The following is a 55,387-nucleotide window of genomic DNA, read 5'->3' on the forward strand; positions in this document are numbered from 1 at the left end:
CTACGACTCCTGCGAAAAATGCGCGGCGCGGATCAAGGCCGAAGTCGGACCGGTCGACATCCTGATCAACAACGCCGGCATCACGCGCGACGCCAGCTTCAAGAAACTGGACAAGGTCAATTGGGACGCGGTCATCCGCACCAACCTCGATTCGGTGTTCAACATGACGAAGCCCGTGTGCGACAGCATGGTCGAGCGCGGCTGGGGCCGCATCATCAACGTGTCGTCGATCATCGGCTCCAAGGGCGGGTTCGGCCAGACCAACTATGCGGCGGCCAAGGCCGGCATGCATGGTTTCACGAAATCGCTGGCGCTCGAAGTGGCGAAAAAAGGCGTCACGGTCAACACGATCTCGCCCGGCTATATCGCCACGAAAATGGTCATGGCCGTGCCCGAGGAAATCCGCGAGACGAAGATCGTTCCGCAGATTCCGGTTGGCCGGCTCGGGCAGCCGGACGAAGTTGCCGCGCTCGTGCTCTACCTGTGCTCGCGCGAAGCGGGCTTCGTGACCGGCGCCAACATCGCGATCAACGGAGGGCAGCACCTGCAGTGAACCCGAGAGATCAGCAATGGAGGTTCCGATGAGTGAAGCAGTGGCAATCGTCGTAGGTTCATTCGTGCTGGTGACGGCGACAGCATTCGTCGTCGCTCACTATCGCCGGGAGCAAATGCGCCGAAAACTGCTTGGACGGCTGGCTTACCATCGCGACGCGTACGGCCTGGGCAGCGCCCGGCGTTGAGCTTACGCTCTCGCTAACCTGTGATGAAGATCGGGTTGACGGCGTTCCTCGCGCAGGCGAGGCGCCGTCGAAGGCCGTATTCGTGGCGCTTCATCCGAACAGGCCATGAAGGAACCATCGCTGCTCTTCTTCCGCATCGCGACTGCTCATGCGCTCGCGGTATATCCAGAAACAGCTTTGGTCTTCACCCTGAGCGACGAAATAATCGCGCGTGACGAGTTCGCCATCGAACCACCCGCTCTCGATGCGTTCGCCAGGCGACACGAGGCGCAGCGCCGAACCGTAAAACGGGCGGTGTTTTCGCATTAGCAGGCGCACGGGTTTCTCCAGCAGCCAGGTGGGCCGCGGAAGCGCTTTCGGCAACCGCGTGCTTTCCGACGTGCTGCGAACCGGCACCCATCGGTTGGCGATTTCGGGCCGGTAGTCCGCCGTTGGCGCGGGCCTGAGCACGTTGTCCTCGCCGAGCCTCGCGACCAGCAACTCGACGAGACGGGCGTGGTCCGCGGCGGAGCCGCCGGGCTCGGGAAACAGCGTATCGGATGCCGGTGCGGCGGGCTGCACGTTCGATGCATCGAGCCGCAGCGCGATAACGGGGGCGGTCAGTTCAATGCGGCCAAGACGCTCCCTGACGAGCCGGACCAGATGATCCTCCCGCCATGTCGGCTCGCCCAGGGCAATCTCGATGGGCGTCGGCTCGATGGCCTGCCTGCCGCGCTCGTGCTCGAGCAGAAGCGTCGCGCCCGTCAGCGCCAGTTGCTTCGCGCACAGCCAGCCGCACAGTTGCACGATGAGACGATGCGCACCGAAAAGCGCCGCTTCCGCATGCTCGATACGGTCGGGCATTTCAATGCGGGCGGAAAACGTGGGAGGGAGCGCCAGCCATTCGAACAGTTCCGGCGCCGTGCCGAAAGCGCGGTCGAGCGAGTCGAGCAGATGTTCGCCGCAACGTCGTTGCAGACCCGCGCGCGGCAGCCGTCTCACGTCGGCAATCGTTTCGCAGCCAAGGCCGGTGAACCAGTCGGCAAACGGCCTGATTTCCGGCACTGACTGCAACGGCAGCACCGACAATTGCCGTTCCAGCGAATCGACCTTGAGCACGCGCCGGTTCCGGTTCCTCGCGAGCAGCCAGGCGCCTTGCCCGGTCGGCGCGGCGCTTATCCGCGCGGTCAGCCCGATGGCTTCGAGGATCGCTTTCGCCTGCCGGCATACGGCGAGCAGTCCGCCAAAGAGACGCAGGCTCGCGCCGATGTCCACCACGACAACCGCCTCGTCGAGAACCGCGACATCGGGTGAGAACCGCATGAGCGCCACGGCGACCTCGCGTTGCGCGGCATGCTCGCGGCCGGCGTCGCGTTCGTAAATCTCGATCTCCGGCGCGAGCGTCAGCACGCCGCCGCGTTTCATGCCGACCCGCACCCCCGCGGCCCTGGCGACGCCATCCGCGATGAGCACCTTGTCCCGTTCGAGAACCACGCAGCCGTGCGCGGGCTCAGGCAGCCACTTCGGCCGGAAGACCTCGAGCTGCAACCGGGGCAGGTGAACGGCGAGAAATACGCGCATGGTGCGAAAACAGAACAGGTGTGGGTTGCAGGGGAATGGACAGAGGCTCTGCGCGTGCCGGACCTCGTCGCTTCGTGATGTCGACGGTCAGGCCGTCGCGTTCGGGCCGCAGCGCCAGCCGTAAAACCGCGGGAGAGGCATCCTGTGCCGACGCCAGCGGGCGGATCATGAAGAACAGCGTTTCCGAAGACTGGGCGGCCAGATGCAGCCGCCGCAGCGACGAGGTCTGAACGTGTTGCGCCCAGAACAGCAGTGCGCCGCAACTGCCGGCGCGCAGAATCTGCTCCGCGGCCCAGAGCGCGTCGGCTGTCTTCGGAGCCTGGACAACCATCAATTGTTCGGACGACAACCCGATGTATTCGAGGCCCAGGCCGTTCGGTACGTGCGGCGGCTGCACCATTGCAATCGGCCGCTTTTCCATTTCGCTGAGCGCGGGGCGCAATAGCCGCATTTCGCCCACGCCGGCCTGCTGCACCAGCAGGTCCACCAGCGCGCCGACCGGCCATCCGCCGCCGGGCAATTCCGCCGACAGCGCGGGATAGCCGGTATCCACGATATGCCCCCGGCTGCGCGCAAGCTGCGACGCCCGCCATAGCGACGGGTGGATGGCTTCGGGGACGGGCAGCGCGGTGGTCATTGGAGTTGCGGAAAAATTACTGTATGCATGTACAGTATCCTACACGGATTTTCGTAGCCACGAACAGGCACTTTTTTCGGGAAATTTTCAGGGAGAGGGGCGCTGGCACGGCCATTAGAAAACCTCACGCCACTCGCCACTCGCCACGCGGACTGCCCGAATGCCCAATCGCATCCAGACAAAATCGTCACGCCATGAACGCATGGCACGCCGCATGCAACGCATGCAGCACGAACCTGCCAACTCAAAACCCACGCGAACCCGCCCGCATTCACCGTCGACCGGAGGAACCATGTGGCGCAAGCTTGCTCGACCGCGAATCGTGGTGCTCACCGGCGCGAGCGCGGGCGTGGGTCGGGCTACCGCGCTCGCGTTCGCGCGTCGCGGCGCGCATGTCGCGCTGCTGGCGCGCGACCCCGCGGCGCTCGACGACACGGCAAAGCAAGTGCGCGCATGCGGCGTGCGCGCGTTGCCGATCGCACTCGACGTCAGCGACGCCGACGCCGTCGAGGCCGCCGCCGCCCGAGTGGAAGCGGAGCTAGGTCCGATCGACGTATGGATCAACAACGCCATGCTCACCGTGTTCGGACCGATGGCAAGCCTGACGCCGAAGGAGTTCGCGCGGGTGACGGACGTGACCTACCTCGGTTACGTCTGGGGCACGATGGCCGCGCTAAAGCGCATGAGCGCGCGCAATCGCGGTTGCATCGTCCAGGTCGGCTCGGCGCTCGCCTATCGCGCGATTCCGCTGCAATCGGCCTATTGCGGCGCGAAGCATGCGATCCGCGGCTTTACCGACGCGTTGCGCTGCGAACTGCTTCACGATCGCAGCCGCGTCCATCTGACGATGGTGCAAATGCCCGCATTGAATACGCCGCAATTCAACTGGGCCGAGAACCGCATGCCCCACGCTCCGCAGCCGGTGGCGCCCGTTTTTCAGCCGGAAGTCGCCGCGCGCGCGATCGTCTGGGCGGCAACGCATCGTCGGCGTGAGGTGTATGTCGGGATATCGACGGTCAAGGCGATTGTCGCCAACCAGGTCGTGCCCGGCTGGCTGGACCGATATCTCGGCCGCACCGGCTATCAGGCGCAGCAAAGAGCCGCGCCGGCAAGCGATGCCGCGCCCTCGAATCTGTGGCAACCGGTTGCCGGCGCGCATCGCGTTCATGGCCCATTCGACGGCGAGGCGAAGCGTCACAGCAGCGCACTATGGCTCGATACGCATCGTCCGCTTGCGCTTGCCGCCGCGCTGAGCCTGGCCGCGTTGACATGGCGGCGCTGGCCGCGCCGCTAGCCGGCGCGGCTGGTCGGCTCGTCAGTGCAGCGCGATCCAATCCAGCAGCCGCTGACCGTACCGGCCGCTCAACGCCAGATAAAGCGCGGCGACGCCGAGGTTCCACAGCAGGATCATCGCGGTCGCGTCGAGAGGATGGAAAATCGACAAGGCCACCGCGGTCATTGCAGCGACCGCGAGACTACCCGCCATCACGACCGGTCCCGGCGCCAGCCGGGCGGCGTGGCGCAGCATGATCAGCATCACGAGCGATAGCGGCATGCCGACCAGTACCAGGGTCGCGAAGCATCTTGCCGTTTCGCCGACAGACATGCCTTCCGGTCCGATCGCGATCCAATTGGTGAGGCAACCGTAGCCAATCGTGGCGACCCACGTGAGCGCAGCCGGTGCCGGCAACAGAAGCCAATGGCGTGACCGGCCCGGCACGCTGGCAATCAATGCCGCGACGGCGGCCAGAATGCCGGTGGCCGTGGCCGCGGCCATGCCGATGACGAACAGCGGCTGATGCAGCTTGACCGCCAGGTCGGCGCGCACTCCATGCGCGACACCGACGAAGAGCATCACAACCGCGGCAAACAGCAACCAGCACGCGGCTCTCGCCGCTGGCGAGCGCAGACGCCGCACCGGCGTGGCATCCGCGGCGAGCACGTCGATCAGGTCGGAGGTGCGGGTCATGATTTGCTACCTCGCTGCGGGAACATCTCCCGTAATCGTTTCATGGCCCGATGCGTGGCGACTTTCAACGCGGCAACCGACGTTCCGCTTGCAGCCGCGACTTCTTGCAGCGACATCTCCTGCAATTTGAGCATGCGCATCGCGTCGCGTTGTCCGACAGGCAATTGCTCGATCGCTTCCCTGACCAGGCGGGCATTCACCGTCTCTTCCTGTAAGTTCGCTTCATCGGCGGCAAAGGTTTCCAACTGATTTTCCATTGACGATTCATGCGAGCCAACACGGCCGCGCCGACGCAGACCGTCGACGACGCGCCGGTTTGCAATGGCGACCAGCCACGGCCCGAACGGACGCGAAGGGTCATACGTGTTGCGCACGGCGTGCACGGTCAGCAGCACATCCTGAACCGTGTCTTCGATGTCATCGGCGTTGCGGATGTGTCGTGCCGCGAGCGCACGAAGGTAGGGCGTGATGTCCTGGAGCAGCCGGCGATAGGCATCGGCGTCGCCCATTTGCGCGCTGGCCATCATGGCGGACCAGTCGAGTTTGCCGTCGGCGCGACGGGTCGGCGGCGCTTGCCGAGCGGCCGGCGCGATCGACGCCAGGCTCTCTCTTTCGGAACCAGGGACGGGACTCGGCGGGGGTGGATGCCGTTTCATGCCGAAATTTTGTGGCGGGGAGCCCGGATTGTCACGCGGAAAAAGTTTGAGCGGACCGTAACCTTTTGCGGCGCTCGGCCGAACCTTCCTGCACGGCCCACAATGTCCGGCCGCAACCCTCAGGAGGAAGCGTGATGAACAAACACAGGATGACGGCCTCGACCTTGTCTTCGGCAATCGGCCTGGCGCTCGCCATGCAGATCGCGCCTGTTCAGGCCCAGGCCATGAAGGACATGAGCGCAATGCCGCAAGCCGTGAAAGACAACATGGCCCGGATGGAAGCGAACAAACTGCAAAAGTGCTACGGCATCAACGCCGTGTCGAAAAACGACTGCGCTGAAGGCGCTCATTCCTGCGCCGGACAATCCACCCAGGCGCGCGACCCCAAGTCATTCGTTTTGCTGCCCGCCGGCGATTGCAGCAAGATCCAGGGCGGCAAGCTGAAGCCGGCGTGAGGAGGGAAGGGTCATGGATGCCGCTTCCGGCGCCTCGCACTATGCCCACGGCCTGATTCCGGCGTGCGCCGGCGTCGGGCTGCGCTTTCGGCACCATCACGAGGTTGTCGAACGGCATCCGCCCGCCGCCTGGTTCGAGGTGCATACCGAGAACTACATGGGCGGCGGCCGCGCGCCAGGATACCTGGATGCGATTCGCCGGGATTACCCGATCTCGCTTCACGGGGTGGGCCTTTCTCCCGGCAGCGTCGACGGCCTGGATGCACGGCATCTCGAGCGTGTGCGCGCCGTCATCGAGCGGGTCGAGCCCGGCCTCGTTTCTGAACACCTGTCCTGGAGCGTAAGCGCCGGCGTCTATCTCGCCGACCTGTTGCCGCTGCCGATGACGGAAGAAGCGCTGACCCTCGTATGCAGTCACGTCGACCAGGTGCAGACCTGTTTGCGGCGGCGCATTTCATTGGAAAACCCGTCCACGTATCTGCGTTTTCGCCACTCGACTATTCCGGAGTGGGCGTTTCTTGCCGAGGTCGCGCGGCGCACGGGATGCGGCATCCTCTGCGACGTCAACAACATCTATGTCAGTGCCGGCAATCACGGCTGGAACGCACAGGTTTATCTCGATGCCTTGCCGCCCGAATCGGTGACCGAGATTCACCTGGCCGGACACAGCGTGCGTCAGCTCGGCGAGGGCCGAATAATCCGCATCGACGACCACGGCTCACGCGTCGCGCCCGCCGTGTGGGACCTGTTCGAACTGGCGCTCAGGCGTTTCGGACCGGTTCCCACGCTGATCGAATGGGACACCGATGTGCCGCCGCTCGAGGTTCTGATGGAAGAAGCCGCGCTTGCGGATGCCGCTATCGGGAGGCAGGGAAATGACGACTTGTGCGCCAACGCTGCATGACTTGCAATGCGCGGTGCGCCGGGACTTGCTTGGGCTTGCCGATGGCGATGCAGCCGCGTATGTGATCGCCGATGGCCTCGCTCCGCAGGCGCGGCTCGGCATTTATCGGAACACGGCGAATAGCACGCTGCTTACGGCATTGCGGCTCACTTATCCGGCCGTGCGGGCTTTGGTTGGAGACGAATTCTTCGAAGGCGCGGCTCGACTTTTTATCGAGCAATGCCCACCGTCGAGCGCGCACCTGGATAGCTACGGCGACAGGTTCGCGGATTTTCTGGCGCGGATGCCGGAAGCGGCGTCGCTCGTCTATCTGCCGGATACCGCACGACTCGAATGGGCCGTGAATGAGGCGCTGCACGCAGCCGACGCAACGCCGCTCGATCTACGCCGCCTCGAACAAATGGATGAAGCCGCCATGCAAGCCGTACGGTTTTTGCCGAGTCCCGCAATACGAATGATGGAGTCGGCGTTTCCCATCGACGCCATCTGGCACGCGGTATTGTCAAAGGACGATAGCGCGTTGGCGGACATCGATCTGGCGGCTGATCCGGTCTGTTTGTCTATCCAACGGGCACCTTCCGGCGTCGACGTGAACCGGATGACGAAAGGGCAATACCGCTTCACGGCTGCGTTGCTTGCGGGACGCCCTTTGCATGACGCCCTGGCCGATGCGCCGGACGCTGAAACTTCCGTCTGGCTCGCACACCTTCTTGTATCTGGATGCTTTGTCGATATCCGTCTGTCGAACGAGGCATCCAGCCGAACAGCCGAGAGGTAGCCCATGATGCCGGAATCTCGAGCCGCTCATCGCAGTTCGATACTGACTGAGCGCATCCTGCGCACCGTGGGATGGCTGGAGCGCGTGCCGTATACGGTTCTCGCGCTTCCACTGAGGCTTGCTGTCGCCACGGTCTTCTGGAACTCGGCGATGACCAAACTGGCCGACTGGAATGCCGCGCTCCAGTTGTTCAGGGAAGACTATCGACTACCGTTGCTGCCGCCCGAGCTTGCCGCCTACATGGCTGTGTCGATCGAACTGACCGCGCCTGTGCTGCTTGTGCTCGGCCTCGCGACGCGACCCGTCGCATTCGTCCTGCTCGGCATGACAACGGTCATCGAGGTGTTCGTGTATCCGCAGGCATGGCCCACGCATATTCAATGGGCCGCGATGCTGTTGGTCCTGCTGTGCCGGGGCGCCGGCAAATGGTCATTGGATCAATGGTTATTCAGACGCTTTGGCAACCGCTGCGCATCACGGACATGACGTGGCATACGCCCGGCCGGGCGCCACGATAGCAATGACTTGAGCATGTCGCTGCGATGACCAGAAAGTCATTTCGGCGTCACGGCTCGTTCAGGCGCCGCGCTTCATCATCCAGAGATGAAGACACCATCCATAGCCCGTGTTCGCTTCGTCATTGCAATAGCGACGGCTGTCGTCGCGCTCGCCGGCTGTCAGAGCGCGGCCACGTCGAGCCGTTCAACCGTCGTGAGCGGCCTGGCCGTGAGCCCACGCTCGGGCGACTCGCCGCAATTGCCGAAGTCCTATCCCTGCCAGAACCTGCACGTGAAAATGCCGGCTTGCCCGCCGAGATGACATGGGCCTGGCGCGCGAATTGCATCGCCCAAACCCGCTGCCGGCTGCGTGCGACAAGTCACGCCGGCGATAAATTCCCCGAACATGGATGAGACCGCTCCCGTATAATTCCGGCCATGAAATTGCTCCGGACATTGCTCCTCCTGCTGCTTTGCGCCGTGCTGCCCATCAGTGGGCTGGCGGCGAGCGGGTTGACGGGAGAATGTCCAATGCAAATGAGCATGGGCGCCGACGAGGGCGGTGCGACGTCCGCGGAAATGCCTGGGTGCGAGACCATGAAATCGTCTCAACCGGAGAAAGCCAAGGGTTTCTGCAAGGCAACGGCGCAATGCCAGCTCGGCAGCCTGTATCACCCGGTCTCCCGTACTGAGGTCACCCGTCCCGCCGGACTCTCGATTCCGGTTGCTTTCCACTACGCCGACTCGCTGCCCGTCCGTGAACCGGCCGGCCCCTGGCGACCTCCTCGCGTCATCTAATCCCTTTCTGACAGGTTCACCGCGTTCGCGGTGAGGGTCGTCCTGCGTTCAGGACGTGGATTCCCTATGGGAGTCCGCCGTTGGGGTTCGAACATGCCTTTAACCATTGGCGCGCCGTCATGCCGGCGCGCACCCTTGCGCGCGCATTGGCTGTGCGCCGCACTGATTCTCGCGAGCGCCGCTGCGCGCGCTCAGCAAGCACCCGTCACGCTCGATGCGGCACTTCAGGCCGCCACCGACCGCTCCGCCGTCATGGCGGCGGCGCAGGCATCGGTGCGCGCCGGTTCGGAAGCGGCCGTGCGGGCCGGGCAGTTGCCCGATCCGATGCTCAAGGCCGGCGTCGATAACCTGCCGGTGAATGGGCCGCAACGATTCACCATCGGTCAGGACTTCATGACCATGCGCCGCGTCGGCATCGAACAGGAATGGGTATCCGGCGACAAACGCCGGCTGCGCTCCGCGCTGGCGAACGGCATGGTGGATCGCGAGCGGGCGGGCTATCTCGCGCAGCTCGCGAACACCCGTCAACAGACGGCCGCGGCGTGGCTGAACGCGGTCTATGCAAAGAAGGCGGTTTCGCTGCAGCAGGAACTCGTTGAGCACATGAGCCATGAGCTGGATGCGACGAGGGCGTCCTATCGTGGCGCGAAGTCGACCGCGGCCGACGTGACCCAGGCGGAGGCGCTGCTCGCTCAGGCCCAGGACCAGATGCTCAAGGCCCGGCAGACCTTGCAGACCGCGCTCATCGCGCTGTCCCGCTGGACGGCGAGCGCCGTTGCGGACGTGAGCGGCGAGCCGCCGGCGCCGCAGTCGTATGTGCCAGCGCTGCCGCCGCAGGAACTGAGCGAGGTGCAGCCGGTGCTGGTCGCCGCCTCGCGCGACATCGCCGTGGCCGACGCCGATACGGCCGTCGCGAACAGCAACCGCAGCCCCAACTGGACGTGGGAAGTCGCCTACCAGCAGCGCGGCGGCGGGTTCTCCAACATGGTGTCGGTCGGGGTCAGCATTCCGCTGCCTATCCATCGCAAGAACTATCAGGACCGTGACGCGGCCGAGAAAGCCGAACTCGGCACCAGGGCGCGCCTGCTGTACGAGGACGCGCAACGGCAAGTGACAGCGGACATCCAGACTCAGTCCGCGACGCTTGCCAGCGGCCGCGAGCGCATCGCCAATCTCACGCACGCGCTGTTGCCGCTCGCGGAGCAGCGCGTGCGCCTGGCGGTGGCGGCGTACAAGGCGGGCACCGGTTCGCTCGCGGACACGTTTGCCGCGAGACGTGCGCAACTCGACGCCGAGCTTCAGGTGCTCGACTTGCAGCGAGACGTCTCGCAGACCTGGGCGCAACTGGAATACCAGGTCGTGCCTGCCTCGATGTCCGTCAGTCAGTGAAGGAGAACACCATGCAAACGAAACCACTGGCGCGCGCGGTTCTGATGACGTTCATCGCCGCGGCGCTGTTAGGCGCGGGCTATCTCGCCGGCACGCGGCGCGCGCCGGCGACGGGCTCTGGCGCATCGGCGGCCTCCGCCTCCGCCTCTGCCTCCGCAAACACGATCGACCCGAAGACGGGCCGCAAGGTTCTGTACTGGCACGACCCGATGGTGCCGAACCAGCACTTCGACAAGCCGGGCAAGTCGCCTTTCATGGACATGCAACTCCAGCCGGTCTACGCCGACGAAGGTGCCGCGGGCGGCATCAGGATCGACCCAGGCCTTCAGCAAAACCTCGGCATCCGCTACGCCACCGTGCGCCGGCACGAAACGATGGAAGGATTCGATGCCGTCGGCACGACGCAGTTCGACGAATCGCGCTCGGAGGTGGTGCAGTCGCGCGTGACGGGTTACATCGATCGTTTGCATGCCAGCGCACCGATGCAGCGGATCGCGAAGGGCGCACCGATTGCGTCGCTGTTCGTGCCCGACTGGCTCGCGCCGCAGGAAGAATATCTCGCGCTCAAGCGCAGCGGCATCGATAGCGGCATGCTCGAAGCGTCGCGCGCGCGCATGCGTGCGCTGTCGATTCCCGATGGCGTCATCGCGGCTCTCGACCGGACGGGCAAGGCGCAGACGCATGTCGTGCTGTCGTCGCCGGAAACCGGCGTGGTGAGCGAACTGAACGTCAGGGACGGCGCGATGGTGACGCCAGGGCAAACGCTCGCCAAGGTCGCCGGTCTGTCGAAGCTCTGGCTCATCGTCGAAATTCCCGAAGCGCTTGCGCTGGGCGTGCGGCCAGGCATGACCGTCGATGCGACGTTTGCCGGAGACCCGGCCCGGCACTTCAACGGGCAGATTCGCGAGATCCTGCCCGGCATCAGCACCACCAGCCGCACGCTGCAAGCGCGCCTCGAAATCGACAACGCCGCGCTCGGACTGACGCCCGGCATGCTGATGCGCGTGCGCGTGGGCGCACAGAAGCCGGTCTCGCGTCTGCTCGTTCCGGCCGAGGCGGTCATCACCACGGGCAAGCGCTCGGTCGTCATCGCGAGGAACGGCGATGGCCGCTTGCAGCCCGTTGCGGTCACGGTCGGCAACGACATCGGCAATGAAACCGAAGTATTGAGCGGCCTGAGCGACGGCGAGCAGGTCGTCGCGTCCGGTCAGTTCCTGATCGATTCCGAAGCCAGTCTGAAGTCGGTTTTGCCACGGCTGGAGGCCGGCGCGGGCACGGCTCCAGGCGCTCCCGCGCCTGCGTCCGCAGCGGCAATGGCGGCGGCCCCAACCTACGAGACCACCGGCAAGGTCGAGAAAGTGACCGCCGAGGACATCACGTTCTCGCATCAACCCGTTCCGGGCCTGGGCTGGGGCGCGATGACGATGGCGTTCAACAAGCCCTCGCCCAATGCGTTTGCGAACGTGAAGCCGGGCGACATGGTGCATTTCGCGTTCAGGCAGTCGGATGACGGCTACCAGTTGACCAAGGTCGAACCGCTTGGAGGCGCCAAATGATTGCGCGCCTCATAAGATGGTCTATCCATAACCGCTCCCTCGTGCTGCTGGCGACGGTGCTCGTCACGGCGTGGGGCGTCTACTCGGTCACGCAAACGCCGCTCGATGCGCTGCCTGATCTCTCCGACACCCAGGTCATCATCAAGGCGTCGTATCCGGGCAAGGCGCCGCAGGTGATCGAGGACCAGGTCACGTATCCGCTCACCACGACGCTGCTCGGCGTGCCTGGGGCAAAAACCATCCGCGCGTATTCGTCGTTCGGCGATGCCTTCGTGTATGTGCTGTTCGACGACAAGACCGACCAGTACTGGGCGCGCTCGCGCGTGCTCGAGTACCTGAACCAGGTGCAAAGCCGTCTGCCCCAAGGGGCGACCGTCTTGCTTGGACCGGATGCGACCGGCGTCGGCTGGGTGTACGAATATGCGCTGGTCGACAGGACGGGACAGCACGACCTCGGACAACTGCGCGCGCTGAACGACTGGTTCCTGAAGTTCGAACTGAAGTCGGTGCCGGATGTTTCGGAGGTGGCGAGCATCGGCGGCATGGTGCGTCAGTATCAGGTCGTCCTCGACCCCGACAGGCTGCGGGCGTACGGCATCACCCAGACGATGGTGGCCGACGCGCTCGGCAAGGCGAATCAGGAATCGGGCGGCTCGGTGGTGGAAATGGCCGAGTCCGAATACATGGTCCGCTCGTCCGGCTACCTGCATACGCTCGACGATTTCCGCAACGTCGTGCTGCGCGCGAACGATGCCGGCACGCCGGTGCTGCTTGGCGACGTGGCGCGCATCCAGATCGGACCGGAGATGCGGCGCGGCATCGCGGAACTGAACGGTCAGGGCGAAGTAGCGGGCGGGGTGGTCGTGATGCGCTCCGGCAAGAATGCGCTGAAAACGATCGACGCGGTGAAGGCGAAACTGGCCGCACTGAAGCGCTCACTGCCGGCGGGCGTCGAAGTCGTGACGACCTACGACCGCTCGCAACTGATCGAACGCGCGGTGGATAACCTGAAGGACAAGCTCATCGAGGAATTCGTCATCGTCGGGCTCGTCTGCGCGGTGTTCCTGTTTCATCTGCGCAGCGCCTTTGTCGCCATTCTGTCGCTGCCGCTCGGCGTGCTGACCGCGTTCATCGTGATGCGCTATCAAGGCGTCAACGCGAACCTCATGTCGCTGGGCGGCATTGCGATTGCCATCGGCGCGATGATCGACGCGGCCATCGTGATGATCGAGAACGCCCACAAGCATCTCGAAGCGTACGACCACGACCACCCTGACAAGCCGATCACGACGGCACGGCGCTGGGAACTCATCGCCACTTCCGCAACGGAGGTCGGGCCGGCATTGTTCTTCTCGCTGCTCATCATCACGCTGTCGTTCATCCCCGTATTCTCGCTGGAAGGGCAGGAAGGCAAGCTGTTTTCGCCTCTGGCGTTCACCAAGACCTACACGATTGCGGCTGCGGCCGGTTTGTCGGTGACGCTGGTGCCGGTCCTCATGGGCTACCTGATCCGCGGCCGCATTCCGCACGAGAACGCCAATCCCATCAACCGCGTGCTGATCCGGCTGTACCGTCCGTGGCTGGAAGCGACGCTGCGCCGGCCGTGGATCGCGATCGGCATCGCCGTTCTCGCGCTGGTCATCACGCTTGTTCCTGTATCGCGGCTCGGCGGCGAGTTCATGCCGCCGCTCGACGAAGGCGACCTGCTCTACATGCCGACCGCGCTTCCCGGCATTTCAGCAGCGAAGGCGGGCGAACTCTTGCAGCAGACCGACCGGCTCATCAAGACGGTGCCCGAGGTCGCCACGGTGTTCGGCAAATCGGGACGCGCCGACACGGCCACCGACCCCGCGCCGCTGGAGATGTTCGAGACCACGATCCAGTTCAAGCCGCGCGACCAGTGGCGACCCGGCATGACGCCGGAGAAGCTCGTCGATGAACTGGACCGGACCGTCAAGGTGCCGGGGCTGTCGAACGTGTGGGTGCCGCCGATCCGCAATCGCCTGGACATGCTGTCGACCGGCATCAAGACGCCGGTGGGCGTGAAGATTTCAGGCAGCGAGTTGTCGCAAATCGACGGCATCGCGGCGCAGGTCGAGGCGGCGGTGAAGGACGTTCCCGGCGTGACATCCGCGTTGGCCGAACGCCTGAATGGCGGCCGCTACATCGACGTCGATATCGACCGGCTGGCGGCGGCCCGCTACGGGCTTGCCGTGGCGGATATCCAGTCGGTAGTTTCGTCGGCGGTAGGCGGTGACAAGGTCGGCGAAGTCATTGCGGGGCGGGAGCGCTTTCCGATCAACATCCGCTATCCGCGTGAAATCCGCGATTCGCTGGAGAAGCTGCGTGAGCTACCGGTCGTCACGGAGCGCGGCGCGCAGATCCGGCTCGGCGATGTCGCGCGTATCACGATTGCCGATGGCCCGCCGATGATCCGCAGCGAGAACGCCAGGCTCTCCGGTTACGTCTACGTCGATATCCGCAACACGGACCTGCAATCCGCCGTGAAGGCGATGCAGCGCGCCGTGGCGGAAAAAGTCGTGCTGCCGCCTGGCTACTCGATTGCGTGGTCCGGTCAGTTCGAGTATCTGGAGCGCGCGGCGGCGAAGCTGCGCACCGTCATTCCGGTGACGCTCGCCGTCATCTTCGTGCTGCTGTTTCTCACGTTCGATTCGGTGGCCGATGCGCTGCTGCTGATGTCGACGGTGCCGTTCGCGCTGGTCGGCGGTTTCTGGCTCATCTGGATTCTGGGGCATGCGGTATCCGTCGCGACCGCCGTCGGCTTCATCGCGCTCGCGGGCGTGGCGGCGGAATTCGGCGTGGTCATGCTGCTGTACCTGAAGGGCGCGCTGAACCGCAGGCTCGAAGCCGGCGAGCCGCTGAGCGAGGCGCTGCTGTTCGACGCGATCCGGGAAGGCGCCGTGTTGCGCGTGAGGCCGAAAGCCATGACGGTCGCGGTCGTGCTCGCGGGTCTCATACCCATCATGATCGGACACGGTGCCGGCTCGGAAGTGATGCAGCGCATCGCCGCGCCGATGGTCGGCGGCATGGTCACCGCGCCGCTGCTGTCGATGTTCGTGATTCCCGCCGCCTGGTTTCTGCTTCAGCGCCGTCGCGCGAGACAGGAATGTGATGCGCGGTCACACCATGCAACTTCCGGCATGAACGTGCCATCTACCCAAACTGGAGAGACTCAATGAAGACATTGATTATTGCATCCGTTGCTTTCGGAGCCATCGTTGCGGCGCCCGCGTTTGCTGAAGAAGGTATGGACATGTCCCAGCCGTCGACTTCGAAAACGTCATCCAACACTGCGCTCACCAATGCCGAAGTGATGAAGGTCGATCCGGCCACCGGCATGGTCACGCTAAAGCACGGAGCGCTGGAAAACGTCGGCATGCCGCCGATGACCATGGCCTTCAAGGCGAAAGATGCTGCAATGGTCAAGCAGGTTCACGAGGGCGACAAGGTCAAGGTCCGCGTCGAAAACGTTGACGGTACGCTGACCATCGTGAAACTGGAAAAGCATTGACGAGGTACTGATACGGCACTCGTCGAGCCAGCGCGCAACAGGTCCGGCCGCGGACCGTAGCGATGCGCCGCGGCAGCGCCTATACTGGGATTCATGAAAGTGTGGGCCAAATTCGTCGCGTGCTTTCTGATTGCGTGGTTGCCGCTGCTCGGCTACCCGGCGCAGGCGGCATTGTGTCCGATGGCGGCGTCGGTGGCCGCGCATCAACAGAGGCAAGCTTCGCACGCATCCGACATGACTGCGTGCGAGCAACCTGCAAGGCATCACACCATGAATGCCCAAGCTGCGTGCCACGGCGGCATGGGCGGCCTCGCCTGCGGCGTGCCCGCCATACCGGCGAGGTACGCCGTTATCGTCGTACCTTCCGCGCCTGTCTACTGGGCTGTCGCCCGTACCTTCACGGAACAGTTCATCCCCGAACTGCCGGCACCTCCACCGCGCTTGCTGTAACTCCCTCGTCGGCAGGGACGAATGGTTCCGCACCGTGGCTCGCGCACGTCCGCCACGCACGAAACTAGCGTCGCGCCGCACGTTGGAGACTGCTTTCTCGGCGATACGATCGAACCGAATCCGGAGACTGACATGATCACGAAATTTATCCGAGCAGCGGCGCTGTCGGCGCTGCTGTCAATGACAGCCACTGTCGCCGTGTCGGCTGGTGGCGCGCGCAACGACGGAAGCTCGCCAGCGCAAACACGAGAACGCGGCGATTCCATGATGGGAATGGGAGGAATGGGAGGAATGGGCGGCGGCATGATGGGTAGCTGTCCAATGATGGGCGGCAATATGGGCATGGACCCCAAGACCGCGATGCGCATGCACGCCGACATGATGCGCGCGATGAGCGACATCATGCTCAAGTATGCCGATCAGGCCGGAGCGACCCCGTCGAAATAAGCGCTTCGGCATTCATCTTTTCTGACGGCATGACACGGCGGGTGCGACATGGGCGGTCGTCGCACCGTTTCTCGCTGTTTTCCTCGGTCATTGAGGGCAACATGGAACTGAAATGCGTTGTTGCAATTGTTCGGCCTGAAGTCCTCGAGGTGCTGGAGCGCCGGTTGGGCGCAGTACATGTTCATGGACTGACCATCACCCAGGTAAAAGGATTCGGCGCGCACCCGAACCCGTTCTCTAACGACTGGACAACCGGGCATATCAAGATCGAGGTCTTCACGCAGAGCGAAGCTGTCGATGCGCTGGTTCGGGAAATCCTGAACATTGCATACGGCACTGCGGGCGAAGACGGAATCGTCGCGGTCCTCCCGGTGGAGCGCTTTCTACGCGTGAGTACCGCGTCCGAGGCGGCTCCGTGAACCAGACGGCGGTGGATGCGGCGCATCGCCGCGCCGCCTTCGCCGGCAGGAGGCGCGGCTACGTGCGCGCCGCCCGCAAACGAAGCGCGTTGCCTATGACCGACACCGAGCTCAGCGCCATTGCCGCGCTCGCGATGATGGGGCTGAGCAGGATGCCGAGCCAGGGATACAGCACGCCTGCCGCGACAGGAATGCCAATGACGTTGTAGGCGAACGCGAAGAACAGGTTCTGCCGGATGTTCTTCATCGTTGCGACGCTCAGGGTGCGGGCTCGCGCGATACCGCGCAGGTCGCCCTTGACCAGCACGACGCGGGCGCTGTTCATCGCGACGTCCGTGCCGGTGCCCATCGCGATCCCGACATTGGCCTGAGCGAGTGCGGGCGCGTCGTTGACGCCGTCGCCCGCCATCGCGACCACGTGCCCTTGCTGCTGCAATTCCTGCACGTGCTTGTACTTGTCCTGAGGCAGAACGCCCGCTTTGACCCCGTCGAGCGACAGCGTTTTCGCCACCGCGTTGGCCGTTACCGGATTGTCGCCGGTCAGCATGATGATCCTGATGCCCGAGGCCTTCAGCAGTTGCACGGCCTCGGCTGTCGTGCCCTTGACCGGATCGGCCACGCCGATATAACCGGCGAGTCTGCCGTCCACGGCCAGATACATGATGGTTTGACCCGCTTCGCGCAGCCGGTCCACGTCCGCGTCGACGGCCACGCAGTCGATCTTCGCATCGTCCATGAGCCCCGTGTTTCCCAGCAGGGCGGCGTGACCGTCGATCTTGCCGCTCACGCCTTTGCCGACGATCGCGTCGAACCCGTCGACCGGCTTCGTCGCCGCGTTGTTCTCCTGCGCCCGCGAGACGATGGCCTGCGCCAGGGGATGTTCGCTCGGTCCTTCGAGACTGGCCGCATAGCCGAGCACCGATGCCTCGGTGTGGTCCGCCAATGCGACGACCGTCTGAACACGAGGTTTGCCCTCGGTGAGCGTGCCGGTCTTGTCGACCACCAGCGTGTCGACTTTCTCCATCAGTTCGAGTGCTTCCGCGTCCTTGATGAGCACGCCTTCCTTCGCGCCGCGCCCGACTCCCACGATGATGGAGACGGGCGTCGCCAAACCGAGGGCGCAGGGGCACGCGATGATGAGCACGCTGATCGCGACGACGAGCGCGTTCGCGAGCGCGGGCGCTGGACCGATAACCGCCCAGACGACGAACGACACCGCGGCGATGCCGATGACCGCCAGCACGAACCAGCCCGACACCTGGTCAGCCAGTTTCTGAATCGGCGCGCGCGAGCGGCCGGCCTCGGCGACCATCTGGACGATTCTTGCAAGCAACGTGTCCGCGCCGACCTTTTCGGCGCGCATCAGAAACGTACCGGTCTGGTTGACCGTCGCGCCGGTCACCTTGCTGCCGGCCATTTTTTCCGAGGGGATGGATTCGCCGGTAATCATCGATTCGTCGACGCTCGAACGGCCTTCGGTGACGACGCCATCGACCGGAACCTTCGAGCCGGGCTTCACCCGCAACGTGTCGCCGATCGCGACGGCTTCCAGCGGCACGCTTTCTTCCGCGCCATTCGCGCCGACGCGAACCGCCGTGTGCGGCGCGAGGTTCAACAGATCCTTGATCGCGCTCGACGTGCGCGAGCGGGCGCGCAACTCCAGCACCTGCCCGAGCAGTATCAGCGTCACGATGACCGAGGCGGCCTCGAAGTACAGCGGCAATTCATGCCCGCGCCGGAACGCGTGAGGCAAGGCATCGGGGAAAAACAGCGCGAACACACTGAAGAAGTACGCAGCCGAGACGCCCAGCGCGATGAGACTGAACATGTTCAGTTGGCGCGTGCGGAACGATTTCGCGCCACGCTCCAGAAAGGGCCAGCCCGCCCACAGCACGACCGGTGTGGCGAGTACGGCCTGCACGCACTGCGACCAGGTCGCCGGCATCCAGTGGGGCAGGGCCAGCCAGTTGCCGGTCCGGTCGATAACCGCGCTCACGTCGTAGGACGTCAACATCGGCCCCATGGTCATCACGAGCAGCGGTATCGACAGCGCGAGCGCGACCCAGAACCGGCGCGTCATCGATTCGAGCTCGACGTTGCGTTCCTCGACCGCGAGCGGCGTGACGGGTTCGAGCGTCATTCCGCAGATAGGGCAATTGCCGGGGGCCGACGCGCGTATCTGCGGATGCATCGGACAGGTATAGACCACGCCAGGCGTGTTGCCGCTGTCGCCGCGATGGCGAGCCGGAAAGGCAGGGCGGCCGTGGACCGGCGCCGGCGCGTGAGCATGGGAATGCGACATGGAAAACCCTCCACTAGGAGTCAGCCGGCGTGCGCGGCATGAGCGTGGTGAACCTCGAGACAAAGCACGGCGTGCGCCGCGCGTCATCGCGCCGCGCGTCGCCGTGACAACGAGCCCCCAAAAGTTCTATCCGCTAGTGAGGGCGTTCATCGTTTCCCTGGTGGGGCTTCGCATGCTGCGTGCCACCCCCTGCGCCGTGATGCCCATGATGCATGAACAGATGCATCAGCGGACATGCGAGGAGGAGCACATAGGGCAGCGCACCCAGAAAATGCGCGCGATGCCCGGAAAACATGAAGAAAGCGGCCACCGCGCCGAAACCCACCAGGGCGATCGCGCCGCGCGACTTCCAGAAGGGCCGCGCCTGCTGAACGGGGATTGTCATGCCGGGCTCCTTATGCGCGCCGTATCACTTTGCGGCCGGCGGGTTCTCGATGGCCTCGCGGTCCATCATCATCTGCATCATGTCCATGCGCTTTTCCATCATGTCGTGCTGCGCGCTGCCCGAACCCATGTGTCCGTGATGGTCTTTCATGCCGTTCATCATCGCCATGCCCTGCTGCATGGCCTGCATCTGCTCATCCATCAGCTTCGCTCTTTCCTCGGGCGTGTTTGCCGCCATCATGCGCGCGTGCAGTTCCTGCATTTTCTTCATTTGCGCATCGGCGGCGCCTGGCGTTGCCGTGCCGTGCGCGTGTTCATCGACCGCGGGCGCGGCGCCGCTCGAGATCGCGGGGCCGAACGAAAGCGACAGGGCAATGAGCGACGCGGCGAGCCATGCGAGCGTTGGGGTTTTGCGCCGGCTGTTCATGATTCTCTCCAGGTTGTTGTTTTCCCTATCGTTGACTGTACTGGCGGGAACGTCGGGTCCGTTGATCTGGCGCAACGAAAAGGCATCCTGGACGGCTGGCTGACGGCTACCGATCTGGAGCGGGCAAAAAGTGGCGGCGTGGGATTGGCTGCGGCGGTTTCCGCTGCACGCGTCAGGTCCAGTACTTCGAATCGGTGACGGACGTGCGGTAGCCGGGAACGAGGCGGGGCGGTCGGTGCGGCGAACCGGACGCACCGAACCCGTTTTCAGATGCGTCGAGACGTGCCGCTCCCGATTGGGCGGAAGCTGACGGCTGAATTAACGAACGCGCTCCGTCCTCGATAACGCGTTCCATCGCGTTGTCCGCTGCAATGCGTTCCAGCGGTAATTCAGAGGCTTTGCCCACCGTCGTCAACACCTCGATGAAGCACGCCGACTGCGCCCCATAGCCTGCCGAGACCGCCAGCGCAACCATTGCGGCGAAATACAGTGTCCCGGCGGCTTTCATGGGCATCGGCCTGACATGCGGGCGTCGACCGAATGATGAACTTCGCACTTTGCCCTCAGCTACCGAAGTACGGATTGCAGTAGCTCGCCGGGCCCACGCAGGACGATTGCATCGCCGTATGCGTGGATGCCCGCTTGCCGGCCGCGGATTTGCCGTGTTGCGTGACGCCGCCGTATCCCTGAGTGCCCGATTGCTGTCCGTCTTGCGCGGCGATCTTTGCCTCGGCGGCCTGAATGTCGGCCGGATAGTTGATGTCGTTGGCCACCGACGGGTTATAGCCGGCCTGTTCCACGCGAACCAGATCGGCGCGCACTTCGGCACGCGTGATCGGCCCATTGGTTTGCGCGAAGCTCAGTGCGGGAGCGGCGAGTGCGCCGGTTGCGATAGCGAGGAAAAGTACGATCTTTTTCATGATGAAGCTCCTTGATGGATGAGAGAAGGCGAATCGTTGGTGAATCGTTTGCGAATCGTTTATCGAGCCGCGATTGAAATGTAGTCCCGCAAGCTCCATCGAAATAGACATACATCGGTACGCCGGCCGGCCAACGGCCGGTGCGTTCGCTGAACCTTCGGATGAGCCATGCGCCGCGCGATAACCGGTCTGACGAACGGGTCTCGTGCCCGCGCATGAGCCACCCTGCTCCGAGGTCCGGTCCGTTCATATGAAGGTGTTATGCGCCCGGTGAGGCCTGCGGAGCGCGCTGCGCTCGCCGCGGCTTTCGCACCTATACGGAGGTATGAGCGATCCATTCGAACGTTTGGTGCGGCGCTTGCGTTCGTAGAATGGTTCGCGAGGCGTGCGGCGCGTATAGTCGAACCGGAGCGGGTGGCAGCCCATGTTGCACCGCCGTTTTTGCACTCAAGGCCGAGGACCCGTCGCTTGTACAACAATCCAATCGTTTCGATCATCGACGACGACGAGTCTGTCCGCGTTGCGACGTCGAGCCTGGTTCGTTCGCTTGGCTGGGACGTCCGGCTCTATGCGTCGGCGGAGCAGTTCCTCGCGTCCGACTCCATCGGCGCCGTGACCTGCATCATTTCCGATGTGCAGATGCCGGGTATTTCCGGGCTGGACATGTACCGCCGTCTCATCGAGCGCGGGGTGACGCTGCCGGTCATCTTCATCTCCGCTTTCGCGTCCGATGCGGTGCGCCGTCAGGCGCTCGACATCGGCGCGATGTGCGTGCTGAGCAAGCCCGTCGATGCGGCGGAGGTGTCGCGCCGTCTGGAAACGATTAGGGCGGGCGGTGACGGCATGCCGGCTTGAGGGCCTCCGAAGCGCGCATGCGCAAGCATCGGCCAGCCCTGTCTCCGATAGAATCAGAGCCGGATAAAAAAGGTCGACGTCCCGCATCCCGGACCGATATGCACGACCGGTCCGACAAAAGCAGGGACGCGCTGCTTACCAACAAACGCTTGTCTGGAACACCTATGCAAAATTCGTGTCCTTCCATCCGTATCTTCTCCGCGCGGCGCGCTCCCAGACCGTGAAATTCAACCAGGGCGCCGGCAGGCCGCTGCGAGACAACGCACGGGCGCTATACGCCTGTGCGGCCGTGATCGGTCTTGCCGTTTTCGTTATCGACGCATTCACGCCGCTCGATATTGCAATCGCCGTGCTGTACGTGGTGGTCGTGCTGCTGGTGGCATCGACCGGATCGCGGCCGGCCGCGGTCGCCGCCGCATGGACCTGCGTGGTGCTCACGCTGTTCGCCTTCGTGCTGTCGCATGACGAACACTATTCGGGCGGCGCGGTGGCGCGTTGCGCGGTCAGTCTGCTCGCCATCGTCACCACCTCGGTGCTGGCGCTGCGCAACCAGGCCAACACGGCCACATTGCGCGAACAGCTTCAGTTGCTCGATCTCACGCACGACGCGATCGTCGCCTACGACATGAACGACCGCATCACGTTCTGGAATCAGGGCGCGGAGGAACTGTACGGCTGGACCGCGCAGCAGGCGCTCGGCCAGCCGATTCACGAACTGACGCAGACCCACGCGGCCATTTCCCTCGATGAGATCCGCGACGAAGTGCTCCGCGTCGGGCGCTGGCACGGCGAGCTCGAACGCGTGCGCAAGGACGGCGAGACCGTCGCCATTTCGAGCCGCTGGGCGCTATGGCGCGACCGCAACGGCAAGCCGCGCGCGATCCTCGCGACCAACAACGACATCACGTTGCGCAAGCGCATGGAAGGCGAGCTGCGGCGCCAGCAGGAAGAACTGCGCGCGACCATCGACGCGATTCCGGGCATGGTATGGAGTTCGTCGCCCGACGGCCGGCTCAGCTACATCAACCGGCGCTGGAGCGAGTTCGGCGTGACGGTCGCCGAGGACGGCGGCGACATCTGGCGCTCGATCGTGCATCCCGACGATCTGCCCGCGACGGAGGCGGCATGGCAAAGCGCGGTCACGACCGGCGCCTCGTTCGAAAACGTCGCACGCATCAGGCGCCGCGACGGCGTCTACCGGTGGATGCACATCGGCGCGGAACCGTTGCGCGACGCCGCCGGCAAAATCTTGCGCTGGTACGGCGTGAATACCGACATCGAGGAGCGCAAGCGGGCCGAACAGGCGCTCGAGCGCAGTGAAGCGTTTCTGTCGGACGCGCAGCGCCTTAGCCGCACGGGCAGCATCGCCACGCGTTTTCCGGGCGGCGAGATGTGGTGGTCCGAAGAGGCATACCGGATTTTCGATTATCCCGAGGACGCCAAACCCGGCATCGATCTAATCGTCGCGCGCACGCATCCCGACGATCTCGCGCTCGCCCGCGAGGCCTACGAACAGGCGATGGCGGGCGAGCCGTATATCGACACCGGGCACCGTTTGCTGATGCCGGACGGCAGCGTCAAGCATGTTCACTACGTCGCGCATATCGCCGCGCCGCAGTCGGGCAATATCGAGTACGTGGGGGCGTTGATGGACGTCACCGAGCGCGTCGTCGCCCAGGAAGCCCTCGACCGTTCGACCGCCGAGCTTGCCCATACCACGCGCGTGACGATGCTGGGCGAGCTGGCGGCATCGATCGCGCACGAGGTGACGCAGCCGCTTGCCGCGATCGTCACGGCCGGCGACGCGGCGTCGCGCTGGCTCAACCGGCCGCAACCGGAACTGTGCGAAGCGGCGCAATCGATCGATCAGATGATTCGCGACGCGAAGCGCGCGACGGACATCATTCGCCAGATACGCGCGATGGCGCAAAAGCGCGATCCGAGCCATGCGGTATTCGACTTGAATGCTATCGCTAGGGAATCCGTCGAACTCGTGCGCCGCGAGCTGGATGGTGAACGCGTCGAAGTGGAAACCGCTTACGAACTGCCGGCCCTGGAGGTGTGCGCCGACCGCGTGCAACTGCAGCAGGTCATCATCAATCTCGTGCTGAACGGCGTGCAGGCGATGACGGGTGTCGCCGGGCGCGCGCGGCGTCTGCGCATTCGCACCCGGCGCTTCGACGGCCGGCATGCGCAGGTGATCGTCGAGGACTCCGGCACCGGCATTAGCGAGGAGAACCTCGGGCGCCTTTTCAACGCCTTCTTCACCACGAAGAAGGACGGCATGGGAATGGGGCTTTCGATCTGCCGGTCCATCGTGGAAATGCATGGCGGGCGGATCTGGGCCGAATCGAAGCAAGGCGAGGGTGCGGTGATGCAATTCATACTACCGCTCGATGGAGACACGTGTGATGGACGTTGAAAGCGCAAACGCCACGGGACAATCCATTGCTTATGTGGTCGATGACGACGATTCGATGCGAGCCGCGGTGAGCATGCTGCTGCGCTCGGTCGGCTTGCGCGTCGAAACGTTCGCGTCGGCCCAGGAGTTTCTGGCATTCGAGATGCCCGACGTGCCGAGTTGCCTGATCCTCGACGTGCGCCTGAAAGGGCAAAGCGGGCTTGCCGTGCAGGAGCAGATCGCGGCGGGGCATATTCACGTGCCGATCATCTTCATGACGGCGCATGGCGACATCGCGATGACCGTGAAGGCCATGAAGGCCGGCGCAATGGACTTTCTGGCCAAGCCGTTCCGCGATCAGGACATGCTGGACGCCGTGGCGAACGCGCTCGCGAAAGACGAAACGCGGCGCAATGCGGACCGCTCGGTGGCCGACCTGCGCCGCTGCTACGAACTGTTGACGCCGCGCGAGCGCGAGGTGATGGGATTCGTCGCGCGCGGCTTGATGAACAAGCAGATCGCCGCCGAAATGAATCTGAGCGAGATCACCGTGAAGATTCATCGAGGGCAGGCCATGAAGAAAATGGAGTCGCGCTCGCTCGCGGATTTCGTTCTGAAGGCGGAGGCGCTTGGCGTCAAGGCGCCGCAGGAGTCGGGAGTGGCGGCGCGCGTCTCGCGTAGCTGATCGATGGCGAGTGCTAGAACGTGACGAACTGGACGCGGCGGCGCCGCCGTCCACTCGCCCCAACATTCCGGTTCATTGCGTTGCAAGTCGGCGCCCGTTAATAACGGAACGAGCGAACGGAACCGAGCACTAGAAATCGGTGACAGTTCGACGCCCCGGTGCCGTTGCGAGCCGTCGGTTTCATAGCTATTCGTCGTGCTGTTGGTAAAGGCGACCGGCTGCTTGATCTGATAGACGGCGAGGACCGCGCCGTGACCTCGCAAAGCTCGAGCGGCTCCGCGCAGATCGTGTTGTAGTTCGATATGGATCGAGACGTCGACGGCGCGGCGCGCGACGTGCAGGCGGCGATCAACGCCGCGCGCGGTTCGTTGCCCACCACGCTCACGCAAACGCCGACCTACCGCAAGATGAACACGGGGGACGTTTATCTTCAAGGCGTGTATCAGCACGTGAGCGGCACCGGCGACAGCGGCATTCACGCGGTGATCAACGGCTTGAGCGCTTCCGATTCGAATCAGCAAGCCGCCGTTACGGTGGGTATGCGCGTCCGGTTCTGATCGCGGATACCCGTGGAGCCGGTGATGGTTTCACGGGTATCTATCGCGAGCATTTGCATGACGGCATTGCCGCGGGCTGATTCTTACTGTGCCGCGAGCTTCGCGCTGTGTTGCCGCAGTCCATTAAAGATCCTGTCTGACACGTCCTTCGGGACAGCGGCCGGCAGCAGCGGCTCGACCTCGGCGACGACATCTTCCGTCATGTCGGTCAGGGTGGTGATCATCTCATCGACGTCGGCCGGCGCCAGCGTGACTCGTTGCCCTTGCGCTATCCAGTGACGACGTCGAATATCGTTGATCAGGTAATGCGCGTTCTCACCACGTACCGCCATTGCCAGTTTCGCCCGGCGCGGGGAAAGCAGGTTCGGTCCGTTTCCAATGATCGGATGCGCGGAGAGAACGTCATAGATTGGAGTGGCCTGATAGCGGTTGGACTTCAGGTGCGCAATGCTGAAATTTTTCGCGTGGCCGTCGATGGCTGCAAGCATCCAGAAAACGATTTGCGTCATGAAGAAATTACGTTGATCGATCGCGGACCGCTCTGAACCGGCCAGGACTTCCATGATCTTCTGTATGCCGGGTCCGCTATCCGATTCATATTTGGCTGCGGCGGGCGTTGCGGTGGCCTGGCACATGTCCTCCTGGGGAAGCCTCAGGATCCATGAGCCGTCGCTCGCATACCTGCGATCGAAGCGCTCGACCACGAGTACTTTCTGGTCCTCAAACGTTGCAATGTCGCATCTGACGATGGGCAAACCATACGCGGCGACGATTTTCGAGCACAGCCACTCGTTTTCCACCGATGTGCGCATGTCGGCGCGCATGTTTCCGACCAGTCCGAGGGGCAGCTTCAGGATATGCGTGGTCGGCGTGCTGCGTTCAGGGATAAACCACTGGTCGCCGTGCCATAGAAGGGCGGTCTTTTCCTGCGCGCCGGCGATGGACAGACGCAGATCGTCGATGGGCTCGTGTTGACCCAACGCAGGCGGGGCCGTTACCTCCCGCAGTAGCCGCGCGATTTCCGCCTCGTCGAGGCGGGCGCCCGCTGATCTTCTCCAGGTCCACCGGGGTTTCATCCGGAGGCAGCATCTGGATAGCGCCTACGCAGTCTCTTCCCAACTCGGCCAGCAACTCGAAGGGTGATGTGCCACCGGTTCTGTAGCGCGTTGCGATGCGCTCGCGGATAGCCCTGCTATCAGGCAGCAGGTTACCAGTCCGAAACGAGCTTGCCCCGGTAGGGTTGGTTACCGGCCGTGAAAGGTAGCGAGAGCGATAGGGGGCGCCCCTGTTCGTCTGCTATCCAATCTTCGAAGTAAGTGAGTTTCTCCCCGTCCCGAGTGGTCTCCCAGGTACCTACAGGCAACCCGTTCATCCACAGAGTCAGGCTTTTTCCTTGTGCGCGGCGGCCCATGTGTTACCAGTCCTCCCGCTTCCTGATGACAGCGGCGATTGGCGCCGCTCGCTTCCGTGTGACCGGCTTCGATGAGCCTTGCTCGCCACCGCGCGCGGATGTGGCGGCGGGTTTCCGGCTGCCAGCCGTCTTTGCTGCGCCGGTAGTCGCTCGTTTTTTTGCCACGCTCTGCTTCGCCGCGACTGGCGGCTTCGCTGTCCGCGGACGTTCGGGGACGCGGCTTTCGAGATTCGCCGACGCCAGCGCCTGGTTCAGAACGATATCGACCTTCAGCACCTTCAAAACATGAAATAACCGATCCATGCTCGCGGCTTCGGGCTTCGCCTCGAACTGGGCGTAGGTCTGCTGAGTGACACCCAAATGGCTGGCCATGCGCGCCTGCGTGAGTCCGGCGGCCTTGCGGAAGCCGACAAGAAGCGGCCGCAACTGGCGAGGGGTTTTGACGGGATAGTCCACGGGCGACCTCGGGTAGTGCGAGGAAAGAGGCGGTCTGCAACGGTCGGAACAGTATATCTCCTGTATCGGGCGAATACAAGTTTTGTACTGTAATTGGTAGATACAGGAGATATCTTGTTGAGATAGCTTCGGCGGTTGGAGGATAGCCGCCGACTCACGAAGTAGAGGCGATGCCGACCCGCCGCGCAGTGGGCTCGAAATGGCAACTGCCAGCCCCGATCGCTTTGCGCCCCTTCCTATTCAACCCGCATCAAATATTTGCGAACGTCGCTCCCTTTTCGCCAGCGCGGAAACCTTACGTTCTTGCAACGAGGACCATGAAGGCGTTCGACGCATTTCAGACGTCGCCTACATTGAGAGAATCTCCGACCATGCGCGCCATCCGCTTTTTTCGCGGCAGTACAGCCGAGGCTTCCTCGACCAGGGACGCCAGCACACCACAGTCTCCCCAGACAGGTGGCAGGAAGGGCCTGTCTTTCCACTTTTCATTGCCGGGCCTGACGGGGCGCGGCGCGAAGTTGTCCGCATCTGCTGCGAAATCGTCGATGCCGCCTCGCGGTGTGCTCAAGCGCAAGCCGCTTCCCGAGAACGCGCTCGGCAAACTGATGCATGCCGAGCAGCCGACGAAACTCACCACCGAGTTTCTTCGTCGCGAGGAGCAGACGCATGCTCCCAAAAGCGTGACGTTCGCCGCTAAGGCGAGGGTCGTCGATGGAGCCGGCAAGCTTCGCAGGGTGGACTCCAAGCGGTTGGACACACACAAGGTGGTGGAGGAGCGATCGCCCGAATTGACACGCAGCAACACCGCGCGACGGCAGAGCGCGCAGCATGTCGCGCAAAATCTCTCCGAGCTCATCGAAAGCCATCCTGAGGGGACCTTCGACGCCACCATTCAGCAAGACCTCTTGCCTCATGAAGCGCTCGAAGGCGCGGACCTCGACCATCTCGATCACGCGGACGTGGTCCACGAATTGGGAGAGCTTCAGAGAAGGCAGAATCAGGGTCTGCTGCGCCAGATCGCCTTGAGTCTGAAGACACTCGCAGCCACGTCCGCCGATGAGGTGAGAGAAATCCTTCCCGCCATCGTGCGGAATACGCACGTGCACGAGGCGCATGATCACGAAGCCGACGGAATCACCGAGGAAAAAGCATCTCCGGAAGAGACGATCCGGGCAGCGTTCGCCAGGCTCCCGGAGCGGCTGCGCGGAGAGGACGTGATCGAGATGTTCGAAAGCCTCGATGCGCCGCATTCTCGGCAGGTGATGGCCGCGCAGGCTCAGACTTACCTCGATACGATCGACGAGCGTCTTGCGGAACTCAACGCGAAAGGCGTTCAACGGTAGCGCATGCGCGAGTTTCATGGCGTTCTCCCCGACGGACAACCGCCGTGACGAACCAGATGATAGTTACTGTTCAGAAACACAACAAAGACAAGTAAGCAATTGTTTTTATTTAATAGTTTTAGTTTGGGAGGTCCAAAAATTGCGTTTTTACCCGCAATTTACCCGCGCTGAAGGATTGTGAGTCCGCGCGAGCCGCGGCAATTACGAACACTATCGACGTCGACGAACCTGTCAGACTGACGAGGCGCTCGAGCAGTACACGCAGCGGCCACGTTTGCAGCGGATGAGCATGCAGCCCATTTCGTCGAAAAGGCTTACGGGGAGGGCTTTCCGATGCGTGTTCAGTGGCGGTTCGATCGTTTCCGCGGGACTGTCGGGGCAGCGGAGTCTTCGTTATGGGCGCTCTACAACAGTGTTAACCTGCGCTGCCCGACGGCGAAACATCCGCATCCATGAAGGCCCTGAAGGCCCTGAAGGCTCAGGACGGTCTCCCGGCACGCGCACTCGCGCTGCTGATTCCCACTGCGGGCAGAACGAATGAGGTAACCGGTGCAGTGCGCGGCGAATTCGACCTTGACGGGGCCACGTGGACGATTCCCGCAGAACGGATGAAGGCCGAACGTCCGCACCGGATTCTACTGTCCGCATCGGCCCTCTCGCTCATGCGCACGCTGCTTGATGAGGCTGACAGCGATCTGGTCTTTCCGGGCGCGAAGAAAGGCAAATCACTGTCCAACATGGCAGTGCTCGGCGTGCTTCGCGCATGAAACGAAACGACCTCACGGTGCATGGCTTTCGTTCGATCTTCCGCGACCGGGGGGGCGGAATGTACGACGTCCCCAAACGAAATAGCCGAGATGACGCTCGCTCATGCCGTGGATGACAAAAGTCGAGGCCGCGTATCGTCGGGGGACATGTTCCGGCGACGCAGACAGATGATGTGCGACTGGGCGCTGTACTGCGCGAGAAAGGCAAAAGCGGCCTGATGTTGTGTAGGCTCTCCGCTCGGATGGCGCGAAACGGTGCGGCAGGGTGCACAGGCCGTGCGTTCGCTTGCGGCTGGATTTCATCTGCATAGGCCCGATAGTTGCATCCCTACGAATCGCAAGGTCCTGCTCCCTGCCAGCATTGTGAGAGCAAGGTTTAACCGGTCGTCACTGGGTGCGGGAACCGCAGGGAATTCTGGGTACATCGTCTTCGGGCGATCAGTCCGGATTCCAGCAATTTTATTCCGCACAGCGCATTTGCGATGCCGTCAGCAAGAAGCTAGATTGGTGGCATCTGGGGTGATCCGAGTCTAGTCAGGAGGACCTGGTGTTCCGTCCCAGAAATAACTTTGCATAGCCGGGCCACTTTCTGGAGAATGGAATCGGCTGTCGCGGTCCATACGAACGGACGCTTGTGCTGGTTGTACTGCTCGGTATAACGCTCGATGCTGGCGATGAGCTGGCGCACGTTTCTGAATGACCCGCGACGGATCGCCTGCTCCGTAATCAGGCCAAACCAGCGTTCAACCTGATCCAGCCAGCTGGAGTAGGTCGGCGTGAAGTGCATGTGGTAGCGCGTATGCCTTGCGAGCCACGCCCTGACCCTCGGATGCTTGTGTGTCGCGTAGTTGTCGACGACCAGATGCACGTCGAGATCGGCCGGCACCGCCTGGTCAATATGCCTGAGGAACGCCAGGAATTCCTGATGCCGGTGGCGTGGCTTGCATTGAGCAATGACTTCGCCCGTTGCTGCATTGAGCGCAGCGAACAGGGTTGTAGTGCCATGCCGGACGTAATCATGCGTCACCCCTTCGAGATAGCCCAGCCCCATCGGCAGCATCGGCTGCGTGCGCTCCAGCGCCTGACACTGGCTCTTCTCGTCGACGCACAGCACCAGGGCGTTGGTGGGCGGGCTCAGGTACAGCCCGACAATATCGCGCACCTTCTCGACGAAGAATGAATCGGTAGACAGCTTGAAGCTCTTTGAACGATGGGGCTGTATACCGAACAGCGACAGATAGCGGGCAACCGAACTCTTCGAAATCCCTGTCTGCGCGGCCGCAGAACGCACGCTCCAGTGCGTTGCCCCGTCCGGCTTCTCGTGCAACACCCTGGCCAGTAATTCCGCGACCGCCTCGTCGTCATGTGTGCGCGGTCGGCCTGGGCGAGCTTCATCATGCAGACCCGCAAGCCCCTGAGCGACAAACCGCTTCTTCCAGTGCGTGATCGCCGGTGGCGTCACTTCGCACTGCATCGCAATTTCCTTGGACGTGCAACCGTCAGCGGCCATCAGGACAATCTTTGCCCGACGGACCAGAGAATGAGGCAACGAACGCGAGCGACTCATGGACAGCAACTGTTCTCGCTCCAGTTCCGACACGACAACCTCGATCCCCTTGCGTCCCATGATCGCCTCCTGTCCATTACGACTCGATCATAGAACAATCCAAATTTACGTAAAGTTATTTCTGGGACGGAACACTAGCGATGGCTGAACAGATTGTTGAGCGCGCGGGCGCGAACGCGCGCCTGATTCGCCTTCGCGAGGTGCGTACCCGCGTTGGTCTCGGTGCGAGCACGGTCTACCGCTATCTGGCAACAGGGAAATTCCCACGGCCGGTCGAGATTGGTGGCGGCAGGGTGGCGTGGCTTGAAAGCGAGATTGATGCGTGGATTGCCAGTCGCCTGGAAGCCGAACGGCGCGAGGCGGGATAATGCGGTTCATTCTGTCACTGCGATACGACCTTATTACCGGGCGCCACGTTGTACCCATGCTTCGCAGCGCTAGTGCGGTGTTCCGTTCTGACGGGAACTTGAGCGGCTGTTGGCGCGAGTGACCTTCTGCAGGATATCGCGAGCGCTCCTGGTCCAGATGGACGGCTTGGGGTTGATGTCGCGATGTGCAACGTACCCATCGACGGCGGCGACAGTTCGGGCATGCTGGTGAACAAACCTCAGCACAACCGCTCGGCGGTAACCTCGCGGAAGAACCGCTCGACCATGTTCGGGCACGACGCCGAAGTCGCCGTGAAGTGCATGTTGACGCGCGCATGCCTGCGCAGCCACTCCTGAACGGCCGGCTGCTTGTGCGTGGCCTAGTTGTCGGCGATCACACGCGGCGTCCTGTCGTTGGCGTTTGGGGATCGATCTGGCGAAGGAATTTCAGCTACTTGATGTGGGTATGGTGCTGCGGCACTGGCCGATGACCTGGCCGTCCGGCACATTGAGCGTGGCAAAACAGCGTAGTCGTGCCAATACCCTTGTTGTCGGGGGCATGCTCGGGCGGAGACATACAAAGGCCCACGATGTCTTCGAGTTTCTCGGCGAACTTCGGGTTGCGCGAGACTTTGAAGCGTCGCTAGACGTGCGGCTTTAGGCCGTGGCCGTGCCAATGCCGCATGACGGTGCTGACGCTATCGCCCGACCCGGCGCTCACCTGCGCGTGCCCCAGTGCTTGACCGTTTGGGCGATCTTTGAGCATTGCTGTGGCAAGTCATAGAGAGGTCTTCCTGCCACAACCTTCCGCGAACTATGCCGGCCTTTCGACAGCGGGTTCCGCATGTTTGCGACTTAATGGCAGGATAGTGCACGCTGCCTGACGGTGGCCCCGTCGATCCGGTGACCGGCGGTCACCAGAACTGTCGGTACTCCTGCTGCATATCCGTGCTGATTCCGATATGGCACGCCCTGTCTTTTTTCGCAGTTGATATTTCGTCTGAGAAAACCGAAAAAAGATACGTGGCTGAAGCCCGATGACTTTGCCGCGATTAACGGTCACGATTGACCGGTGGTGAAGACTCCAGGTGCCTTCCGTGCGCGTCTGACGGCGGGGAAGGGGCGCAGCCGGAACGGTACAGGCATGCGCATTTGAGGCAGGGAACATCATGAAAGAACTCGATGCATGGCCAGTCACTGGCATGGAGCACGCCCCTCCGATGCTACCGGCAAGCGCTACTCCCGATCAGCGTTTGCAGCGGGCAGAAGCCGAAGTCCGTCGGCTAACCAGATGCATGGAGATGAAGGACCGGCAGCTCTGCCAGTTGCGCAAGGCGCTTGCGCATTCGGCGACCGTTCACTACTCATTTGAAGATCGTCTGCAGCGTGAACTCGATGCCCTGCGGATCATGATACCCGTGAACGGGTTCCAGGAGCATTGTGGCAAGTTTGCTAGCGACCAGCCAGAGGAAGGCATCGTCGTGAAACTGCCCTACGTGACGTCGATACTGTCCGTTCTGTTCGATGCGATGTGTACGTTCTGGGCGGACGGCGATCACGATCATCCTCCGAAGTCTGCGACCGTCGCGCACGCGATCGACGATCGCCTGGGCTTGAGTTCACAGCAGAATGGAGAGGCTTCGCGCAGCGGGCAGGCCTACGCATCGGCGATCAGGCCGGACTGGATGAAGGAGGCCGACAACCGGCACCATTGCCGGCCTGCAGGCATGCGCTAATGTCAGGGGCCAGTCGTCCAGACTGTCGCTTGTGTGTGTACCGTACTGTTGTCGCAAACTGCGAGGGGCACGTCGCCATGAGGGCGCACAGAGGGCGCATTCGCTTCAGTCGGAGGCGAATGAGCCGGCATGCCAGGTCCGAGGAGCTGGTGCTGTCCGACGCGGGTGATCGAATTCAGCAGCGTGACAGGATCGCACTGGAGTTTGTGGAACGTGGTAGGGGCTAGATCGATTGAGCACGCAACGATATTCGTGCAGCCCGGCGCCGTGCCAACGCCGATATCGAGCAGATCGAGCCCGAAGCGTCGGTACAGGCGCGCAACGGAGCGGGAGACCACGCCGATCACGCGTGTCGCGCCCAACGAGAGGGCGAGCGCCATTGCGTAAGGGAACAACGACATGCCCGACATTGAGCCAGTTCGATGGTCCGGCAGTCCAGATCCTGCGAACCGCGACATCTCCCATATCGAAGGTGATGACGGCAAGGAATCTGGCCTTGCAAGTTCCTGAAAGACGTCACGGAGCAGATAGGGTCCTGTAGTGGGCATGAGCCGCGCACATCCGCACAACTCTTCGTCTGCGGACAGCGCGGCCAGGTGGACCGTAGCGCCTCCGTCGAATTCATCCCACTCGCCCGTCGCATCGTGTGACACGCCGGGTATTTCCCAGTGCAGGCGCTGGACAAATACCCTGTGACGGAAGACTCCGAGATGGTGACGGATATCTGATGGCAGGTCATCAAGCCGGCCGGCAACGATGTATGACATGGGCTCCTCCTCGTGTTAGCCGTTGACGTGACGCTATCAGCGTGTCTCTGGCCCAGAAACTCGGAGCTTTGGGAGGGTGTCGGCGCGCACGCGAGCGTGCACTGGCCCAGGCCGCTTACGGCGACGGGCAGGGCATGCGGTGGAATTGCGGGAAAAGCGGAGTCAGGGTTTGATGATGCCCTGTACGGTCGCGTGGACTGCGGCGGCCGTCCTGCTGCGGATGTTGAGCGCCTCCATCGCTTCTTCGATGTGGTAGTCAACGGTATAGCGCGAGCGCCCGAGGATCTCGCCAATCTCGGCCGAGGTTTTCCCCCGGGCGACCCAGGTCAGGCATTCGAGCTGACGCGGTGTCAGCAGGTGGGCCGCCCTTTTCGGGGACATTTGAGCGAGGCGATGCAGTTCGAAGTGAAACTGCGCGCTGATCAGGTATGCCAGCCGGGAGTTGATTGCGTCGTTGACGGAGCGCAACGGGCCGGACAGGTTGAACAGCAGGATACTGCCATCGGACTGGTGGACCGGGATACTGAGTCCCGCGCGCAATCCGGCCTCTCCTGCTTCGTCGAGTAGACGACGCTCGGCTTTGCTCAAGCCGATGATGTCATGCCACCGGTAGGGAGCCGACTGGAGGAACGCAGCCCGATGAACGGGGTCGCTGGACGCATAATCCCGACGCTGGTAGTGCCGCACCCACTCCTGCGGATAGTGGGAGCCGATCATCTCGAGCGCCGTTCGCCGGGTGCAGGTCGAACGGCTCCGGGTAACGCGGCTGATCACGTAATGCGGGAAGCCGAGTTTCCCGGCCGCATGGCCGAAAGATTCGACGAGGGAAGGGATATCGGCGGCACATGCAAGACGCATCACCGGTGCCGGTGCGCCGGTTTGCAGACGATTAGATATGAGTGATGGCCTGTGCTGACGCTCGTTCAGACGGCGTCCAGAGACATGTTTCATGTTCACTACCCCGCCGCTGCCCCAACAGAGTCAGGAACTCCAGGTGCCGCATGAGAACGAGGCCCGCGCGCAACGACGGTGCGATTCATGCGACACGCGTTTCAGGAGTGAGGGGCCAATCAGAGTCGCGCATACGATTGCCGCAGATTGCGACACCGGTGATGGCCAACTGGACGCGTACTATGCACGGGCCCGAATGCATTTAAACATTTATTATAGTGTGCCGATTACCGCCCGACGATTCATATAAGGGATAGAAACATACCCACTGCATGGGGTTGGGGCAAGCGGACGAGACGGGGCTGAGTCGGCCGGCTAACGGACCAGCAAGGCTGCCGCTGAAAACCCTCCGATGCCTCGCGCGAAGAGCAGGAGCGGCCTGCCCGTCACGAGCCCCTCACACTGGGCGAGATTGATGAATGCATCGCTGACGGTGACGTGGCCGACGCGGGCAAAATTCTCCGCGAACAGCCGGTCGTGCGGAACCTGAAGTGAATCGAGCAGGCGGTGCCACGCGGGCAGGTCCAGATGGTGGGGCAGGATGCGCTGGATGTCGTCCAGTGTGAAACGTGCCTGCTGGACGGTCTGCCTGATCAGACTGCGCGCGGTGAAGAAGTTCTGCGCTGCCAGGCGCGATTCGTCATTTGCCAGTACCCCTCGCCAGCCCAGCCCGCTGGCGTGCATCCCGATCGCGAGCAGGCGGTTGACGGCAGCACCGCGTTCGATGAATGCAGCAAACGCACCATCACCCAGAATCCCCTCGGCTCGCATTAACCTTTCCGATGCCAGCGGCATGACGTCGGCGCCGACAAGCAGGACCCGTTTCATGTAGGGTCGGGCGATGAACATCGCGCGAATCACGCGCAGTGCGGCGAGGGCGGACGCACAGTGCTGCTGCGCGAAGGAAAACGCCTCTGCGTTGGTGAATCCGAAACGGTCACAGAGCAGGCCGGGTAGCGAGTGCGGCGGCGGAGCAACGCTGCCCTGCAGTGTATGCACGTACACGATGCAGTCGACTTCGCGACGCGCAATACCTGAGGTAAGCAGGAGACGCTGGACCGCGCTGGCCGCGAGACCGATCGCAGTTTGCCCATTCGCTTTCCGGTAATAGCGCATCCCCGCCCGTTCCAGCTGCACGACGGTAGTGGCGCTCTGTCCGGTCCGTTGTCCCCAGCTGCGGACATCGTCGACGCATTGAGGAAGATGGAAAGCGACGTGCGTTATGCCGAGATCAGGGATCATGAGACGGACTGGACCTCGTTTTGCTGATAGGGAGGGAGGGTGCGCCGTGCATCCCCAGCAGTGCTGTGCCGATAAAGCCGCCTGTCCCGTAGCCCCACAGCAGCGCGCGGTGTCTCCGGCCACAGGCGGCGCGGTTGAGTATCTGTGCGAGGCGCACGATGGATTCGGCAGCGCCGAGATGAACGCAATCTTCATGCTGCACACCTGTGTCCGGCCGGCCGAGCAGGTCGGATACTGCGGCCGTGAGCGACGGAATACCTGGGTGCCCCACAACGTCGTTAACATTCTCGTCGTGAAGGCCGTGTCGCGCGAGGAGCGAGTCGATCATCGATAGCAAGGGGAATGTCCGGGCATCGGCGACTCCTGCGTCACCGCACACCATGTCAACGGGAACGTGCCGGGCTGCGACATCAAGCAGGTGCACACCACCTGTGCCGGGGTCGGTTCGTTCAACGAGCATCGCGCCGGCGGCGTCACCGTGCACCATGCAAGTTCCGCACATTCTGGAAAACGGTGGGCACCATTTCTCCGCTGCTACGATAAGTATGGTATGGATGTGCGGCTCAGCGACGAGCAGGTCGGCCGCAAGCCTCAATGCCGTGAATGGCGACACGCCATGCTGTTGCGAGACGGAAAATGGAAAGCACGGTGTGCCGACTTCGGCACACAGCCGTCCGGCAACGGTGGTCGAAACGTGTTCATCGAGGCTGCTGTGACAGAACACGATGACATCGACCGGGCGGGCGTCCGGGGGGCGTGCAGCGCAGAGCGCATTCGCCACTTTTACGGCGAGTCCGGAAAGATCGGTACCGGTTTCGACCGGCACCATGCAGGTCACGTCGGGTGTTGGCACACCGGAATGCACAGGGCGTGAACCACCGGTTTCCTCGCCTGCCCCCGCCTCCAGCCAGTGGCCGTAGTCGGGATGCCACGATCTCATCCACGCATCCCAGCCTGGATGTCCGGTTGCGCGCAGTGCCGACTCGATCGCCGTCCATCGGGAGAGCGGTATGGCCTCAGGCACCCAGGCCGTCACTGCGGTGATGACGGGCGGCTTCATGCGCCCCCCGCGGGCGGGCCCGAGCCGTTGGCGAGATCGGCTGGTAGCAGGTCATAGAGTACGCGCCCAAACCGCGACCCACGCATGACATGGCAATCGCGCTGCAGGCCGGCCGGCCGAAACCCGATCCGCTCGAGCAGGCGTCGTGACCGCACGTTGCAGTCCACGGCCCACGCCGTGACGCAATGCAGCCGGTCCGTTGCGAACGCCTCGTGGAGAAGCGTGGTCGAGGCCACAAACGTCATGTCACTGCACGCTGGGCGCCGGCTGTCGCGCAATACCCAGAACGAGGCGGTGCCAAAGGCATGCGCGAGATCGCTGATGGCCACAAGGCCGCTTGCGACCTCATGGCCGGCCGGTCCGAACATGCGCAGGCGGTGCCGACCGCTTTGCACCATGAGCTGCACGGCAAGCAGGGGTAGCGTTTGGCGGCCCTGCCCAAAATCGAACCACTGGTTGATGTCCGGTTCGGAGAGCCAGGCAGCGATGTCGTTCACATCGTTGCTGTCAGGTTCACGAAGCCAGCATGAGCCGGATCCTCCATCCGTCTGGTGGGATCCTTCAGTCTGCTGCGCGGGTGTTCGCGACTGGCCCTGGCTGTCCACGTCGAATCTCCGGCCGGTGAATGCCTCATGCAGACGCGATGAACGTACGCAGCGCGGCCTCGACCTTCATCAACAGCATCGCAAACCAGTGCACCGTCTGGAACCGTGCCGCCGGCGGGGGGCCTTCCACGTAGCCATGGCCACCGCAAAGCTGCACAAGCTCGCGCGCAACGTCCATCGCTTCGGTGGCAACGTGGCGAGCCATCTGCGATACGGGGGCGATCTGCGCCTGCGTATCCTGCGCTGCCACCGACCGGAGCACGAGATGGATGGTGTGCGCGGACACGAGCATGTCGGCGAGCCGGGCAGCGACGAGCTGATGGGCAACGATCGGCTTGCGGAACGTCTGTCGGGTCACGCTGTAGGCAAGGGCGAAGTCCACACACTGCTGCACGGCGCCCGAAAGCAGCGTGGCGAAGTAGATCGCTGTGTCGACGAGCGACTGCCGAACCGGATCCGGGCCGAAGTTGTCTTCGTCCCGGGTCGCCACCGGGATCGGGGCATCGTCTGCAGGCACGGCGGTATATCGTTCGATGGATAGCGCGCCGAGCACGGCAACAGGTGCGGCACCGCGGATTTCCTGCCCTGCAGGCAGCGTCGCGAGCACGAGCTGCGGGCGTTTGTCGTCCATGCGGACCATCATTACTGGCGAGGCTGGGTGCCGGCGCAATATCCAGAGACCCGAGGCATCGATGTCCGGAATACCCGGTGCGATCGATGTGCTGCCGTCGAAATAATGCCGGGTATCCCGGTCGGATAGCCGGTCGAGCGCATCGTATTCGCGCAGTGTCATCAGTGCCGGGCTGCTGAGTGTCAGTTCGGCCGCGCGTTCCAGCGGACCCGCCGCGAACTGTTCAACGACAAGCGCCAGGTCGTGCCGGTTGATTCCCATGCCTCCTTTCTGCTCCGGCAGGATCATGGCCGCGAGGTCGAGCGTCGCAGCGAGCCTGACCGTTTCGCTCCATAGGGCAGCGTCTGGCTGATGGACGAGCAGCGGTTCGAGGCGTTCGCGCGCAAACTGTCTTGCGGTCGCACGCAGCCCCTGCTGGTCGTCGCTGAGCGCCCACGATGCTGGCGTGAGGTCCGTTACGACGGATCGACTGGATGGCATGATGTTTCTCCTGCTGTTGCGGCGTCACACGAGCATTTCGACGGGTTCGGGATGGCTCAGGAAATGCAGCGGGCTCGCCGAGCGCCCATACGCGCCCGACTGTTTCACCACGACAAAGTCGCCGATATTAGCTTCGGGAAGCTCAATGTCGTCCGCCAGTCGGTCGAGCGGCGTGCACAGGCAGCCCACCACGTGGCAGCGTTCGCGTGCCACACCATCGGGACGGTTTCCGATGACGACCGGAAAGTTACGCCGAAGGACCTGGCCGAAGTTGCCGGAGGCAGCGAGGTGATGATGCAGGCCGCCATCCGTGATGACGAACGTTTTGCCGCGCGAGACCTTGTGGTCGATCACGCGGCACACGTAGATGCCCGCTTCTCCCACCAGGTAACGCCCGAGCTCCAGGATCGGCGTCGTTCCGGGCAGACCTGCGCGCATCCCTGGCAGCCAGTCGTGCATCGCTTCGCAGACTGCCTTCACGTCGAGCGGTGTTTCGCTTGGGAAGTAGGGGATACCAAAGCCGCCGCCAAGGTTCACGAACCGGAGCGGCTCGGTCAGACCGCCGGCTAGCCGGAGGACGAGTTCAGCACTCTGGCGCTGGGCCTTGACGACGGTTGCCGCATGCAGGCACTGTGAGCCCCAGAAGACGTGGAAGCCGGCGAGTGCGACTTCCCGCGCTTCGAGTTCGCGCAGCAGCGCCGGCACCTGCTCGACATCGACGCCGAACGGCGCCGCGCCGCCACCCATGCGCATGCCGCTCTGCCCGACCTGAAAGTCGGGATTGACGCGGATCGCCACGCTGGGCTGCACGCCGAGTTCCCATCCGAGCGCCGTGACGAGCCGTAGCTGGGTTTGCGATTCAACGTGCACGTTCACACCGCTGGCGACGGCGCGCCGCAGGTCGTCATGAGACTTGCCGGGACCGGCAAAGCCAATATCCGCCGGGGCGGCGCCGGCGTTGAGCGCGACGGCCATCTCCTGCGCCGAGGCGACGTCGAACCCGTCCACCCATGCGGCCAGATAGTGGACCAAAGCTGGCATCGGATTCGCCTTGATCGAGTAGTGCAGATGCATGCCGGAGGGCAGCAGGCTGCGCAGTTCCCGGATGCGGGCGTCGATCGCTGCGCGGTCGTAGGCGAAAAACGGCGTACGCCCTGCGCGGTCGGCCAGCTGACGCACGTCCACGCCGCCGAACTGCAGCCCGGAGGGCCGCCGGATGAAAGTCAGGTTCACGATGCTTTCTCCCCAGAACCGCCTGCGAGCGAGGCAAGCCGGGTACGCAGCGCCGCCCTGTCGAACTTCCCGTTGGGATTGCGTGGAATTTCCGGACAACTCACGATGTCCCGGGGGACCATATAGCGCGGCAGGCGCTGCATGCACCAGTCGCGCAGATCGCCGACACGTGTTGAACCACCTGCCAGGACGACGAGCAGCGCGATCGCTTCGCCAAGCCGATCATCCGGGATACCCAGGGCAACCGCTTCCACGACGAGGCCGCTTGCGTGAACCGCTTCCTCGATTTCCTCCGGGCTTATCCGGTAGCCGGAACTCTTGATCTGGGCGTCGTTGCGGGCGATGAAATAGAGAAAACCCTCGCTGTCGCGCCGCACCAGGTCGCCAGACCAGACCGCCATATCGTGCGGCGCTCCGCCCGGTTTCGTTTCGGGCGAAGGACGGTAGCGTTGGGCAGTGCGTGCCGCGTCGTTCCAGTAGCCAAGTGTGACGCATGCGCCCACATGCACGAGCTCGCCGGCTTCATCCGGGGAGCACGGTGTGCCGTCCTCCCGGACGACGAGCACCCGCGCATTGGGCACGGCTGTACCGATCGAGTCGGACCGCCGGTCGATCTGCGCAGGGTCGAGATATGTGGAACGGAACGCCTCGGTCAGCCCGTACATCAGGAAGGGTGTGGCTCGCGGAAACAGCGCCCTGAGTTTCTGCAGCACAGGCAGCGGAAGGCGACCTCCGGTGTTCGCGAAGTAGCGCAGATTGTTGCGCGACCCGTCGGGCCACGTTGCGGCTGCGAGCTGCATCCATAGTGGCGGCACACCGGTAATCGCAGTGATGTGCTCGCGCTCGCACGCGCGGACGGCATCGTGCGCGCTGAGGTAATTCAGAAGGACCGCTGTTGCGCCCGCAGACCAGGCCGAGGTCAACTGGCTCAGCCCCGCATCGAAGCTCAGGGGCAGAACGGCGAGGATGCGGTCAGACGGCTCGTGGCGCAGATAGTCGGCTACGCTCCAGGCGCCTTCGAGCAGGTTCCGGTGGCTGAGCATCACGCCCTTGGGCAGCCCTGTCGAGCCGGATGTGTACAGAAGGGCGGCGAGGTCGGTATCAACGTACGATACCGCCGGTCCCGCGATATGGGCATCGTCGGGGCGGCCGCTGTCACGGCCTGGCCAGCGATGAATCCTGACCGTGTTCCCGAGGCTGGAGAATGCCAGTTCAGGCTCATCCACGATGATCAGCTCGGATACTGGCTCAAGGCCTTCCGCAGCCAGTGAACGGGCGCGCAATGCGGTGGTCACGAGGCACCGGGCACCGCTGTCGCGAAGCACGTGGGCCACCTGGTTCGGTTTCAGGAGCGGATTGAGGGGGACGAATACGTAACCCGCCGCGCAGGCGCCAAGCATCGAGACGACGGTCTCGATACGCTTGTCGAGAAAGATCGCGACGCGCTCCCCCGCAGCGATGCCGAGGGTAGGCAATACCTGCCCGAACGTGTGGCTGCGTTGCAGCAGTTCGTCGTAGGTCACGCGGACATCGCCGCAAACGAGTGCCTGCGCATCAGGTGTGCGGTGGGCTGCCGACTGCACAAGGTCAAGGAGGTTTCTCATGGCCGGATCGCTATGAAGTTCAGGATCAGTGGCGGATCACCATTGCGCCAAAGCAGCCGGCAAACCCGCTGGAGAACAGCAGGGAGTGCGAGCCCGGTTGCCCGCGTGGCGCGGTGTGGAAGTTGATGAACGGGTCTGCACCGAACACATGGCCGAGGTGCCCGAAGTTCACGGTGAAAAGGCACTCCTGTGGTACGGACAGCATGGTCACGAGGCGAGACCATCCGGGAAGGTTGACGTGGTGGGGCAGGACATGGACGAGTTCGTTACCCGTGATGCCCGCCTGTCCGAGTGCCGTGCGCATGGTGGTGAATGCCGACCAGTAGTACCGGTCATCAGGCACGGGCTGCAGATCGTCGTCGGTGCCGCGGAAGTAGCGACCGTCCGTATAAAGATGCAGTCCCGCGATGCAGTTGCGGTCGGTGCCGCGCTCCAGCAGGATTGCGCATGCGCCGTCGCTGTGCAGGGCGAGGTCCTGGATTGCGCGCAGATGATCGCAGCCCGAGCCCATCACATCTGCGCAGACAACAATCGCCCGCCGGATGGGCCGACCTCTGACGGCGAGCACTCGCAGCATGCGGATGGCTGCGATCGGCGAGACGCAGTTCTGCTGCATCACCGAGAACGCGAGTGCGCGGGTCAGGCCCATACGGGACTGGATGAACGAGGCAGTACCGGCAGGCGGCGCCATGACGCTGCTCTGGATCGTGTGCGTGCACACGAGCGCATCGATGCTTGCGGGTGTCGTGCCGGTATCCTCGAGCAGGGCGGCAACCGCTTCGCATGCAAAGATGACCGGTGACTGCGCTGCAGCATCGTGGAACTGCTGCACACCGTTGCGCAGCAGTGCGCTCGCGCGCGCCTCGGGCAATCCGCAACGACTGGCCCACGTGATCGCATCGACCGTGCGGGACGGAAGGCTGAATGCGATTCCGGACAGGGACAGCATGGAGTCGGGCAGGGGCGCAGACATCGCTAGCTCCCGCGAAACTCGAGGATCGCGCAGGCGGCCTGTCCCTGGAAGCCGGCCGACCACATCAGGATGCGTTGACCGTCCGCCGGAGCAACTGATTGCAACAGCAGGTCGAGTTGCGTGGGCGCGTCTGCGGCACACAGGTAACCGATGTCTCCCGGATCCGGATACCACATTCGCCCGGCAGGCAGTCGGGCCTGGGCGCTGACCTCGCATGCCAGGGCCGCGTTGATGCGCGGAGGCACGATCCAGTCCAGTGCAGCGGGTTTCAGGCCCGCCTGCGCACACGTCTTCCCGATGACTTCGACCACGGCCGCTTCGTCGACAAAGGTCTCGTGCGGCGCAATGGAAACGGCGGTGGAGGGCGTGCATACCATAACGCTGCGTAGGTGCCATCCGGGTCCGGCGTGGCGCCTGACCAGCACGGCGGCCGCCCCATCACCCAATGCGGTGAGCGTTCCGGTCCGGCGGGAGAATGGCGGCAGCCACCGTTCAGCCGCGACAATCAGCGCGGCGTGCATGCGCTCGTCGCTGGCCATCATGTCGGTTGCCACCTGCAGCGCCAGGAAAAATGACACGCCCTGGATCTGTCCGATCGCACACGGCACGCTCGTTGATCCGAGTTCGCTGTGCAGGCGACCCGCGCACGAGAGCGAGAGATCATGTTCAAAACTGTTGGCACATACGATGATCTGGTCGGGTGCACGGTTGTCCTTCGGGGGGCATCGCCGGACAGCCTCCCTGGCTACGGCTGACGCCATTTCCGAGAGGCTGAGGCGTGGCTCGCTGGTGACGCGTGCCGGCATTGTGGCGCGCCCGGACGGATGATCCACGGCAACGGGAGCTGTCGCCTGCCGGCGCCAGCGCAGCGTGTCGGCATAGACTGATTGCATGACGGCTTCCCGCACGGAGGTGGGCGTGGCCGCCGGCTCCCGTACCAGCACTTCGGGTCGCACACGCGTCCGGGGTACGTACCGCGCCGTTGCCGCGATGCAGAATTGCCCGTGCCCGTGCCCGTGCCCGTGCCCGTGGTCAGTTGCGTCGTACATGGGATTCCACGAAGGTGACCAGATTGCCGAAACGCAGAAAGAGGTCGGATGAGAGATCTTCGGGCGCGAGCGTGAAGCCGAAGCGCTGTTCGAGTTGAAGAAGCAGGTCTGTCATGTTCATTGAGTCGACGCCGACGTCGAACAGGTTCGTGTCATCCGCGACCAGTTCCGCAGCCGTGGTGCTGCCGATGGCCGACAGCAGGCATGACTTGATGGTGGCGGCGATTTCCTCGCGTTCGGGACCGGAGGTGGTATGGGTCATGGGAGTATCTCCTGATCAGGTCTATGGACTTTGGTCGCCAGGCATGGCGATGCAGTCGCTAGGCAGGTTCCGCGATGTTCCATGGACGCGACGTCGATCGTTGCGCGGCTCGCGCGATCATGAGCCGCTGCAGGTCGCCGGTGCCTTCCATGATGTCGAAAGCCCTGGCGTCACGGTAGCCCTGTTCGAGCGACGGACAGGCGGTGACGCCATCGATACCCGCAAGGTCAATTGCAGCGCGTGTCACCCGTGCGGCCACGCGGGAGGCAAAAGCCTTGGTCATTGAAGAATCCATCGACGTGGCGGTTCCCTGGTCGGTCTTCCAGGCCGTGCAATGGCAGAGCAGCCATGCGGCCGTGATCTGGCGGTCGATGTCGAGCAGGGCTGCTGACACGCCGGCCGAGCCTTGCCGGTTGTCGGCGGGCTTGCCGCCCGCGTCGAGCCAGGCAACGAGGTCCGCGCGAATGCGCCGGCACGTACCGACCATGACTGCGGAAAGCAGCGGCCTGAAGTAGTCCCAGGACCGCTGCGCACCCGAGAAGGCATCGTCGAGCGGCTTCTCGTCGCCGCGGACAAGCAGCGCGTCATCGGTGAGCTCGCAGTCGGCGTACGAGAGCACGGCAAGCTGGGTGGCGCGTAGGCCAGCCATCCGCTCGATGCGCGACACCATGAACCCCGGCGCGCTGCGTTCCACCAGGAATGCACGGATACCGTAGCGTCCCATCTGCCGGTTGATGGTTGCAAACGTGATCACGCAGTCGGCACGCGCGCCGTTCGTGATGAAACACTTCGTGCCGTTCAGTACCCAGCCACGATCCGTCTTCCTTGCGCTGGTACGCATGGCGGTGGCGTCGGAGCCGCAGTCGGGCTCGGTGATGGCGAAGGCTCCCCAGCGCGGCGTGTCGGACTCGAAGCGCCGGAAGAACTGCGCTCTCTGCTCCGCCGAAGCGAGCGCGAGGACAGGTGGCGTGGCGAGTCCCGGGCCCGGCAACGCAAGCGCGAGGCTTGCGTCGGCCTCACCGAGGTAGGCCATCAATGTCGCCCGCGCCACGAGAGACTGGAGGGCCGGGCAGCCTCCGTGGTCGGCTGGCACGAGGTTCATGTTCAGAGCTCGCACGTCACCCGCACGCCAGGGGGGACCGTCGATCTGGCCGGTTACGTCCGATTCGCTACTGACGGCGCGCATGCTCTTGGCAAGCCGTCCGATATCGAGTCCCCGATCCGCGAGGGCCCTACCGATGCCCTCGATCGTATGGACTTGTTGTGACGTCTGTTCGTCTCGGGTCATGAGCGGGTCTCCCATATGGGGCGCGTGCGCTGAGGCGTCGCGCGCACCGAAATCACGGGGCAGTTGCCCGCGTGCCGTTCGTCTAGAGCGTAGGAGCAGGTACGTCGCATCGCCACCCCCGAACATTAGGAGGGTGCCGGCCAGCGTGACGTGAGGCGGCCAGGTCGGCAGTAGATGAACGATAATGACGTCCATACCGAACGATGACTGGCCAACTACGGATGTGACGAATGGCAGGGCGAAAACAGACGACAGCAAAAAAGCCGTTGCTGCAGCCGGACAACAGGGGGCCGCGCACGACCAAGCGCGGCGATCAGGTGGCCGAGCTCATAAAGAGCTGGATTACCGATGGAAGGCTGCGCTCCGGTATGCGATTGAACAAGGAGGCCGAGCTCCAGGAAATATTCAGTGTTAGCCGGGGTTCCATACGGGAGGCCCTCAAGGCACTGGAGGTGCAGGGGCTCGTGCGTCTGAGTACGGGACCGGATGGCGGCGCCACGATCACACGCGTGCCGTTTGCCCGCGCATTCCAGGCGCTGCAGAACTACCTGTTTTTCGAGAGCATCAGTCTGGAGGACATTTACGCCGTGCGGCGTGTGCTGGAGCCGTTACTTGCCGCGGGCGCGGTGGAACATCTGACCGATGCGGATATTGATGCGCTGGAGCGTAGCGTGGAGGCGTGCGAGCCGTTTGTCGCAAGTCATGAGCATGCGCTTGACCAGCGACATGAGGACATTCACTTTCATGATGTGTTCGCGGCGGCCAATCCCAATGCATTCCTTCGCTGCGCGTGCCAGATCATCAACCAGATGCTGCACAGCCTCGTGATCGTGGCCGGTAACGTCACGCAGCAGGAGTACCAGGCGTTCGGGCGGCAGACCGTCGCCGCGCACCGGGCGATTCTGGATGCCGCAAGGCGGCGCGACGCCAGCGCGGTCGGACAATTCATGGCCGCGCACATGGAAGAAGCGGAAGCGCAGCTTCGCAAGGTGCATGCAGCCTTACGGCAAAAGCTGGTACTGGATTCGGATCTGGGTCTGCATGCGGGCAGGAAGGGCGGGTCGTGATACGACGGCTGGACCCGCGTCCGGCAGGCCCGGATGTCCGCCAGATACGAGGTCTCAGTGCGTTTTATGGCCGGCAACGGATGAGGAAAACGTACGTGCCAGCTCGGCTAACGGAGCCCTTCCAAAGGCGAGTTCGAGGATGTGGCTTGCCCAGAGCACAAGTGCATCCGCGTGACGACCACCGACGATCTGTATCCCGACAGGCAGGCCTTCGGCCGTTGTGCCAGCGTAGAGGCTGGCAGCGGGAAGCCCGAGCTGATTGCACCATGCAGTGAAGTGGGGGAACAGTTCGTCGCCGGCCTGGAGTTCAGTGAGTCGCATCGCCACGCGCGGATAAACCGGACAGATGACGAGATCGTACCGTTCGAAGAATGCGTTGACGCCGGCGCCGAGTTCGCCCCTCTCGATCAGCGCGCCGAGCAGCGCCTGGCGCGAAATTCCGGCGCCCGCGTCGGAGTAGGCCCGCAATGACGGATCGAGTGCAGCACCGCCGTCGACCATGCCTTCGGTGAGCTGGCGGCAACATGCCGGCCAGAGAGTCGCGTGGATTGCATTACAGCGATCGATACCGGGCGGGTCTTCCGGCTGGACTCGCGCACCGAGTTGACGGAAGGTATCGGCCGCCTGCATGACCGCCTCGTGGATAGCGGGTTCCGGCGTGACGGCGAGTCCGAGAGACGGACTGTACGCTATGCGGATGCCGCCGGGCGTCGGCTTGCATTTGAGACCACGTTCATAGTCGCTGGCGTCGAATGGCAACGCGTACCAGTCGCGGCTGTCAGGCCGGCTGATGACGGTCAGGATGCGGGCGGCGTCTGCCACGCACCGGGTCAGAGGGCCGATATGGCTCAACAGGCCAAACGGGCCGCGCGGGGCATGCGGGACACGTCCGAAGCTCGGCTTGAAGCCGAACGTGCCGGTAAAAGCGGCGGGAATCCGGATGGACCCGCCACCGTCGGTGCCGATCGCGGCTGGCGCCATGCCGAACGAGACGGCGGCGGCGGCACCGCCGCTGCTGCCGCCCGGTGTGCGCTCCCTATCCCAGGGATTGCGTGTCACGCCCGTCAGTGGGCTGTCGGTGACGATCTTGTGGGCGAAATCGGGCAGGGTGGTCTTGGCAAAGCAGATCGCTCCTGACTCGCGAAGTCTCGCCACGCACGGACTGTCGTGAGACGCCGGTACTTCGTCTGTAACGCGTGAGCCGTATCGCGTGGCGAGGCCCGAGACGGCGACGTTATCCTTGATGCTGACCGGCACGCCGTCCAGCGGGCCGAGGGGCCGTTTGCGATGCCATCGTGTCTCGGACGCCCGCGCCATATCGAGTGCATCTCCGGCGATCTGGCAGAAGGCATTCACTGCCGGGTCGAGCTGCTCAACGCGATGAAGTACGGCTTCCATGACTTCCACTGGCGAGGTGCCGCCAGCCTCATAAAGCGCGTGGACCTCCTGTACTGTCAGATCGCAAAGATCACTGCTCATGTCGTCTCCAATTAATCATCATAAATAGACATTAGGTGCAGCTATCGCCTATGTCAAGCATCCGGAGATATGACAAATTACAGGGTAAACGAGCAATTCTGCGACGTTGACACACTCATTTTATGGACGTAAATTTAATCATCATAAATAGCGATGACAAGTGCGGTGCCACCGGAGTGATAGTTTCGGCTCAGGACATGACGGGAGTTTGACGGACATCGCGTTGGAGCATCACGAAGGATTTCGCACGGGTTGCTGGTGGATCAGGGTTGATGTTCCGAACGAGATAGGGCGCCAGTCGTGGTGTCGCAGGTGGCTGGCCCCAAGACTCAGGAATTCTTAGTTTATTCCTGCGCCAGCTTTTCTGCACTAGCGAGGAGTGCCTTTTTCTTTTCCTTGCTGAGCCTGCCCGCGATCGCCAGCAGGTTCGCGAGCAGGTCGTCCTCCTCGTAGAGGAAACCGGTGGGGACAAGCAGGGCCCGCGCCAGACGCTGACTCGTCTGTATGGCCGGGGTGTGCTTGCCCTTTTCGTACTGGTTGACGCGGGTACTGGCGGAAAACTCGTCAATGCCTGCCTGGATGCCAAGCTGCTCCTGGGTGAGGCCCGAGCGCAGCCGCGCCTGTTTCAGGCGTCTGGGGAAAATGGCATCAGGAGTGGGTATATCGCGCGGCATCCGGTGAGTTTCCCGGATTCGCTCAGGGATTTTACTAAGTAACTCTTAGTCGAAAGACTAAGTATTACCTTGTCTTTCGGGTTGTGGAAGTTGATTGTGTCAGCGTCTCGGCATTTGCGAGGAGGATTTTCTTCTTTCCCCGCGTGAGTCCGGCCGCAGTTACCAGGAGGGCTGCAAGCAGGTCGTCCTCCTCGTAGAGGAAAGACGTCGGGACGTGCAGAGCTCTCGCCAGACGCTGCCCCATCGCGAGATGGGGCAAGTGCTTGCCTCTCTCGTACTGATTGATGCGGGCACTGGCGGAAAACTCGTCGATGCCGGCGTGGATGCCAAGTTGCTCCTGGGTCAGGCCCGAGCGTAACCGGGCCTGTTTCAGGCGTATAGCAAAAACGGAGGATGTCGTGTGGTTACCCGGCATCCTGCGAGTCTCTGGGAATTTCTCGCCGTTTTTACTAAGATTTTCTTAGTAGCGGTTCTAAGGAATTCTTCGGGCGATGACCGGCGGGGTGTCTGGACCGAAAAGCCGCTCGTTTGCCAGTTGTACGGATGGGGGTGACGCCCTCGCAGATATGAAGACCTGGACCTATGCCAATGACGACAATTCTGAACATTCTTGGTTACGTGAGCATTCTGGCGCTGGTGGCGCTTGGCCTTGCCATCGTGTTCGGCATGATGGACATCGTGAACCTTGCACACGCCGAGTGGGTCACGATCGGCGCGTACACGCTGGCTGTCGTGCAGGCGATGGCGGGGAAGCAGGCGTTCTGGCTCGCCTTGCTGGCGGCTCCCTTAACCGGGGCACTCCTCGGATGGTGCCTCGAGCGTTTCATCATCCGATTGCTCTACGACCGGCCACTGGACACCCTTCTCGCGACTTACGCCGTCAGCCTGATCCTGCAGAAGGCACTGGAGCTTATCTTCGGCACGCAGCCGATGCTGGTGTACGCGCCGTTCGGCGGAGCGGTTCCGGTCCCCGGGGGGAGCTATCCGGCCTACCGGATCTTTGTGATCGCTGTTGCGCTCATCGTAACAGCAGGGTGCTGGCTGCTTTTCGCCCGTACGCGCTTTGGTATGCAGTTGCGTGCCGTGATCCAGCACCCGGTGATGGCTCAGGCCACCGGCATCGACACCCGGCGCCTGAATCGTATTGCCTTCTGCGGCGGCGCGGCGCTTGCTTCGCTTGCCGGCGTACTCGTTGCGCCCATGGTTTCGGTGGAGTCGCATCTGGGCGTCTCCTATCTCGCCAAGGCGTTCTTCGTGATCGTGCTGGGCGGCATCGGCTCGATTGCGGGCAGCATTCTGGGCAGCGCAGTCATCGGTACGGCCGAGACGTTACTGAGCTATCGCGTCGATCCCTCTCTCGCTTCAGCGGTGGTGCTGGTCCTCTCCATTGTGGTGATCCGGTTCAGACCGCAAGGGCTGATTCCAGGATTCAGCGCGGCTCATCAGCTTCTCGGTAAAGGATAAAGCGTATGTCTGGAAAACACGCAGGCTGTCTGCGGCTCTGGCTCTCACAGCCCGCCCTCGGCCCCAGGGATGTTTCGCCGTTATTGATGTGGAGCGTGGCAATGGCAGCCGTGGCAATCGTGCCTTTTTTTGCCGGACCCTGGCTGCTGTCGACGGTGCGCGATGCGCTGGTCATGGGGATCCTCGCATTGAGCTATGACCTGCTCTGGGGGCGGGCCGGGGTGCTCACGCTCGGGCACACGACGTTCCTGGGTCTCGGTGCTTACGGATTTGCCATCACGACCGTACAGTTCGGACAGGCGGCCGTGACAGGGTTGGCGGTGGGTATGTTCTGCGCTGTGGCAGTCGCCGCGGTGATTGGGTATTTTCTGCTCTTTGCGGGGGTGAGGCTTCACTTCTTCGCCATCATCAGCCTCGCCGTGCTGATCGTCGCCCAGCAGCTCGCCGTCAGCTGGCAGTCGATTACCGGGGGCGACACGGGCATCCTGGGTATCCCGGGACTGTCATTCAGCGTGGGTAGCCACACGCTCGACATGAGCGGTCCTCGCGCCTCCTGGTACACGGTAGCCGTTGTACTGCTTGCCGCGACTGCCCTGATATGGCTCGTGTGCCGCAGCCGCTACGGCAAGGTGCTTGATGCGATCGCGAGCAACGAGTGGCGCGCAAAAGCGTGTGGCTATCACACGTCGTTTCACCTGCTGCTCGTCTTCGTCGCCTCGGCGGCGCTTGCCGCAATCGCGGGCGCGCTGATGGCGGCCTGCTCCGGGGTGGTGGCCCCGGACGTGTTCTCGCCGCTCCTTGCGACCGAAGTGATCCTCTGGGTGGCCATCGGCGGCCGGGGAAGAATTGGCGGTCCTGTCATTGCCGCGGTCGTTCTGACACTGGTCAGGCAGACCGTCTCCAGCTACAGCACGGACGGCTGGCCCCTGATCCTCGGCGGTCTGTTTCTCGCCTGTGTGCTGTTCATGCCGAAAGGACTGCGACTTCATGAACTGGTGGAGGCCGCGCATCGGGCTGGTCGAGCGGTCTGGGGCAGGCCGCCGGTTCACCGCGCCGGACACGCTCAGGAGGAACGGTAATGGACGGCCAGTTTCTGCAGGGCACCAACCTGTCGCGCGCATTCGGTGGAATCAACGCCGTGGCGGGCGTCGACATCACCATCGCGCGACGCGACCTGCTGTGCGTGATCGGTCCGAACGGGGCGGGCAAGAGCACGCTCGTTGGCCTGCTGTCGGGCGCGATCGCCCCCGGCTCCGGCGAGCTGACTCTCGATGGCGAACGGATGACCGGCCGCCCGATGCACGCGTTTTGCCGGCATGGCGTGGTGCGCAAGTTCCAGGGGACCAACACCTTCCTCACGATGACCGTGCGCGACAATCTGGTGGTGGCCGGTCTTGGCGTCGCGGCTTACCGGGCTACGCCGATGCCGGATCCCGACGCAGTGCTGGAAGAGGTGGGTCTGGCGGGGCAGGCGAGCGAGCTCGCCTCGCATCTGCCGCATGGTGAGCGCCAGTGGCTTGAGATCGGCATGGCCATCATGTGCCAGCCCGCATTGCTGCTCCTCGACGAACCCGCAGCCGGCCTGTCCGCGAAGGACGCACAGCGGCTGGTGCGGCTTATTCACCGGTTGCGTGAACAATGCGCAGTGCTCGCCATCGAACACGACCTCGGCTTCGTGCAGTCCCTCGCATGCGAGACGTGGGTGATGCACCGGGGAGAGGTGGTTCGACGGGGATCGTATGCGGAAATCGCGGACGACGAGGAGATCCGCCGCATCTATCTGGGGCGGAGGGCGACACATGCTGCACATTGAAAATCTGTGCGCCGGATACGGCGACGTGGATGTGGTTCACAACCTCACGCTGGACGTGCTGCCGAACGAGGTGGTCGGTGTGCTCGGCTGCAACGGTGCCGGCAAGACCACGCTGGTGAAGGCAGTCATGGGGCTGCTGCCGCGTGTGAGTGGAGAGATCGCTTTCCTGGGCCAGCCGTTGAAGGGCCTGCGCACGCACGAGATCGCACGCCGGGGTATCGGGCTGGTGCCGCAGGGGCGCTGGATCTTTCCGAAACTGACCGTGCGCGAGAACCTGCTGATGGGCACGCAGGCCGCCGGTGGGGCGGACATTCTCGACGAGGTATTCGACTACTTTCCGGTGCTCAGGACGCGTCTGTCGCAGCAGGGCGGCACGCTCTCGGGCGGCGAGCAGCAGGTCCTCGCCATCGCACGCGCCCTGTGCGGACGGCCAAAACTGCTCCTGCTGGATGAGCCGTCCGACGGCGTGCAGCCCAATCTGGTCGAGCGTATCGGCGAGGTGATTCCCGAGCTCTGCCGTCGCTCGAAGCTGGCGGTGCTCCTGGTCGAACAGAACCTCGATCTCGTCCTTCAGAGCGCGCGCCGCTGCATCGTGCTCAGCAACGGGCGGCTCGTGCATGCCGGCGCCGTTGAGCCGCGACATGGCAGAAAGGGCGAACACCCGCTTGCGCGCTATCTCTCTCCGGCCGCCGTGGTCGTGCCGGACTTCCGCCCTGAAAACATCCAGTGAAATCCAGTGATATCCAGTGAGAAAAAGCATGAACCGACGTGAATTTTCCCGAACCCTGCTGCTTGGCGCGGCTGCCTCCCTCGCCACATCGGCTGTCGCTCCGTTCGCGCGTGGCGCCGAGCCGTTGAAGATCGGCCTGCTCGCGCCGCTTAGCGGTCCCCTGACGCGCGTGGGACAGACCAACCGTAACTGTGCCGCCCTGGCGGTGGATGAGATCAATGCGGCGGGTGGGCTGCTGGGACGGCCACTGCAACTGAGCGTGGAGGACACGCAGATGTCGACGGCCGTGACGCTGGAGAAGGCGCGGCAGCTTTTCATGCGTGACGACGTGGCTATGATCACGGGCATGGTGCTGCCGTCTGAGCGCGAGGCGGCCCTTCAGGCTGCGAGGGCAGCGCGAAAGCTCATCGTCTATCCCAACTTCGATGAAGGGCGGTGCGACCCGCAACTGCTCACGACAGGGCTCGCTGCGAGCCAGCGGATCGAGCCGCTCATTGCGTGGCTCATGCGTGAGGGCGGGCGGTCCGTCTGCGCAGTGGTGTCGGATATCGGCAGCAACCGGAAGGTGCTGGTCCCGCAACTGCAGGCGGCGGTGGCCCGCCACGGCGGCAAGTTCCTCGGCGTCTACTGGCTGCCCTTCGGCACGCGCGACTATGGGGCCGTCCTGCAACAGGTCGCCAGCGCGAATCCGCAGATCGTGTGGCACAGCATCGGGGACGACCCGGTGACGTTCGTGAAGCAGTACCGCTCGTTCGCGATGAAACCGCAACTGGTGACGGACATCGCGCACGAATCTCTCTCGATTGCAACTACAGGTGCATCGACCGGAACGATCGGCGTGTCGTCGTACTTCATGAGCATCGACAACCCGGAAAACCAGGCGTTCCTCACGCGCTATACAGCCCGTTACGCCGACGCACGCGACCCCCGCCTCGGCCGCTATGCCGTGGTGCTCCCGCACGGCGAGAACACCTACGCGGGCATTCGTCTTTTCGCCGAAGCCGTCCGGTCGGCGGGAAGTGTCGACGCCGGGCGCGTGAGGGCTGCGTTGGCCGCCGTCTCCGTTGCGCTGCCGCGTGGCAAAACCGGTGTGAGTCACGACGGGGGCCATGTGCTTTGCCAGACACGGATCGGGCAGGCGCTTGCCGATAACAGCTTTTCGATCCTGGAATCCACTGGCCCCGTTACACCGGTCTGTGAAGGATAGACGTGCCCTCCTCACGCTTTGGAATGTTGTGTGCTAATAGATAAGGACTACAGAATGAGCGAAATTCTCACGCTGAATGCAGGTCAGCTGGTTGTCGGCTTCCGGCAGCGCAGCCTCTCGCCTGTGGAGGTCATGTGCGCGGTACTGGACCGGGTCACGAAGCTCGATCCGGTAGTCAACGCCTTCTGCGCGCTCGACGAGGAAGGGGCGATGTCGGCGGCCGGCGAAGCCGAGCGCCGGTGGATGCGCGGCGAGCCGTGTGGTCCGCTCGATGGCGTACCGGTATCGGTCAAGGATCTCGTCGCCGTGGCCGGTCTTCCGACGCGGCACGGGTCAAGGACCGCCTCGCCGGACCGCGAATATGCCGATGCGCCGGCCGTCGCACGGCTGCGTCGTGCGGGCGCCATACCGTTTGGCAAGACCACGACCTCTGAGTTCGGCAACAAGATTGTGACCGACTGCCCGTTGACAGGCGCGACGCGCAATCCGTGGGATACGCGCCTCTCACCGGGAGGTAGCAGCGGCGGATCGGCGGTCGCGGTTGCGCTGGGCATGGGGCCGCTATCGCTTGCGACCGATGGGGGCGGATCCATCCGGATTCCGGCCTGCTGGAGCGGTGTGGTTGGGTTCAAGCCTACGTTCGCGCTCGTGCCGGCGGGCAATACGGCGTCGTGGACTGCACTGTCCACACTTGGCCCGATTGCGCGAACCGTGCGCGATGCAGCGTTGATGCTTGATGCGGTGACCTGGGCGAATGACGACAGGCCTCCTGGAGCGGGCAGTCCGTCCGGCTATTGCGACGCGCTCGACAACGGCGTCGCGGGTCTGCGGGTCGCCTGGTGCCCCGTCCCGGACGGTGTGTCGGTGGCGTCAGAAATCGCGGAGTGTGTCGAGAGGGCAGCGGGCGTATTTAGTGCACTCGGCGCGACGGTCAGTCAGGCCGATGTCGGGCCGATTGCGGACTACTACGGCAATGGCCGCATGCATTCGGTCCAGTGGTCCGTGTTCTTCGCGCAGCGAGTCCGGCATATGGAGGAGGCGGACAGGACACTGCTCGATCCCGATCTGAAGGCACTGGCGGATGCTGGAGCACAGGTGGACACCGCAACGTTTGCCGATGCACTGCTTGCCCGTCACGCACTCGGCGCATCGATGGAAACGTTCTTCGGCCGTTACGACCTGCTGCTCACACCGACGTTTCATTGCGGGCCACCTCCGGTTCCCGGTCTGCCCGCCCATCTGCGTCAGGCACCCGTCCTGACAGCGTGGTGCAACCAGGCTGGCGTGCCTGCGATATCCGTACCGTGCGGATTCGCGGGGGGCATGCCTGTCGGCCTGCAGATTATCGGGCGTCGGGGCAGCGATGCCCTGGTCTTGCGCGCAGCGCGGGCGTACGAACTGGCGAGGGGGGAATTTCCGGCACCGGGTCCCGAACTGCAGAACGCGGGCGACACGGAGATCGCGCCATGAACGCCGGGATCACGCGGATTGTGCTCCATCTCGTTGAACGGTGCGCGGAACTCGGCACGCCAGTGACTCCGCCGCACCGTCAGATAGTGGCCGCTGCCGTACTGAAGACGACCGGCCCGGATGCCGCCTGCGAGCTTGAGGCGCTCTATGCGACGGGCGCCGAACTCGGCCAGCTGCTCACCGCACGCGCGCTGCTTGCGCTCGGTTGCACGGGGCAAGACATCCAGGGTTACGGGAAGGCGGCGCTTGTTGGGACAGGGGTACCGCTTGAATGGGGAGCGGCGCTCCTGCATCCACGACTCGGCAAGGCAGTACGCGACTGCCTGCCTGGCGCGTCTTCGATCATGCCATCCGTCACGAAGCGCGGGCCCG

58 protein-coding genes and 1 pseudogene (1 of these 59 cut by a window edge) are annotated in these 55,387 nt (G+C 63.5%); 32 read left to right on the forward strand and 27 right to left on the reverse strand.

What is annotated here, in order from left to right; translation table 11 throughout:
* Both BUE39_RS26700 and BUE39_RS35250 read left to right on the forward strand, forming a co-directional pair.
* Nucleotides 1–553: SDR family oxidoreductase (locus tag BUE39_RS26700; protein ID WP_073431714.1), on the forward strand; the 553-nt coding region annotated here is incomplete at its 5' end.
* 28 nt (nt 554–581) lie between these two features.
* Nucleotides 582–740 (forward strand): hypothetical protein, encoded by a 159-nt coding sequence (locus tag BUE39_RS35250; RefSeq protein WP_167363311.1) that lies wholly within the window; start codon nt 582–584, stop codon nt 738–740.
* Between the two features lie 90 nt (nt 741–830).
* Here the strand turns inward: BUE39_RS35250 and BUE39_RS26705 are convergent, their stop codons facing one another.
* Entirely contained in the window at nt 831–2,300 is a 1,470-nt protein-coding gene (locus tag BUE39_RS26705) for a Y-family DNA polymerase (protein ID WP_176035839.1), read from the reverse strand.
* A complete protein-coding gene (gene imuA / locus BUE39_RS26710) occupies nt 2,230–2,937 on the reverse strand; it encodes a translesion DNA synthesis-associated protein ImuA (protein ID WP_073431715.1) in 708 nt (235 codons plus the stop codon). Before imuA ends, BUE39_RS26705 begins: the two co-directional genes overlap by 71 nt.
* Nucleotides 2,938–3,229: 292 nt before the next feature.
* On the opposite strand from imuA, the gene BUE39_RS26715 reads away from it, so the two are divergent.
* On the forward strand, nt 3,230–4,231 hold the full coding sequence (locus BUE39_RS26715) for an SDR family oxidoreductase (protein ID WP_073431716.1): 1,002 nt from the start codon (nt 3,230–3,232) through the stop codon (nt 4,229–4,231).
* Nucleotides 4,232–4,252: 21 nt separating this feature from the next.
* Here BUE39_RS26715 and BUE39_RS26720 read toward each other — a convergent pair whose 3' ends face one another.
* Both BUE39_RS26720 and BUE39_RS26725 read right to left on the reverse strand, forming a co-directional pair.
* Nucleotides 4,253–4,906 carry an NrsF family protein gene (locus tag BUE39_RS26720; RefSeq protein WP_073431717.1) on the reverse strand — a complete coding sequence of 218 codons (654 nt, stop codon included), beginning with the start codon at nt 4,904–4,906 and terminating at the stop codon, nt 4,253–4,255.
* Nucleotides 4,903–5,433, reverse strand: coding sequence for a sigma-70 family RNA polymerase sigma factor (locus tag BUE39_RS26725; protein WP_235004976.1), 531 nt, complete (start codon nt 5,431–5,433; stop codon nt 4,903–4,905). The genes BUE39_RS26720 and BUE39_RS26725 overlap by 4 nt, the downstream gene beginning before the upstream one ends.
* A 263-nt stretch (nt 5,434–5,696) precedes the next feature.
* On the opposite strand from BUE39_RS26725, the gene BUE39_RS26730 reads away from it, so the two are divergent.
* The 12 genes from BUE39_RS26730 to BUE39_RS26785 all read left to right on the forward strand — a co-directional run bounded on the left by BUE39_RS26730 (nt 5,697) and on the right by BUE39_RS26785 (nt 16,787).
* Nucleotides 5,697–6,017 carry a BufA1 family periplasmic bufferin-type metallophore gene (locus tag BUE39_RS26730; RefSeq protein ID WP_073431718.1) on the forward strand — a complete coding sequence of 107 codons (321 nt, stop codon included), beginning with the start codon at nt 5,697–5,699 and terminating at the stop codon, nt 6,015–6,017.
* 13 nt (nt 6,018–6,030) lie between these two features.
* Nucleotides 6,031–6,921: an MNIO family bufferin maturase gene (gene bufB / locus BUE39_RS26735; RefSeq protein ID WP_073431719.1), complete on the forward strand. Its 891-nt coding sequence runs from the start codon at nt 6,031–6,033 to the stop codon at nt 6,919–6,921.
* Between the two features lies 1 nt (nt 6,922).
* Nucleotides 6,923–7,699, forward strand: coding sequence for a DNA-binding domain-containing protein (locus BUE39_RS26740; RefSeq protein WP_318268344.1), 777 nt, complete (start codon nt 6,923–6,925; stop codon nt 7,697–7,699).
* A gap of 6 nt (nt 7,700–7,705) precedes the next feature.
* The gene (locus tag BUE39_RS26745; RefSeq protein WP_412534874.1) at nt 7,706–8,185 is read left to right on the forward strand and encodes a DoxX family protein; all 480 of its coding nucleotides are present in this window, start codon (nt 7,706–7,708) and stop codon (nt 8,183–8,185) included.
* Between the two features lie 449 nt (nt 8,186–8,634).
* Entirely contained in the window at nt 8,635–8,994 is a 360-nt protein-coding gene (locus BUE39_RS26750) for a hypothetical protein (protein ID WP_073431722.1), read from the forward strand.
* 93 nt (nt 8,995–9,087) lie between these two features.
* A complete protein-coding gene (locus BUE39_RS26755) occupies nt 9,088–10,383 on the forward strand; it encodes a TolC family protein (protein ID WP_073431723.1) in 1,296 nt (431 codons plus the stop codon).
* An 11-nt stretch (nt 10,384–10,394) separates the two neighbouring features.
* A complete protein-coding gene (locus tag BUE39_RS26760; protein WP_073431724.1) occupies nt 10,395–11,939 on the forward strand; it encodes an efflux RND transporter periplasmic adaptor subunit in 1,545 nt (514 codons plus the stop codon).
* Nucleotides 11,936–15,139 (forward strand): efflux RND transporter permease subunit, encoded by a 3,204-nt coding sequence (locus BUE39_RS26765; RefSeq protein WP_073431725.1) that lies wholly within the window; start codon nt 11,936–11,938, stop codon nt 15,137–15,139. The genes BUE39_RS26760 and BUE39_RS26765 overlap by 4 nt, the downstream gene beginning before the upstream one ends.
* The gene (locus tag BUE39_RS26770; RefSeq protein WP_073431726.1) at nt 15,136–15,471 is read left to right on the forward strand and encodes a copper-binding protein; all 336 of its coding nucleotides are present in this window, start codon (nt 15,136–15,138) and stop codon (nt 15,469–15,471) included. The genes BUE39_RS26765 and BUE39_RS26770 overlap by 4 nt, the downstream gene beginning before the upstream one ends.
* A gap of 270 nt (nt 15,472–15,741) precedes the next feature.
* Complete coding sequence (locus tag BUE39_RS35685) at nt 15,742–15,921, forward strand: hypothetical protein (protein WP_235004977.1); 180 nt, start codon at nt 15,742–15,744, stop codon at nt 15,919–15,921.
* A 132-nt stretch (nt 15,922–16,053) separates the two neighbouring features.
* A complete protein-coding gene (locus BUE39_RS26780; RefSeq protein WP_073431728.1) occupies nt 16,054–16,368 on the forward strand; it encodes a hypothetical protein in 315 nt (104 codons plus the stop codon).
* 101 nt (nt 16,369–16,469) lie between these two features.
* Complete coding sequence (locus BUE39_RS26785; RefSeq protein WP_073431729.1) at nt 16,470–16,787, forward strand: P-II family nitrogen regulator; 318 nt, start codon at nt 16,470–16,472, stop codon at nt 16,785–16,787.
* Between the two features lie 58 nt (nt 16,788–16,845).
* Here BUE39_RS26785 and BUE39_RS26790 read toward each other — a convergent pair whose 3' ends face one another.
* The 5 genes from BUE39_RS26790 to BUE39_RS26810 form a co-directional block, all read right to left on the reverse strand.
* Complete coding sequence (locus BUE39_RS26790; RefSeq protein ID WP_090518843.1) at nt 16,846–19,089, reverse strand: copper-transporting P-type ATPase; 2,244 nt, start codon at nt 19,087–19,089, stop codon at nt 16,846–16,848.
* 133 nt (nt 19,090–19,222) lie between these two features.
* Nucleotides 19,223–19,474: a DUF2933 domain-containing protein gene (locus BUE39_RS26795; protein ID WP_073431730.1), complete on the reverse strand. Its 252-nt coding sequence runs from the start codon at nt 19,472–19,474 to the stop codon at nt 19,223–19,225.
* 24 nt (nt 19,475–19,498) lie between these two features.
* Entirely contained in the window at nt 19,499–19,900 is a 402-nt protein-coding gene (locus BUE39_RS26800; protein WP_090518844.1) for an EMC3/TMCO1 family protein, read from the reverse strand.
* Nucleotides 19,901–20,072: 172 nt separating this feature from the next.
* Entirely contained in the window at nt 20,073–20,408 is a 336-nt protein-coding gene (locus BUE39_RS26805; protein ID WP_073431731.1) for a hypothetical protein, read from the reverse strand.
* 55 nt (nt 20,409–20,463) lie between these two features.
* Nucleotides 20,464–20,820: a DUF4148 domain-containing protein gene (locus BUE39_RS26810; RefSeq protein WP_073431732.1), complete on the reverse strand. Its 357-nt coding sequence runs from the start codon at nt 20,818–20,820 to the stop codon at nt 20,464–20,466.
* A gap of 468 nt (nt 20,821–21,288) precedes the next feature.
* On the opposite strand from BUE39_RS26810, the gene BUE39_RS26815 reads away from it, so the two are divergent.
* The 4 genes from BUE39_RS26815 to BUE39_RS36120 all read left to right on the forward strand — a co-directional run bounded on the left by BUE39_RS26815 (nt 21,289) and on the right by BUE39_RS36120 (nt 25,318).
* Nucleotides 21,289–21,675, forward strand: a complete 387-nt coding sequence (locus tag BUE39_RS26815; protein WP_073431733.1) for a response regulator transcription factor — start codon at nt 21,289–21,291, stop codon at nt 21,673–21,675.
* A gap of 220 nt (nt 21,676–21,895) precedes the next feature.
* Nucleotides 21,896–24,097, forward strand: a complete 2,202-nt coding sequence (locus BUE39_RS26820) for a PAS domain-containing sensor histidine kinase (protein WP_073431768.1) — start codon at nt 21,896–21,898, stop codon at nt 24,095–24,097.
* Nucleotides 24,087–24,761: a response regulator transcription factor gene (locus BUE39_RS26825; RefSeq protein WP_073431734.1), complete on the forward strand. Its 675-nt coding sequence runs from the start codon at nt 24,087–24,089 to the stop codon at nt 24,759–24,761. Before BUE39_RS26820 ends, BUE39_RS26825 begins: the two co-directional genes overlap by 11 nt.
* A gap of 302 nt (nt 24,762–25,063) precedes the next feature.
* The gene (locus BUE39_RS36120) at nt 25,064–25,318 is read left to right on the forward strand and encodes a hypothetical protein (RefSeq protein WP_412534873.1); all 255 of its coding nucleotides are present in this window, start codon (nt 25,064–25,066) and stop codon (nt 25,316–25,318) included.
* Nucleotides 25,319–25,401: 83 nt separating this feature from the next.
* Here the strand turns inward: BUE39_RS36120 and BUE39_RS26835 are convergent.
* Both BUE39_RS26835 and BUE39_RS26840 read right to left on the reverse strand, forming a co-directional pair.
* A pseudogene (locus BUE39_RS26835) lies at nt 25,402–26,729 on the reverse strand (type II toxin-antitoxin system HipA family toxin).
* Between the two features lie 3 nt (nt 26,730–26,732).
* Entirely contained in the window at nt 26,733–27,185 is a 453-nt protein-coding gene (locus tag BUE39_RS26840) for a helix-turn-helix transcriptional regulator (protein WP_073431735.1), read from the reverse strand.
* 317 nt (nt 27,186–27,502) lie between these two features.
* On the opposite strand from BUE39_RS26840, the gene BUE39_RS26845 reads away from it, so the two are divergent.
* Both BUE39_RS26845 and BUE39_RS35690 read left to right on the forward strand, forming a co-directional pair.
* Nucleotides 27,503–28,528, forward strand: coding sequence for a hypothetical protein (locus BUE39_RS26845; protein WP_143032006.1), 1,026 nt, complete (start codon nt 27,503–27,505; stop codon nt 28,526–28,528).
* Between the two features lie 452 nt (nt 28,529–28,980).
* The gene (locus tag BUE39_RS35690; RefSeq protein ID WP_073431737.1) at nt 28,981–29,295 is read left to right on the forward strand and encodes a site-specific integrase; all 315 of its coding nucleotides are present in this window, start codon (nt 28,981–28,983) and stop codon (nt 29,293–29,295) included.
* A 499-nt stretch (nt 29,296–29,794) separates the two neighbouring features.
* Here BUE39_RS35690 and BUE39_RS26855 read toward each other — a convergent pair whose 3' ends face one another.
* On the reverse strand, nt 29,795–30,922 hold the full coding sequence (locus tag BUE39_RS26855) for an IS630 family transposase (RefSeq protein ID WP_073431738.1): 1,128 nt from the start codon (nt 30,920–30,922) through the stop codon (nt 29,795–29,797).
* Between the two features lie 80 nt (nt 30,923–31,002).
* Between BUE39_RS26855 and BUE39_RS26860 the strand changes: the two genes are divergently transcribed.
* The 3 genes from BUE39_RS26860 (at nt 31,003) to BUE39_RS26870 (ending at nt 32,966) form a co-directional block, all read left to right on the forward strand.
* Entirely contained in the window at nt 31,003–31,230 is a 228-nt protein-coding gene (locus tag BUE39_RS26860) for a helix-turn-helix transcriptional regulator (protein ID WP_073431739.1), read from the forward strand.
* A 183-nt stretch (nt 31,231–31,413) separates the two neighbouring features.
* On the forward strand, nt 31,414–31,587 hold the full coding sequence (locus tag BUE39_RS34965) for a hypothetical protein (protein ID WP_159442600.1): 174 nt from the start codon (nt 31,414–31,416) through the stop codon (nt 31,585–31,587).
* Between the two features lie 812 nt (nt 31,588–32,399).
* Nucleotides 32,400–32,966 (forward strand): hypothetical protein, encoded by a 567-nt coding sequence (locus BUE39_RS26870; protein WP_073431740.1) that lies wholly within the window; start codon nt 32,400–32,402, stop codon nt 32,964–32,966.
* A gap of 2 nt (nt 32,967–32,968) precedes the next feature.
* Here BUE39_RS26870 and BUE39_RS26875 read toward each other — a convergent pair whose 3' ends face one another.
* The 12 genes from BUE39_RS26875 to BUE39_RS26930 all read right to left on the reverse strand — a co-directional run bounded on the left by BUE39_RS26875 (nt 32,969) and on the right by BUE39_RS26930 (nt 45,111).
* Entirely contained in the window at nt 32,969–33,733 is a 765-nt protein-coding gene (locus BUE39_RS26875; RefSeq protein ID WP_073431741.1) for an acyl-homoserine-lactone synthase, read from the reverse strand.
* Between the two features lie 162 nt (nt 33,734–33,895).
* Entirely contained in the window at nt 33,896–34,684 is a 789-nt protein-coding gene (locus BUE39_RS26880; RefSeq protein WP_084561496.1) for a LuxR family transcriptional regulator, read from the reverse strand.
* Between the two features lie 315 nt (nt 34,685–34,999).
* Nucleotides 35,000–35,926 carry a 3-oxoacyl-[acyl-carrier-protein] synthase III C-terminal domain-containing protein gene (locus BUE39_RS26885; RefSeq protein ID WP_073431743.1) on the reverse strand — a complete coding sequence of 309 codons (927 nt, stop codon included), beginning with the start codon at nt 35,924–35,926 and terminating at the stop codon, nt 35,000–35,002.
* The gene (locus BUE39_RS26890) at nt 35,916–36,986 is read right to left on the reverse strand and encodes a beta-ketoacyl-[acyl-carrier-protein] synthase family protein (RefSeq protein WP_073431744.1); all 1,071 of its coding nucleotides are present in this window, start codon (nt 36,984–36,986) and stop codon (nt 35,916–35,918) included. The genes BUE39_RS26885 and BUE39_RS26890 overlap by 11 nt, the downstream gene beginning before the upstream one ends.
* The gene (locus BUE39_RS26895; RefSeq protein WP_073431745.1) at nt 36,983–37,591 is read right to left on the reverse strand and encodes a GNAT family N-acetyltransferase; all 609 of its coding nucleotides are present in this window, start codon (nt 37,589–37,591) and stop codon (nt 36,983–36,985) included. Before BUE39_RS26895 ends, BUE39_RS26890 begins: the two co-directional genes overlap by 4 nt.
* Before the next feature lie 25 nt (nt 37,592–37,616).
* Nucleotides 37,617–38,702 carry an acyl-CoA dehydrogenase family protein gene (locus BUE39_RS26900; RefSeq protein WP_073431746.1) on the reverse strand — a complete coding sequence of 362 codons (1,086 nt, stop codon included), beginning with the start codon at nt 38,700–38,702 and terminating at the stop codon, nt 37,617–37,619.
* Between the two features lie 24 nt (nt 38,703–38,726).
* Nucleotides 38,727–39,935 carry a pyridoxal-dependent decarboxylase, exosortase A system-associated gene (locus BUE39_RS26905; RefSeq protein WP_073431747.1) on the reverse strand — a complete coding sequence of 403 codons (1,209 nt, stop codon included), beginning with the start codon at nt 39,933–39,935 and terminating at the stop codon, nt 38,727–38,729.
* Nucleotides 39,932–41,539 (reverse strand): acyl-CoA ligase (AMP-forming), exosortase A system-associated, encoded by a 1,608-nt coding sequence (locus BUE39_RS26910; protein ID WP_073431748.1) that lies wholly within the window; start codon nt 41,537–41,539, stop codon nt 39,932–39,934. Before BUE39_RS26910 ends, BUE39_RS26905 begins: the two co-directional genes overlap by 4 nt.
* A 25-nt stretch (nt 41,540–41,564) precedes the next feature.
* A complete protein-coding gene (locus tag BUE39_RS26915) occupies nt 41,565–42,512 on the reverse strand; it encodes a 3-oxoacyl-[acyl-carrier-protein] synthase III C-terminal domain-containing protein (RefSeq protein ID WP_073431749.1) in 948 nt (315 codons plus the stop codon).
* A 2-nt stretch (nt 42,513–42,514) separates the two neighbouring features.
* The gene (locus BUE39_RS26920) at nt 42,515–43,405 is read right to left on the reverse strand and encodes a 3-oxoacyl-[acyl-carrier-protein] synthase III C-terminal domain-containing protein (protein ID WP_235004978.1); all 891 of its coding nucleotides are present in this window, start codon (nt 43,403–43,405) and stop codon (nt 42,515–42,517) included.
* A gap of 139 nt (nt 43,406–43,544) precedes the next feature.
* Entirely contained in the window at nt 43,545–43,823 is a 279-nt protein-coding gene (locus BUE39_RS26925) for an acyl carrier protein (RefSeq protein WP_073431751.1), read from the reverse strand.
* Nucleotides 43,824–43,881: 58 nt separating this feature from the next.
* Nucleotides 43,882–45,111, reverse strand: a complete 1,230-nt coding sequence (locus tag BUE39_RS26930) for an acyl-CoA dehydrogenase family protein (RefSeq protein WP_073431769.1) — start codon at nt 45,109–45,111, stop codon at nt 43,882–43,884.
* Nucleotides 45,112–45,341: 230 nt separating this feature from the next.
* On the opposite strand from BUE39_RS26930, the gene BUE39_RS26935 reads away from it, so the two are divergent.
* Nucleotides 45,342–46,178 (forward strand): FadR/GntR family transcriptional regulator, encoded by an 837-nt coding sequence (locus BUE39_RS26935; protein ID WP_073431752.1) that lies wholly within the window; start codon nt 45,342–45,344, stop codon nt 46,176–46,178.
* Nucleotides 46,179–46,232: 54 nt separating this feature from the next.
* Here BUE39_RS26935 and BUE39_RS26940 read toward each other — a convergent pair whose 3' ends face one another.
* The 3 genes from BUE39_RS26940 to BUE39_RS26950 form a co-directional block, all read right to left on the reverse strand.
* Nucleotides 46,233–47,657, reverse strand: a complete 1,425-nt coding sequence (locus tag BUE39_RS26940; protein ID WP_073431753.1) for an amidase family protein — start codon at nt 47,655–47,657, stop codon at nt 46,233–46,235.
* Between the two features lie 344 nt (nt 47,658–48,001).
* Nucleotides 48,002–48,331, reverse strand: a complete 330-nt coding sequence (locus tag BUE39_RS26945; protein ID WP_073431754.1) for a helix-turn-helix domain-containing protein — start codon at nt 48,329–48,331, stop codon at nt 48,002–48,004.
* 64 nt (nt 48,332–48,395) lie between these two features.
* On the reverse strand, nt 48,396–48,746 hold the full coding sequence (locus BUE39_RS26950) for a helix-turn-helix domain-containing protein (RefSeq protein ID WP_073431755.1): 351 nt from the start codon (nt 48,744–48,746) through the stop codon (nt 48,396–48,398).
* 173 nt (nt 48,747–48,919) lie between these two features.
* On the opposite strand from BUE39_RS26950, the gene urtB reads away from it, so the two are divergent.
* The 7 genes in view from urtB to BUE39_RS26985 are tightly spaced (at most 54 nt apart) and all read left to right on the forward strand, a layout consistent with a single transcriptional unit that may run on beyond the window.
* The gene (gene urtB / locus BUE39_RS26955; RefSeq protein ID WP_073431770.1) at nt 48,920–49,795 is read left to right on the forward strand and encodes an urea ABC transporter permease subunit UrtB; all 876 of its coding nucleotides are present in this window, start codon (nt 48,920–48,922) and stop codon (nt 49,793–49,795) included.
* Between the two features lie 5 nt (nt 49,796–49,800).
* A complete protein-coding gene (locus BUE39_RS26960; protein ID WP_073431756.1) occupies nt 49,801–50,874 on the forward strand; it encodes a branched-chain amino acid ABC transporter permease in 1,074 nt (357 codons plus the stop codon).
* Complete coding sequence (locus tag BUE39_RS26965) at nt 50,874–51,608, forward strand: ABC transporter ATP-binding protein (RefSeq protein WP_073431757.1); 735 nt, start codon at nt 50,874–50,876, stop codon at nt 51,606–51,608. The genes BUE39_RS26960 and BUE39_RS26965 overlap by 1 nt, the downstream gene beginning before the upstream one ends.
* On the forward strand, nt 51,595–52,338 hold the full coding sequence (locus BUE39_RS26970) for an ABC transporter ATP-binding protein (protein WP_073431758.1): 744 nt from the start codon (nt 51,595–51,597) through the stop codon (nt 52,336–52,338). Before BUE39_RS26965 ends, BUE39_RS26970 begins: the two co-directional genes overlap by 14 nt.
* Nucleotides 52,339–52,366: 28 nt before the next feature.
* Nucleotides 52,367–53,545 carry an ABC transporter substrate-binding protein gene (locus tag BUE39_RS26975; RefSeq protein WP_073431759.1) on the forward strand — a complete coding sequence of 393 codons (1,179 nt, stop codon included), beginning with the start codon at nt 52,367–52,369 and terminating at the stop codon, nt 53,543–53,545.
* Between the two features lie 54 nt (nt 53,546–53,599).
* Nucleotides 53,600–55,015 (forward strand): amidase family protein, encoded by a 1,416-nt coding sequence (locus BUE39_RS26980; RefSeq protein WP_073431760.1) that lies wholly within the window; start codon nt 53,600–53,602, stop codon nt 55,013–55,015.
* Nucleotides 55,012–55,387 carry the 5' portion of an amino acid synthesis family protein gene (locus BUE39_RS26985; protein ID WP_073431761.1) on the forward strand. Its footprint extends 170 nt past the window's final position, so only the first 376 of its 546 coding nucleotides appear in the window; it begins with the start codon at nt 55,012–55,014; its stop codon lies off the right edge, out of view. Before BUE39_RS26980 ends, BUE39_RS26985 begins: the two co-directional genes overlap by 4 nt.

This window comes from Paraburkholderia terricola (assembly GCF_900142195.1).
GTDB lineage: Bacteria > Pseudomonadota > Gammaproteobacteria > Burkholderiales > Burkholderiaceae > Paraburkholderia > Paraburkholderia terricola.

Excerpts from the sequence above, each read along its gene's own strand:
- BUE39_RS35250 (WP_167363311.1), top strand. The coding sequence starts at position 582 with ATGAGTGAAGCAGTGGCAATCGTCGTAGGTTCATTCGTGCTGGTGACG.
- BUE39_RS26705 (WP_176035839.1), bottom strand. The coding sequence starts at position 2,300 with ATGCGCGTATTTCTCGCCGTTCACCTGCCCCGGTTGCAGCTCGAGGTC.
- imuA (WP_073431715.1), bottom strand. The coding sequence starts at position 2,937 with ATGACCACCGCGCTGCCCGTCCCCGAAGCCATCCACCCGTCGCTATGG.
- BUE39_RS26715 (WP_073431716.1), top strand. The coding sequence starts at position 3,230 with ATGTGGCGCAAGCTTGCTCGACCGCGAATCGTGGTGCTCACCGGCGCG.
- BUE39_RS26720 (WP_073431717.1), bottom strand. The coding sequence starts at position 4,906 with ATGACCCGCACCTCCGACCTGATCGACGTGCTCGCCGCGGATGCCACG.
- BUE39_RS26725 (WP_235004976.1), bottom strand. The coding sequence starts at position 5,433 with ATGATGGCCAGCGCGCAAATGGGCGACGCCGATGCCTATCGCCGGCTG.
- BUE39_RS26730 (WP_073431718.1), top strand. The coding sequence starts at position 5,697 with ATGAACAAACACAGGATGACGGCCTCGACCTTGTCTTCGGCAATCGGC.
- bufB (WP_073431719.1), top strand. The coding sequence starts at position 6,031 with ATGGATGCCGCTTCCGGCGCCTCGCACTATGCCCACGGCCTGATTCCG.
- BUE39_RS26745 (WP_412534874.1), top strand. The coding sequence starts at position 7,706 with ATGCCGGAATCTCGAGCCGCTCATCGCAGTTCGATACTGACTGAGCGC.
- BUE39_RS26750 (WP_073431722.1), top strand. The coding sequence starts at position 8,635 with ATGAAATTGCTCCGGACATTGCTCCTCCTGCTGCTTTGCGCCGTGCTG.
- BUE39_RS26755 (WP_073431723.1), top strand. The coding sequence starts at position 9,088 with ATGCCTTTAACCATTGGCGCGCCGTCATGCCGGCGCGCACCCTTGCGC.
- BUE39_RS26760 (WP_073431724.1), top strand. The coding sequence starts at position 10,395 with ATGCAAACGAAACCACTGGCGCGCGCGGTTCTGATGACGTTCATCGCC.
- BUE39_RS26765 (WP_073431725.1), top strand. The coding sequence starts at position 11,936 with ATGATTGCGCGCCTCATAAGATGGTCTATCCATAACCGCTCCCTCGTG.
- BUE39_RS26770 (WP_073431726.1), top strand. The coding sequence starts at position 15,136 with ATGAAGACATTGATTATTGCATCCGTTGCTTTCGGAGCCATCGTTGCG.
- BUE39_RS35685 (WP_235004977.1), top strand. The coding sequence starts at position 15,742 with ATGAATGCCCAAGCTGCGTGCCACGGCGGCATGGGCGGCCTCGCCTGC.
- BUE39_RS26780 (WP_073431728.1), top strand. The coding sequence starts at position 16,054 with ATGATCACGAAATTTATCCGAGCAGCGGCGCTGTCGGCGCTGCTGTCA.
- BUE39_RS26785 (WP_073431729.1), top strand. The coding sequence starts at position 16,470 with ATGGAACTGAAATGCGTTGTTGCAATTGTTCGGCCTGAAGTCCTCGAG.
- BUE39_RS26790 (WP_090518843.1), bottom strand. The coding sequence starts at position 19,089 with ATGTCGCATTCCCATGCTCACGCGCCGGCGCCGGTCCACGGCCGCCCT.
- BUE39_RS26795 (WP_073431730.1), bottom strand. The coding sequence starts at position 19,474 with ATGACAATCCCCGTTCAGCAGGCGCGGCCCTTCTGGAAGTCGCGCGGC.
- BUE39_RS26800 (WP_090518844.1), bottom strand. The coding sequence starts at position 19,900 with ATGAACAGCCGGCGCAAAACCCCAACGCTCGCATGGCTCGCCGCGTCG.
- BUE39_RS26805 (WP_073431731.1), bottom strand. The coding sequence starts at position 20,408 with ATGAAAGCCGCCGGGACACTGTATTTCGCCGCAATGGTTGCGCTGGCG.
- BUE39_RS26810 (WP_073431732.1), bottom strand. The coding sequence starts at position 20,820 with ATGAAAAAGATCGTACTTTTCCTCGCTATCGCAACCGGCGCACTCGCC.
- BUE39_RS26825 (WP_073431734.1), top strand. The coding sequence starts at position 24,087 with ATGGACGTTGAAAGCGCAAACGCCACGGGACAATCCATTGCTTATGTG.
- BUE39_RS36120 (WP_412534873.1), top strand. The coding sequence starts at position 25,064 with ATGGATCGAGACGTCGACGGCGCGGCGCGCGACGTGCAGGCGGCGATC.
- BUE39_RS26845 (WP_143032006.1), top strand. The coding sequence starts at position 27,503 with ATGAAGGCGTTCGACGCATTTCAGACGTCGCCTACATTGAGAGAATCT.
- BUE39_RS35690 (WP_073431737.1), top strand. The coding sequence starts at position 28,981 with ATGAAGGCCCTGAAGGCCCTGAAGGCTCAGGACGGTCTCCCGGCACGC.
- BUE39_RS26855 (WP_073431738.1), bottom strand. The coding sequence starts at position 30,922 with ATGGGACGCAAGGGGATCGAGGTTGTCGTGTCGGAACTGGAGCGAGAA.
- BUE39_RS26860 (WP_073431739.1), top strand. The coding sequence starts at position 31,003 with ATGGCTGAACAGATTGTTGAGCGCGCGGGCGCGAACGCGCGCCTGATT.
- BUE39_RS34965 (WP_159442600.1), top strand. The coding sequence starts at position 31,414 with ATGTGCAACGTACCCATCGACGGCGGCGACAGTTCGGGCATGCTGGTG.
- BUE39_RS26870 (WP_073431740.1), top strand. The coding sequence starts at position 32,400 with ATGAAAGAACTCGATGCATGGCCAGTCACTGGCATGGAGCACGCCCCT.
- BUE39_RS26875 (WP_073431741.1), bottom strand. The coding sequence starts at position 33,733 with ATGTCATACATCGTTGCCGGCCGGCTTGATGACCTGCCATCAGATATC.
- BUE39_RS26880 (WP_084561496.1), bottom strand. The coding sequence starts at position 34,684 with ATGAAACATGTCTCTGGACGCCGTCTGAACGAGCGTCAGCACAGGCCA.
- BUE39_RS26885 (WP_073431743.1), bottom strand. The coding sequence starts at position 35,926 with ATGATCCCTGATCTCGGCATAACGCACGTCGCTTTCCATCTTCCTCAA.
- BUE39_RS26890 (WP_073431744.1), bottom strand. The coding sequence starts at position 36,986 with ATGAAGCCGCCCGTCATCACCGCAGTGACGGCCTGGGTGCCTGAGGCC.
- BUE39_RS26900 (WP_073431746.1), bottom strand. The coding sequence starts at position 38,702 with ATGCCATCCAGTCGATCCGTCGTAACGGACCTCACGCCAGCATCGTGG.
- BUE39_RS26910 (WP_073431748.1), bottom strand. The coding sequence starts at position 41,539 with ATGAGAAACCTCCTTGACCTTGTGCAGTCGGCAGCCCACCGCACACCT.
- BUE39_RS26915 (WP_073431749.1), bottom strand. The coding sequence starts at position 42,512 with ATGTCTGCGCCCCTGCCCGACTCCATGCTGTCCCTGTCCGGAATCGCA.
- BUE39_RS26920 (WP_235004978.1), bottom strand. The coding sequence starts at position 43,405 with ATGCAATCAGTCTATGCCGACACGCTGCGCTGGCGCCGGCAGGCGACA.
- BUE39_RS26925 (WP_073431751.1), bottom strand. The coding sequence starts at position 43,823 with ATGACCCATACCACCTCCGGTCCCGAACGCGAGGAAATCGCCGCCACC.
- BUE39_RS26930 (WP_073431769.1), bottom strand. The coding sequence starts at position 45,111 with ATGACCCGAGACGAACAGACGTCACAACAAGTCCATACGATCGAGGGC.
- BUE39_RS26935 (WP_073431752.1), top strand. The coding sequence starts at position 45,342 with ATGGCAGGGCGAAAACAGACGACAGCAAAAAAGCCGTTGCTGCAGCCG.
- BUE39_RS26940 (WP_073431753.1), bottom strand. The coding sequence starts at position 47,657 with ATGAGCAGTGATCTTTGCGATCTGACAGTACAGGAGGTCCACGCGCTT.
- BUE39_RS26945 (WP_073431754.1), bottom strand. The coding sequence starts at position 48,331 with ATGCCGCGCGATATACCCACTCCTGATGCCATTTTCCCCAGACGCCTG.
- BUE39_RS26950 (WP_073431755.1), bottom strand. The coding sequence starts at position 48,746 with ATGCCGGGTAACCACACGACATCCTCCGTTTTTGCTATACGCCTGAAA.
- urtB (WP_073431770.1), top strand. The coding sequence starts at position 48,920 with ATGACGACAATTCTGAACATTCTTGGTTACGTGAGCATTCTGGCGCTG.
- BUE39_RS26960 (WP_073431756.1), top strand. The coding sequence starts at position 49,801 with ATGTCTGGAAAACACGCAGGCTGTCTGCGGCTCTGGCTCTCACAGCCC.
- BUE39_RS26965 (WP_073431757.1), top strand. The coding sequence starts at position 50,874 with ATGGACGGCCAGTTTCTGCAGGGCACCAACCTGTCGCGCGCATTCGGT.
- BUE39_RS26970 (WP_073431758.1), top strand. The coding sequence starts at position 51,595 with ATGCTGCACATTGAAAATCTGTGCGCCGGATACGGCGACGTGGATGTG.
- BUE39_RS26975 (WP_073431759.1), top strand. The coding sequence starts at position 52,367 with ATGAACCGACGTGAATTTTCCCGAACCCTGCTGCTTGGCGCGGCTGCC.
- BUE39_RS26980 (WP_073431760.1), top strand. The coding sequence starts at position 53,600 with ATGAGCGAAATTCTCACGCTGAATGCAGGTCAGCTGGTTGTCGGCTTC.